The 57,671-nt window shown below is 54.7% G+C and carries 51 protein-coding genes, 1 other RNA gene, 1 pseudogene and 1 other annotated feature (2 of these 54 running past the window's edge); of the genes and pseudogenes, 22 read left to right on the forward strand and 31 right to left on the reverse strand.

The window, feature by feature from the left end; genetic code table 11:
* The 3 genes from copA to ybaK form a co-directional block, all read left to right on the forward strand.
* Nucleotides 1-1,530: the 3' portion of a copper-exporting P-type ATPase CopA gene (gene copA / locus VSR74_RS07560; protein WP_347794098.1), read on the forward strand. The gene continues 972 nt to the left of window position 1, outside the view; only the last 1,530 of its 2,502 coding nucleotides appear in the window; its start codon lies beyond the left edge, outside the window; its stop codon occupies nt 1,528-1,530.
* A gap of 89 nt (nt 1,531-1,619) precedes the next feature.
* Nucleotides 1,620-2,414 (forward strand): TraB/GumN family protein, encoded by a 795-nt coding sequence (locus tag VSR74_RS07565; protein WP_347794099.1) that lies wholly within the window; start codon nt 1,620-1,622, stop codon nt 2,412-2,414.
* 201 nt (nt 2,415-2,615) lie between these two features.
* A complete protein-coding gene (gene ybaK, locus VSR74_RS07570) occupies nt 2,616-3,095 on the forward strand; it encodes a Cys-tRNA(Pro)/Cys-tRNA(Cys) deacylase YbaK (RefSeq protein ID WP_347794100.1) in 480 nt (159 codons plus the stop codon).
* Between the two features lie 128 nt (nt 3,096-3,223).
* Here ybaK and ushA read toward each other — a convergent pair whose 3' ends face one another.
* Nucleotides 3,224-4,876 (reverse strand): bifunctional UDP-sugar hydrolase/5'-nucleotidase UshA, encoded by a 1,653-nt coding sequence (gene ushA, locus VSR74_RS07575; RefSeq protein ID WP_347794101.1) that lies wholly within the window; start codon nt 4,874-4,876, stop codon nt 3,224-3,226.
* Between the two features lie 174 nt (nt 4,877-5,050).
* Between ushA and VSR74_RS07580 the strand changes: the two genes are divergently transcribed.
* Both VSR74_RS07580 and ybaL read left to right on the forward strand, forming a co-directional pair.
* Nucleotides 5,051-6,271 carry an MFS transporter gene (locus VSR74_RS07580; protein ID WP_347794102.1) on the forward strand — a complete coding sequence of 407 codons (1,221 nt, stop codon included), beginning with the start codon at nt 5,051-5,053 and terminating at the stop codon, nt 6,269-6,271.
* 255 nt (nt 6,272-6,526) lie between these two features.
* Complete coding sequence (gene ybaL, locus VSR74_RS07585) at nt 6,527-8,203, forward strand: YbaL family putative K(+) efflux transporter (protein WP_347794103.1); 1,677 nt, start codon at nt 6,527-6,529, stop codon at nt 8,201-8,203.
* A 53-nt stretch (nt 8,204-8,256) separates the two neighbouring features.
* On the opposite strand, the gene VSR74_RS07590 is transcribed toward ybaL, so the two are convergent.
* Nucleotides 8,257-9,561 (reverse strand): inosine/guanosine kinase, encoded by a 1,305-nt coding sequence (locus tag VSR74_RS07590; RefSeq protein ID WP_347794104.1) that lies wholly within the window; start codon nt 9,559-9,561, stop codon nt 8,257-8,259.
* A 161-nt stretch (nt 9,562-9,722) separates the two neighbouring features.
* On the opposite strand from VSR74_RS07590, the gene aes reads away from it, so the two are divergent.
* Nucleotides 9,723-10,691 (forward strand): acetyl esterase, encoded by a 969-nt coding sequence (gene aes / locus VSR74_RS07595; RefSeq protein ID WP_347794105.1) that lies wholly within the window; start codon nt 9,723-9,725, stop codon nt 10,689-10,691.
* Here the strand turns inward: aes and hemH are convergent.
* The 8 genes from hemH to VSR74_RS07635 form a co-directional block, all read right to left on the reverse strand.
* On the reverse strand, nt 10,677-11,639 hold the full coding sequence (gene hemH / locus VSR74_RS07600) for a ferrochelatase (protein ID WP_347794106.1): 963 nt from the start codon (nt 11,637-11,639) through the stop codon (nt 10,677-10,679). The two genes, aes and hemH, sit on opposite strands and share 15 nt — an antisense overlap.
* 131 nt (nt 11,640-11,770) lie before the next feature.
* Entirely contained in the window at nt 11,771-12,415 is a 645-nt protein-coding gene (adk, locus tag VSR74_RS07605; protein WP_347794107.1) for an adenylate kinase, read from the reverse strand.
* 262 nt (nt 12,416-12,677) lie between these two features.
* Nucleotides 12,678-14,552 carry a molecular chaperone HtpG gene (gene htpG, locus VSR74_RS07610; RefSeq protein ID WP_347794108.1) on the reverse strand — a complete coding sequence of 625 codons (1,875 nt, stop codon included), beginning with the start codon at nt 14,550-14,552 and terminating at the stop codon, nt 12,678-12,680.
* Nucleotides 14,553-14,660: 108 nt separating this feature from the next.
* Nucleotides 14,661-15,266, reverse strand: coding sequence for a recombination mediator RecR (recR, locus tag VSR74_RS07615; RefSeq protein WP_347794109.1), 606 nt, complete (start codon nt 15,264-15,266; stop codon nt 14,661-14,663).
* Nucleotides 15,266-15,595 (reverse strand): YbaB/EbfC family nucleoid-associated protein, encoded by a 330-nt coding sequence (locus VSR74_RS07620; protein ID WP_015965523.1) that lies wholly within the window; start codon nt 15,593-15,595, stop codon nt 15,266-15,268. Before VSR74_RS07620 ends, recR begins: the two co-directional genes overlap by 1 nt.
* A gap of 49 nt (nt 15,596-15,644) precedes the next feature.
* Nucleotides 15,645-17,570 (reverse strand): DNA polymerase III subunit gamma/tau, encoded by a 1,926-nt coding sequence (gene dnaX, locus VSR74_RS07625; RefSeq protein WP_347794110.1) that lies wholly within the window; start codon nt 17,568-17,570, stop codon nt 15,645-15,647.
* Nucleotides 16,248-16,311, reverse strand: a sequence feature (DnaX frameshifting element). Its footprint overlaps the gene before it by 64 nt.
* A 93-nt stretch (nt 17,571-17,663) precedes the next feature.
* A complete protein-coding gene (apt, locus tag VSR74_RS07630; protein WP_347794111.1) occupies nt 17,664-18,215 on the reverse strand; it encodes an adenine phosphoribosyltransferase in 552 nt (183 codons plus the stop codon).
* Between the two features lie 147 nt (nt 18,216-18,362).
* A complete protein-coding gene (locus VSR74_RS07635; RefSeq protein ID WP_347794112.1) occupies nt 18,363-18,740 on the reverse strand; it encodes a DUF454 family protein in 378 nt (125 codons plus the stop codon).
* A 66-nt stretch (nt 18,741-18,806) separates the two neighbouring features.
* On the opposite strand from VSR74_RS07635, the gene priC reads away from it, so the two are divergent.
* Both priC and rsmS read left to right on the forward strand, forming a co-directional pair.
* Nucleotides 18,807-19,334, forward strand: a complete 528-nt coding sequence (gene priC, locus VSR74_RS07640) for a primosomal replication protein N'' (RefSeq protein ID WP_347794113.1) — start codon at nt 18,807-18,809, stop codon at nt 19,332-19,334.
* Between the two features lie 10 nt (nt 19,335-19,344).
* Nucleotides 19,345-19,509 carry a pleiotropic regulatory protein RsmS gene (rsmS, locus tag VSR74_RS07645; RefSeq protein ID WP_347794114.1) on the forward strand — a complete coding sequence of 55 codons (165 nt, stop codon included), beginning with the start codon at nt 19,345-19,347 and terminating at the stop codon, nt 19,507-19,509.
* Nucleotides 19,510-19,573: 64 nt separating this feature from the next.
* Here rsmS and mscK read toward each other — a convergent pair whose 3' ends face one another.
* Nucleotides 19,574-22,927, reverse strand: a complete 3,354-nt coding sequence (gene mscK, locus VSR74_RS07650) for a mechanosensitive channel MscK (protein ID WP_347794115.1) — start codon at nt 22,925-22,927, stop codon at nt 19,574-19,576.
* Between the two features lie 130 nt (nt 22,928-23,057).
* Complete coding sequence (gene acrR, locus VSR74_RS07655; protein ID WP_347794116.1) at nt 23,058-23,699, reverse strand: multidrug efflux transporter transcriptional repressor AcrR; 642 nt, start codon at nt 23,697-23,699, stop codon at nt 23,058-23,060.
* Nucleotides 23,700-23,840: 141 nt separating this feature from the next.
* Here acrR and acrA point away from each other — a divergent pair, with 141 nt between their 5' ends.
* The 6 genes from acrA (at nt 23,841) to VSR74_RS07685 (ending at nt 30,673) form a co-directional block, all read left to right on the forward strand.
* Nucleotides 23,841-25,034, forward strand: coding sequence for a multidrug efflux RND transporter periplasmic adaptor subunit AcrA (gene acrA / locus VSR74_RS07660; protein WP_347794117.1), 1,194 nt, complete (start codon nt 23,841-23,843; stop codon nt 25,032-25,034).
* Nucleotides 25,035-25,056: 22 nt separating this feature from the next.
* On the forward strand, nt 25,057-28,206 hold the full coding sequence (acrB, locus tag VSR74_RS07665; RefSeq protein WP_347794118.1) for a multidrug efflux RND transporter permease subunit AcrB: 3,150 nt from the start codon (nt 25,057-25,059) through the stop codon (nt 28,204-28,206).
* Nucleotides 28,207-28,753: 547 nt separating this feature from the next.
* On the forward strand, nt 28,754-29,128 hold the full coding sequence (gene tomB / locus VSR74_RS07670) for an Hha toxicity modulator TomB (RefSeq protein WP_015965533.1): 375 nt from the start codon (nt 28,754-28,756) through the stop codon (nt 29,126-29,128).
* Nucleotides 29,129-29,154: 26 nt separating this feature from the next.
* Nucleotides 29,155-29,373: an HHA domain-containing protein gene (locus tag VSR74_RS07675; RefSeq protein WP_015965534.1), complete on the forward strand. Its 219-nt coding sequence runs from the start codon at nt 29,155-29,157 to the stop codon at nt 29,371-29,373.
* 170 nt (nt 29,374-29,543) lie between these two features.
* Nucleotides 29,544-30,098, forward strand: coding sequence for a maltose O-acetyltransferase (gene maa / locus VSR74_RS07680; protein ID WP_347794119.1), 555 nt, complete (start codon nt 29,544-29,546; stop codon nt 30,096-30,098).
* A gap of 104 nt (nt 30,099-30,202) precedes the next feature.
* Nucleotides 30,203-30,673, forward strand: coding sequence for a YlaC family protein (locus VSR74_RS07685; protein ID WP_347794120.1), 471 nt, complete (start codon nt 30,203-30,205; stop codon nt 30,671-30,673).
* On the opposite strand, the gene pdxR is transcribed toward VSR74_RS07685, so the two are convergent.
* Complete coding sequence (gene pdxR, locus VSR74_RS07690) at nt 30,648-32,099, reverse strand: MocR-like pyridoxine biosynthesis transcription factor PdxR (protein WP_347794121.1); 1,452 nt, start codon at nt 32,097-32,099, stop codon at nt 30,648-30,650. The two genes, VSR74_RS07685 and pdxR, sit on opposite strands and share 26 nt — an antisense overlap.
* Before the next feature lie 101 nt (nt 32,100-32,200).
* Here pdxR and VSR74_RS07695 point away from each other — a divergent pair, with 101 nt between their 5' ends.
* Nucleotides 32,201-32,914 carry a GNAT family N-acetyltransferase gene (locus tag VSR74_RS07695; protein WP_347794122.1) on the forward strand — a complete coding sequence of 238 codons (714 nt, stop codon included), beginning with the start codon at nt 32,201-32,203 and terminating at the stop codon, nt 32,912-32,914.
* Here VSR74_RS07695 and ykgO read toward each other — a convergent pair.
* Nucleotides 32,911-33,051, reverse strand: coding sequence for a type B 50S ribosomal protein L36 (gene ykgO / locus VSR74_RS07700; RefSeq protein ID WP_003859006.1), 141 nt, complete (start codon nt 33,049-33,051; stop codon nt 32,911-32,913). The genes VSR74_RS07695 and ykgO overlap by 4 nt on opposite strands.
* On the reverse strand, nt 33,051-33,311 hold the full coding sequence (locus VSR74_RS07705) for a type B 50S ribosomal protein L31 (RefSeq protein ID WP_347794123.1): 261 nt from the start codon (nt 33,309-33,311) through the stop codon (nt 33,051-33,053). Before VSR74_RS07705 ends, ykgO begins: the two co-directional genes overlap by 1 nt.
* 204 nt (nt 33,312-33,515) lie before the next feature.
* Here VSR74_RS07705 and VSR74_RS07710 point away from each other — a divergent pair.
* Nucleotides 33,516-35,083 (forward strand): annotated as a pseudogene (locus VSR74_RS07710) (EAL domain-containing protein).
* 59 nt (nt 35,084-35,142) lie between these two features.
* Here VSR74_RS07710 and VSR74_RS07715 read toward each other — a convergent pair.
* The 3 genes from VSR74_RS07715 to yczE form a co-directional block, all read right to left on the reverse strand.
* Nucleotides 35,143-35,496, reverse strand: coding sequence for a DUF1428 domain-containing protein (locus VSR74_RS07715; protein WP_347794124.1), 354 nt, complete (start codon nt 35,494-35,496; stop codon nt 35,143-35,145).
* 59 nt (nt 35,497-35,555) lie between these two features.
* Nucleotides 35,556-38,636: a beta-galactosidase gene (locus VSR74_RS07720; protein WP_347794125.1), complete on the reverse strand. Its 3,081-nt coding sequence runs from the start codon at nt 38,634-38,636 to the stop codon at nt 35,556-35,558.
* A 160-nt stretch (nt 38,637-38,796) separates the two neighbouring features.
* Nucleotides 38,797-39,399: a membrane protein YczE gene (gene yczE, locus VSR74_RS07725; RefSeq protein WP_347794126.1), complete on the reverse strand. Its 603-nt coding sequence runs from the start codon at nt 39,397-39,399 to the stop codon at nt 38,797-38,799.
* Between the two features lie 88 nt (nt 39,400-39,487).
* Here yczE and yczR point away from each other — a divergent pair, with 88 nt between their 5' ends.
* Nucleotides 39,488-40,915, forward strand: a complete 1,428-nt coding sequence (gene yczR / locus VSR74_RS07730) for a MocR-like transcription factor YczR (protein ID WP_347794378.1) — start codon at nt 39,488-39,490, stop codon at nt 40,913-40,915.
* A gap of 56 nt (nt 40,916-40,971) precedes the next feature.
* Here the strand turns inward: yczR and ffs are convergent.
* An RNA gene (gene ffs, locus VSR74_RS07735) (signal recognition particle sRNA small type) lies at nt 40,972-41,068 on the reverse strand.
* A 166-nt stretch (nt 41,069-41,234) separates the two neighbouring features.
* On the opposite strand from ffs, the gene VSR74_RS07740 reads away from it, so the two are divergent.
* Nucleotides 41,235-41,546: an MGMT family protein gene (locus VSR74_RS07740; protein WP_347794127.1), complete on the forward strand. Its 312-nt coding sequence runs from the start codon at nt 41,235-41,237 to the stop codon at nt 41,544-41,546.
* Between the two features lie 31 nt (nt 41,547-41,577).
* Here VSR74_RS07740 and VSR74_RS07745 read toward each other — a convergent pair whose 3' ends face one another.
* Complete coding sequence (locus tag VSR74_RS07745) at nt 41,578-42,144, reverse strand: YbaY family lipoprotein (RefSeq protein WP_347794128.1); 567 nt, start codon at nt 42,142-42,144, stop codon at nt 41,578-41,580.
* A 217-nt stretch (nt 42,145-42,361) separates the two neighbouring features.
* Between VSR74_RS07745 and tesB the strand changes: the two genes are divergently transcribed.
* The gene (tesB, locus tag VSR74_RS07750) at nt 42,362-43,222 is read left to right on the forward strand and encodes an acyl-CoA thioesterase II (RefSeq protein WP_347794129.1); all 861 of its coding nucleotides are present in this window, start codon (nt 42,362-42,364) and stop codon (nt 43,220-43,222) included.
* 48 nt (nt 43,223-43,270) lie between these two features.
* On the opposite strand, the gene VSR74_RS07755 is transcribed toward tesB, so the two are convergent.
* The 6 genes from VSR74_RS07755 to VSR74_RS07780 all read right to left on the reverse strand — a co-directional run bounded on the left by VSR74_RS07755 (nt 43,271) and on the right by VSR74_RS07780 (nt 49,561).
* The gene (locus VSR74_RS07755) at nt 43,271-43,492 is read right to left on the reverse strand and encodes a YgdI/YgdR family lipoprotein (protein WP_347794130.1); all 222 of its coding nucleotides are present in this window, start codon (nt 43,490-43,492) and stop codon (nt 43,271-43,273) included.
* A gap of 143 nt (nt 43,493-43,635) precedes the next feature.
* Complete coding sequence (amtB, locus tag VSR74_RS07760) at nt 43,636-44,922, reverse strand: ammonium transporter AmtB (protein WP_347794131.1); 1,287 nt, start codon at nt 44,920-44,922, stop codon at nt 43,636-43,638.
* Nucleotides 44,923-44,953: 31 nt separating this feature from the next.
* Entirely contained in the window at nt 44,954-45,292 is a 339-nt protein-coding gene (gene glnK / locus VSR74_RS07765; RefSeq protein WP_015965555.1) for a P-II family nitrogen regulator, read from the reverse strand.
* Between the two features lie 221 nt (nt 45,293-45,513).
* On the reverse strand, nt 45,514-47,292 hold the full coding sequence (locus VSR74_RS07770; protein ID WP_347794132.1) for a SmdB family multidrug efflux ABC transporter permease/ATP-binding protein: 1,779 nt from the start codon (nt 47,290-47,292) through the stop codon (nt 45,514-45,516).
* Nucleotides 47,285-49,060 (reverse strand): SmdA family multidrug ABC transporter permease/ATP-binding protein, encoded by a 1,776-nt coding sequence (locus VSR74_RS07775; protein ID WP_347794133.1) that lies wholly within the window; start codon nt 49,058-49,060, stop codon nt 47,285-47,287. The genes VSR74_RS07770 and VSR74_RS07775 overlap by 8 nt, the downstream gene beginning before the upstream one ends.
* Before the next feature lie 42 nt (nt 49,061-49,102).
* The gene (locus VSR74_RS07780; RefSeq protein WP_015965558.1) at nt 49,103-49,561 is read right to left on the reverse strand and encodes an Lrp/AsnC family transcriptional regulator; all 459 of its coding nucleotides are present in this window, start codon (nt 49,559-49,561) and stop codon (nt 49,103-49,105) included.
* A gap of 115 nt (nt 49,562-49,676) precedes the next feature.
* On the opposite strand from VSR74_RS07780, the gene VSR74_RS07785 reads away from it, so the two are divergent.
* Nucleotides 49,677-50,726 (forward strand): PLP-dependent cysteine synthase family protein, encoded by a 1,050-nt coding sequence (locus VSR74_RS07785; RefSeq protein WP_347794134.1) that lies wholly within the window; start codon nt 49,677-49,679, stop codon nt 50,724-50,726.
* Between the two features lie 64 nt (nt 50,727-50,790).
* On the opposite strand, the gene cof is transcribed toward VSR74_RS07785, so the two are convergent.
* A complete protein-coding gene (gene cof, locus VSR74_RS07790) occupies nt 50,791-51,609 on the reverse strand; it encodes an HMP-PP phosphatase (RefSeq protein WP_347794135.1) in 819 nt (272 codons plus the stop codon).
* Nucleotides 51,610-51,707: 98 nt separating this feature from the next.
* Here cof and VSR74_RS07795 point away from each other — a divergent pair, with 98 nt between their 5' ends.
* Nucleotides 51,708-53,405 (forward strand): SgrR family transcriptional regulator, encoded by a 1,698-nt coding sequence (locus VSR74_RS07795; RefSeq protein WP_347794136.1) that lies wholly within the window; start codon nt 51,708-51,710, stop codon nt 53,403-53,405.
* A gap of 66 nt (nt 53,406-53,471) precedes the next feature.
* Entirely contained in the window at nt 53,472-54,167 is a 696-nt protein-coding gene (gene queC, locus VSR74_RS07800; RefSeq protein ID WP_347794137.1) for a 7-cyano-7-deazaguanine synthase QueC, read from the forward strand.
* A gap of 82 nt (nt 54,168-54,249) precedes the next feature.
* Here queC and VSR74_RS07805 read toward each other — a convergent pair whose 3' ends face one another.
* The 4 genes from VSR74_RS07805 to hupB all read right to left on the reverse strand — a co-directional run.
* The gene (locus VSR74_RS07805) at nt 54,250-54,648 is read right to left on the reverse strand and encodes a YbgC/FadM family acyl-CoA thioesterase (RefSeq protein WP_347794138.1); all 399 of its coding nucleotides are present in this window, start codon (nt 54,646-54,648) and stop codon (nt 54,250-54,252) included.
* Between the two features lie 104 nt (nt 54,649-54,752).
* Nucleotides 54,753-55,124: a helix-hairpin-helix domain-containing protein gene (locus tag VSR74_RS07810; RefSeq protein WP_347794139.1), complete on the reverse strand. Its 372-nt coding sequence runs from the start codon at nt 55,122-55,124 to the stop codon at nt 54,753-54,755.
* A gap of 148 nt (nt 55,125-55,272) precedes the next feature.
* Nucleotides 55,273-57,147, reverse strand: a complete 1,875-nt coding sequence (ppiD, locus tag VSR74_RS07815) for a peptidylprolyl isomerase (RefSeq protein ID WP_347794140.1) — start codon at nt 57,145-57,147, stop codon at nt 55,273-55,275.
* A gap of 261 nt (nt 57,148-57,408) precedes the next feature.
* Nucleotides 57,409-57,671 carry the 3' portion of a nucleoid-associated protein HU-beta gene (gene hupB / locus VSR74_RS07820; protein ID WP_015965566.1) on the reverse strand. It continues 10 nt past the right edge of the window, so 263 of the gene's 273 nt are visible here — the last part of the coding sequence; its start codon lies off the right edge, out of view; it ends in the stop codon at nt 57,409-57,411.

Raw genomic sequence — 57,671 nt, forward strand, 5'->3', positions numbered from 1 at the left:
CGCGTGGTGACGGAAAATGGCGAAAAAACCGTACCGCTGGCCGAGGTTCAGCCCGGTATGACGCTACGTCTGACCACCGGTGACAGGGTGCCCGTTGACGGCGAAATCACTCAGGGCGAAGCGTGGTTTGATGAAGCGATGCTGACCGGCGAACCGGTACCGCAGGAAAAAAGCGACGGTGACGCCATTCACGCCGGAACGGTGGTGCAGGATGGTTCCGTACTGTTCCGTGCCAGCGCAGTGGGTAGCCACACAACGCTCTCGCGTATTATTAAAATGGTGCGCCAGGCGCAAAGCAGTAAACCGGAAATCGGTCAACTGGCGGATAAAATTTCGGCGGTCTTTGTGCCAGCGGTGGTTGCCATCGCGCTGTTCAGTGCTGCAATCTGGTACTTCTTTGGCCCCGCGCCACAAATTGTCTACACCCTGGTGATTGCAACCACGGTACTGATCATCGCCTGTCCGTGTGCGCTTGGCCTCGCAACGCCAATGTCGATTATCTCAGGCGTAGGTCGGGCGGCTGAATATGGTGTACTGGTGCGTGATGCCGATGCCCTGCAACGGGCAAGCGAAATCACCACACTGGTATTTGATAAAACCGGGACATTGACGGAAGGTAAGCCGCAGGTTATGGCGGTGAAAACCTTCTCAGACATTGAAGAAGCGCAGACGTTGCGTCTTGCCGCCGCGCTGGAGCAAGGTTCAAGCCACCCGTTGGCGCGGGCAATTCTGGAAAAAGCGGGCGATACAACGTTGCCGCAGGTTAACGCCTTCCGCACCCTGCGCGGACTGGGCGTCAGTGGCGAAGCGGACGGGCATACGCTGCTGCTGGGTAATCAGGCGCTGCTCAATGAACAGAATATTTCAACCGCTGAACTGGAAAACGAAATCAACGCGCAGGCTTCACAGGGTGCCACGCCGGTGCTGCTGGCGGTCGACGGTAAAGCGGCAGCGCTGTTCGCCATCCGCGACCCGCTGCGTACCGATAGCGTCGCCGCGCTGGAACGTCTGCACCGTGAAGGTTATCGCCTGGTGATGTTGACCGGCGATAACCCAACCACCGCCAACGCCATCGCCAAAGAAGCGGGTATTGATGAAGTGATCGCAGGCGTGCTGCCGGACGGCAAAGCCGAAGCCATTAAAAACCTGCAACGTCAGGGGCAAAAAGTGGCGATGGTCGGCGACGGCATCAACGACGCTCCGGCGCTGGCGCAGGCGGAAGTCGGTATCGCCATGGGGGGTGGGAGTGATGTGGCCATTGAAACCGCCGCCATCACCCTGATGCGTCACAGCCTGATGGGCGTCGCGGACGCGCTGGCCATTTCCCGCGCCACCCTGCGCAATATGAAACAAAACCTGCTGGGCGCGTTTATCTACAACTCTCTGGGTATCCCAATCGCCGCCGGTATTCTCTGGCCAATAACGGGTACGCTGCTCAACCCGGTCGTCGCCGGGGCGGCAATGGCGCTCTCTTCCATTACGGTTGTGAGCAACGCCAATCGGCTGTTGCGGTTTAAACCGAAGGCGTAATCCCTCTTCCCTCCCGTTTTATAACGGGAGGGAAGTTTGCACCTTTGCGATGCTCGCGCTAGCATGAACCTTTCTCAAAGGGAGCGCGCATGGGTCTGTTACATCAACTAAAACGCTTATGGCAGTCGCTGCGAGGCGCTCCCTATAGCTGGCCCGCTATTGATATCTCTCTGCCCGGTGGCCGCCATCTGCATCTGGTTGGCAGCATTCATATGGGCACTCGCGATATGTCCCCCCTCCCCCCTAAGCTTTTGAAAAAACTTCAGCAGGCCGACGCGCTGATTGTTGAAGCCGATATCTCCGGCAATGAAACGCCCTTTGACGATCTTCCTTCGTGTGCGCCACTCGCTGAACGGCTGAGCGAAGCGCAGCTTACGCAACTGCAAAGCATCGCTGACGAACAGGGGGTTCCGCTTGCCAGGTTGGATACGCAGCCCTTGTGGCAAATCGCGATGGTCATGCAGGCCACCCAGGCGCAAAAGCTAGGTTTGCGCCCGGATTACGGCATCGATTATCAACTATTACAGGCGGCACGGCAGGCCTCTCTCCCTGTTCAGGAGCTGGAAGGCGCAGCAAGTCAGATTGCGCTGCTGCTGCAATTGCCTGACGACGGGCTGGCTCTGCTGGAAGATACGCTCACCCACTGGCACACCAACGCGCGGCTGTTGCAGGTGATGATTGGCTGGTGGCTGGAGCAACCACCGGGAGACAGAAATACACCGTTGCCTAATACATTTAGTCAGTCGCTGTACGATATTCTGATGTTGCAGCGTAATCAGGCATGGCGCGATACGCTGCTGGCACTGCCGCCGGGGCGCTATGTTGTGGCGGTAGGCGCATTGCATCTTTACGGTGAGGGCAACCTGCCGCAAATGCTGAAATAAAAAAATGGCCAATATTTCTATTGGCCCGTCAAAGAGGAATTTCATCGTTATTATTATCCCGAAGTTCGCACTCCGGATCCTTTGATTGTCGCTCAAAGTCATCATCACTTCCATTATTATTGCGCAAGATAGTACTATTTTTTAAGCACCTCAGAGGCGTATGCTTAGCGTATGTCTGTTCAGTAGTAAGAAAGGATGATTATGACTCCCGCCGTTAAGTTACTCGAAAAAAACAAAATTTCATTTCAGATCCACACCTACGATCACGATCCCAGCGAAACCAACTTTGGTGACGAAGTCGTGCGCAAACTGGGTCTGAATGCGGATCAGGTCTATAAAACACTGCTGGTGGCGATGAATGGCGACATGAAGCATCTGGCTGTGGCCGTCACGCCGGTTGCCGGACAGCTCGATTTGAAAAAAGTCGCGAAGGCGCTGGGAACGAAAAAAGTCGATATGGCAGACCCGATGGTTGCGCAACGCATCACCGGGTATCTGGTCGGCGGTATCAGCCCGTTGGGGCAGAAAAAACGTCTGCCGACGGTGATTGATGCGCCCGCGCAGGAGTTTGCCACCATCTATGTTTCTGGCGGCAAGCGCGGGCTGGATATTGAACTCGCCGCGAGCGATCTGGCGAAAATTCTTGATGCGAAATTCGCGGATATTGCGCGCAGGGATTGAGTGCCCGACCCCTCACCCCGGCCCTCTCCCCATAGGGGAGAGGGTGAAAACCAGAGAAAATTTTAACATTGTGCTCGGACGGTACCCTCTCCCCTATGGGGAGAGGGTTAGGGTGAGGGGTAAAGCCCCTACTCCCAGCTCACTTCCCCTTTCGGTTCGTAAGCATTCACATCAATTGGTGAGTTCTGTTCGATAAACTGCTTCAGTACTTCTGCGTCAATAAACCCGGTATTCACATAGCCCGGTAGCTTATCGATTTGCGGATAGCCGTCGCCGCCGCTGGCGTTAAAGCTGAGAGTCGCCAGACGATATTGCTTCGCCGGATCAACCGGTTCACCTTTAATTTTAAGATCCGTCAACTTGCCGTCTTTTGCCACAAAACTGACGTTCGCGAACTGCGGATAGGCCCCCGAATCAGGCTTTTTCTGCGCCACGGCGGTGAGGTAATCCGTCACTTCCTTACCGGTCATATCGGCATAGACTACTACGTTGCCAAACGGTTGTACTTTCAGCACGCTTTTATAGGTGATATCCCCCGCTTCGATAGAGTCACGAATGCCGCCGCCGCTCATCACCGCAAAGTCGGCTCCGGTACGCGCCATTTGCGCCGCGAGGATAACCCGCGCCAGATTGGTCTGCACAAAACGCACTTTGCTACGGTCGCCTTCCAGATGACCATTCACCGTACCAATTTTCACGCCCAGTTGTGCTTTGCCTTTATTCTGGAACGGGCTCAGCAGCGAGAGCATCTGCGCGCTTTCCGGGATTTGGGGCGTGTAGAGTACGCGCTCACTTTGCCCATTGTCGTAAGTCACCTTCTTCTTCAGGTTGACCGGAATCAGTTGATAGTGCTCCAGTTTGAGTTCGCCATTGCGAAACTCAAAGTCCGCGCGGCCGACGTATTTCCCCCACTCATGAGCCTGCACAATCCAGATACCGTTCTGCTTATCCGGCGCACAAGGCGTACCCGGCACATAGTCGACCTGTTTTTTGTTTTCTGACGCCATACATACCGGATCCTGTGAGTGACCACCCACAATCATCGCCAGCGCCCCCGCAGGCAGGCTACGCGCCATTTCAACGTCGCCCGGTGCGTTAGAACCATGGTTGCCGTTGTCATAGTGGCCCATGTGCGTGGCAGCGATGATAAAGTCCGGTTTTTCATTCATCTGCAATTCCTGAATCACCAGCTTCGCTTCCTCGGCGGGTTTTCGGAACTCAATATCAGTGAAGTTTTCCGGGTTGCCGATGCGCGCCGTATCGTCTGTCGTCAGGCCAAGCACGGCGATTTTGAGATCCTGGCGTTTAAATATCGCCCACGGTTTAAACAGGCGCTCGCCGGTGCTTTTCTGATAAATATTGGCCGACAGGAACGGGAATTTCGCCCACTTTTCCTGCTGGCGCAGCACGCTCAGCGGGTTATCAAATTCGTGGTTGCCGACCGCCATTGCGTCGTAACCCACCAGGTTCATGCCGCGAAAATCGGGCTCCGCATCCTGTAAATCTGACTCTGGCACGCCTGTATTAATATCGCCGCCGGAGAGCAGCAGCATGCTACCGCCTTCCGCCGCCACCTCTTTGCGAATGCCATCCACCAGCGTTTTTTGCGCCGCTAAACCGTACTCGCCATATTCGCTGCGCCAGAAGTGACCGTGATGATCGTTAGTATGTAATATTGTGATTTTATAAGTTTTATCTTTTTCCCAGGCCTGAACGCCCGTGCTTGCCAAAGACAGCGCGGCCAGCATCGCCAGCGCTATGCCCCGTCGAACAAATTTCATGATCCACTCCCTGATTGAATGACAAGTGCCGAAATTACAACGCTCTGAAAGAATAGTCGAATTTCATTTTAGAAATGAGACTTCCTTCATACGTCGCTGACAGGTATCTTAGGCTGATAACTATTACAACATCGATTATCTCCAACATCGCACCATCAAATATAAGTGGAATCTATGGCAATCAGTGAAACCAGCCCTGGGCTGTCCGGCTCCTCTGCGCCCCAGCAACAGGCACGCACGTCGTTTAAAATTCTCGGGGCTATCAGCCTCTCTCACCTGCTTAACGACATGATTCAGTCGTTAATTCTGGCTATCTACCCGCTGCTACAGGCTGAATTTTCGCTCAGTTTCGTACAGATCGGGATGATTACCCTCACCTTCCAGCTCGCCTCTTCGCTGCTCCAGCCGGTGGTGGGTTACGTGACCGATAAGCGACCGATGCCCTGGTCACTGCCTATCGGCATGTGCTTTACCCTAAGCGGCCTGATTCTGCTGGCGCTGGCGGGCAGTTTCTATACCGTTTTGCTGGCCGCCGCACTGGTCGGTACGGGGTCGTCAGTTTTCCACCCGGAATCCTCGCGCGTGGCGCGTATGGCATCCGGAGGGCGCCATGGCCTGGCGCAGTCGATCTTCCAGGTTGGCGGAAACTTTGGCAGTTCGTTAGGGCCGCTGCTGGCGGCGGTGATTATCGCCCCATACGGTAAAGGCAACGTTGCCTGGTTCGTACTGGCAGCGCTGCTGGCGATTGTTGTACTGGCGCAAATTAGCCGCTGGTATGCCGCCCATCACCGCATTAATAAAGGTAAACCTAAAGCCGCGATTATTAATCCGCTACCGCGCAACAAGGTAATTCTGGCCGTTTGCGTACTTCTGATGCTTATTTTTTCAAAATACTTCTACATGGCGAGCATCAGCAGCTATTACACCTTTTATCTGATGCATAAGTTTGGCTTATCCATCCAAAATGCGCAGATACACCTCTTTGCCTTCCTGTTCGCGGTAGCAGCGGGAACCGTGATTGGCGGGCCTGTAGGCGATAAAATTGGGCGTAAATATGTTATTTGGGGCTCTATCCTCGGTGTTGCGCCATTTACGCTCGTTTTACCTTACGCATCGCTGGAGTGGACAGGTATTTTAACGGTGATCATTGGATTTATCCTCGCTTCCGCGTTTTCAGCGATTCTGGTGTATGCGCAGGAGCTTTTACCCGGACGAATCGGCATGGTTTCTGGTTTATTCTTCGGCTTCGCTTTTGGCATGGGTGGCTTAGGCGCCGCGGTGTTGGGGCTGGTTGCAGACCATACCAGTATTGAACTGGTCTATAAAATCTGTGCTTTCCTGCCACTTCTGGGGATGTTGACCATATTCCTGCCTGATAACCGACAAAAACCGTGAGTTTCATGCAGCCAAAGTCAAACTTTGGCTGCATGCTTTCCCAGCCTCCACCGACTTCTCCCTGTTTTTTCTCCGCCAATCCCTCATTTCGGGACATTCCGATTATTAATTCCTTTTTTTCTCACAATTCAACATTTATTCATAAACATAATGGCTCATTTTGTCATAAACTATTACAAGGTTTTTTGGTTTTCCGGATGACATCTGCCATCTGAACCAAAAATGGAACAACGCACCACAACGAAAGGAGACGGAATGCATCACGCCACACCGCTTATCACCACCATTGTTGGTGGCCTTGTTCTCGCATTTTTCCTTGGCATGATTGCCAACAAATTACGTATCTCTCCTTTAGTCGGTTATTTATTAGCTGGTGTACTGGCCGGGCCATTTACGCCAGGTTTTGTCGCCGACACGCAACTGGCACCTGAACTGGCAGAACTTGGCGTGATTCTGCTGATGTTTGGCGTCGGGTTGCACTTCTCACTGAAAGATTTGATGGCGGTAAAGTCTATCGCCATTCCCGGCGCCATCGCGCAAATAGCGGTAGCGACACTGCTGGGCATGGCACTTTCGTCAGTGCTTGGCTGGTCATTAATGACCGGCATCGTGTTTGGCCTGTGTCTTTCCACCGCCAGTACCGTTGTACTGCTGCGCGCGCTGGAAGAACGACAACTGATTGATAGCCAGCGCGGGCAAATCGCCATCGGCTGGCTGATTGTTGAAGACCTGGTGATGGTGCTGACGCTGGTTCTGCTGCCTGCCGTTGCGGGGATGATGGAAAAAGGCGACGTCGGGCTGGCATCGCTGGCCGTCGATATGTCGATGACCATCGGCAAGGTTATCGCCTTTATCGCCATCATGATGCTGGTAGGCCGCCGTCTGGTGCCGTGGATCCTCTCCCGCAGCGCCGCCACCGGTTCGCGTGAGCTGTTCACACTCTCTGTACTGGCGCTGGCGCTCGGTATTGCTTTCGGTGCGGTTGAACTGTTCGATGTATCCTTCGCACTCGGCGCGTTCTTTGCCGGGATGGTACTGAACGAATCTGAGCTAAGCCACCGCGCGGCGCACGATACGCTGCCGCTGCGAGACGCGTTCGCCGTTTTATTCTTCGTTTCCGTCGGCATGCTGTTTGACCCGATGATTCTGATCGAGCAACCTCTGGCGGTGCTGGGCACCCTGGCCATTATCGTCTTCGGTAAATCGCTGGCGGCATTCTTCCTGGTTCGCTTGTTCGGACATTCGCAGCGTACCGCGCTGACTATCGCCACCAGCCTGGCGCAGATTGGTGAGTTCGCCTTTATTCTGGCCGGTCTCGGCATGGCGCTGGATCTCCTGCCACAGGCCGGGCAGAACCTGGTTCTGGCGGGGGCGATTCTGTCGATTATGCTCAACCCGATCCTGTTTACCGTGCTGGAGAAATACCTCGAGAAAACCGAAACGCTGGAGGAGCAAACGCTCGAAGAAGCGATCGAGGACGAGAAACAAATTCCGGTGGATATCTGCAACCACGCGCTGCTGGTTGGCTACGGACGCGTCGGCAGCCTGCTGGGTGAGAAACTGATGGCGCAGGGCATCCCACTGGTGGTTATTGAAACCTCCCGTACACGCGTTGATGAACTGCGTGAACGCGGTATCCGTGCCGTACTGGGCAATGCAGCAAATGAAGAGATCATGAATCTGGCGCACCTCGACTGCGCGCGCTGGCTGCTGCTGACCATCCCGAATGGCTATGAGGCCGGTGAAATTGTCGCCACAGCGCGTGAGAAGTGCCCGGGCATTGAGATTATCGCCCGTGCGCATTATGACGATGAAGTGGCATATATCAGCGAACGCGGCGCCAATCAGGTGGTGATGGGCGAGCGCGAGATTGCCCGAACCATGCTCGGATTAATCGAGAAGCCGCCGCTTGAAGAGGCTGTGACAGGTTAAATGACCGGTACTGAATGGCGGTTTTCGCCGCCGCCATTCAGTAAAACGCTAAACTACCGCTCCCAATACGCCTCTTCGAGGCTATCTTCCCTTTCCGGCAGGCCGCGCGTCAGGCGCGGTGAATGCTGGTTCAGCACCTGATAACTTACCCGGTTGGCATATTTACACACCTGCGCCAGCGACGAATAGGTCAGCCAGTGATGCTGATGCTTGCTGGAGTTAGGCACATTACTCCGATGGTAATTATTCGCCGTAATGTCATGCAGCAGCGCCGCCAGCGCGCCGTCGCCCGCGCCGTTGGTGTTCATAATTTTCTCCGGCCCACCCATGTATGGCGCAATGTGGGAATAGACGCGCAGCGGGTTCTGACAATCTTTAAAGCGCACCGCACGGCTGAACTCATACTGGTTAAATTCTGCAATCGCCCCCGGCAGCAACGGATGCTGCGTTTTGCGCTTAGCGTCATTTTCAGTAAAACCGGCCATATAAAGCCCAACCGGCCCGGCGGTACACAGCACCAGGTCAACCCAATCCAGCGCTTTATCGGACGCCAGCAACGGGTCATCAAGCCCCGTCAGTGCGTGTCCCTCTTCTTCGTTCATCGCCAGAATAGAGACGTGTTCTTTAAGAAATGCCTGCCACCACTGCGGGTTGTCGGCAATCACGTATTTCGTACCCAGCGTCAGGACTACCGGTACGTTGTATTTCTTCGCGTAGGCAATCGCCTGCATGGTGGCGTCTTTCATCGGCTCGCCGGGCTTGCAGCGCACCAGGTAAGACGTCAACACCAGCGCAGAAGCCCCGGCAATCACCGCTTCCGGAATACTCTCCGGGCGCAGTTGGTTCATATGCCCGGGGCTAATGGCGAAGGTACGTTCGCCGGATTCGCTAATCAGCGTAAAGCAGCGGCCAATCGGGCCATCCACACCCTGCAAAAAGTTGAGATCGGTACGGCTGGAGGTATTGCAAAGATATCGGTACGCGTAGCCGCCAATTTCCACATTACGGCACATCACGCCAAGTAGTACCGAGCGGTCGTCCGCCAGTACCGAGTAGTTGTGCATCGTGTTGCCGATGGTTCCCCCGGCAAACTGATGAGTGATGAGGTTATTTTGTACCAGTTCCTGATACAGCGCTTCCGCCACATCATCTTCAATCACCAGCGAGTGCCCGGCGCTCAGTCCGTAGCGCTGGATAAACGCGTCATCGACTTTGGCTTCGATATCCACCAGGGTCTGGTCGATACCGACCACCCAGGAGACGCCATTTTCGCTTTCCGGCTGAATTTGTTTTAACAGCGGATCGCGGGCGTTAACGGGGAAATAGTGTTTTGATTTACGTTTACCGGGAAATTTCATGATTCTGTTTACTGGTGGATAGCCGAGCGAGAAATGGTAGCACATTCCACCAGCCGCATGCGACGAACGTCGTGCAGGTCAGCGTTCAATATCGGCCAGCGGGATCGCAGTTTCCCGTGTCGGGAACTTTACAATAGCGTGAGGATAAAAAGGAGCGCGTGATGAAAGCGGAAAATAAGATCCCCGTACTGGAGAAAATCTCGGCAGAAATGCAGCAGGTCATGCAATTTGAGCGACCCGACTTGCCGCCCTGGCCCGCCGGAGAAGCGCTGGAGATTCAGCGCGACTACTACATCCGTGAACGACAATTCTGGAACGAGGGCGCGCCCGAGATGGCGACCGTCGAATGTGTGGTTCCCACGCCGTTCGGCACGGTGGCAACACGGATTTACTCACCGCAGCCGGAAAACCCGGCGACGCTGTTTTATCTGCACGGCGGTGGTTTTATTCTCGGTAATCTCGACACCCACGACCGCATTATGCGGCTGCTGGCGAAGTACAGCGGATGTAGGGTGATTGGTATTGATTATACCCTCTCGCCGGAGGCCCGCTTTCCGCAGGCGATTGAAGAGGTCGTCTCCGTGTGCCAGTTTTTTCATCGACGCGATACTGCGCATCGCATCAACATGACACAAATCGGCTTTGCTGGCGATTCCGCGGGCGCAATGCTGGCGCTCGCCAGCGCCCTGTGGCTGCGCGATCACCAGATTAACTGCGGTAACGTCGCGGGGATATTGCTGTGGTACGGGTTATACGGTTTACAAGATTCGGTCAGCCGCCGGTTGATGGGCGGAGCGTGGGATGGCTTAACCCGCACAGACCTGAAAAGCTACGAAGAGGCTTATTTACGTAATGAACAGGATAAAGAGTCGCCGTGGTACTGTTTGTTTAACAACGATCTGACTCACGATGTCCCCCCCTGTTTTATCGCCAGCGCGGAATTTGACCCACTGATTGACGACAGTCGCCTGCTACATCAAACGCTTCAGGCCCATCAGCAAACCAGCCTTTACGTCATGTATCCCGGCACGCTACACGCTTTTTTGCACTACTCACGGATGATGAAAGCCGCCGACCAGGCGCTGCGAGAGGGGGCGACTTTCTTCACTGAACAGCTAACGGCGGGATGAAACCAGCGCCTGCATCATATCAATATGTTCCGGTGAGTCGTTGAGCGCCGGAATATATTCATACTTCGTGCCGCCCGCTTCGAGGAAAATCTCCCTGTTTTGCACGGCTATCTCTTCCAGCGTTTCCAGACAATCAGCAGAGAATCCCGGACACATCACCTGAATATGCTTCGTGCCCTTTTCGCCCAGCATTTTCAATGTTTCGTCCGTATAGGGCGTCAGCCAGGGCTCGCGGCCAAAGCGCGACTGGAAGGTCATCATCACTTTGTCCGGGTTGATTTCCAGCGCGGAAACCAGCGCACGCGTGGTATCGCGGCAGCGCTGCGGATAGTCATCGCCTTCGTTAGCGTAACGCTGCGGAATGCCGTGGTACGAAAGCAGCAGCAGATCCGGTTCACCGTGCTGTGCGAAAGAGGCTTTCACCGTGCCCGCCAGCGCGTTAATGTAGTCATGATCGGTGGCGTAATCGCGGATGAAGGTGATGCCCGGAATGGCGCGGGTTTTACCCAGAATGCGCGCCAGTTCATCCCACACGGCGGCAACCGTCGAGCAGGAGTATTGCGGATAAAGGGGCAGCACCACGATATGATCAACATCCTGCGACAGTAATTCGTTAACAGCGCTCTCCAGAGACGGTGAACCGTAACTCATACCCAGCGCAACGGGCATTTCCGGCAGACGTTCAGCCAGCGCTTTTTGCTGCCTGCGGCTGTATACCATTAGCGGCGAGCCCTCTTCCATCCAGACGGATTGATAAAGCTTCGCCACGCGCGGTGAACGAACGGGCAGGATCACACCGCGTAGCAGCGGCCACCATAACAGGCGGGAAGTGTCGACAACGCGTCGGTCGCTGAGGAATTGCCGAAGATAGCGTTTAACCGCATCGGCGGTTGGCGCATCGGGCGTGCCAAGGTTGACCAGCAGAATTCCTGTTTTTTTATAACGCATTACCGCCTCTCATTGATTCAAATCGTTGATAATTGTAGCGGAAAAGCGGGGAAGAAAAACTAATTGCTGTAAGAGGTGGTGCGGATAGTTGCCGGATGGCGGTGCTTGCACTGCCATCCGGCAAAACGGCCTTAGCCGAGGATTTTTTCCAGTTCTGCGCGAACGGCAGAAACAGCCTGAGTACCGTCGACTTTCGCGTATTTGGTATTACCCGCCTGCGCTTCTTTGGAGTAGTAGCCGATCAGCGGCGCGGTCATCTGATGATATTCCACCAGACGTTTACGCACGGTTTCTTCCTGATCGTCTTTACGGGTAGTCAGTTCTTCGCCGGTCACATCATCTTTCCCTTCCACTTTCGGCGGATTGAATTTGATGTGATAAACGCGGCCAGAAGCAGCGTGTACGCGACGCCCTACGATACGGTCAACAATCAGTTCGTCCGGTACATCAAATTCCAGAACGTAATCAACGTTGATGCCCGCTTCTTTCATGGCGTCTGCCTGCGGAATCGTGCGCGGGAAGCCATCCAGCAGGAAACCATTACGGCAATCTTCCTGGGAGATGCGTTCTTTAACCAGCGCGATAACCAGTTCATCCGTTACCAGTTTGCCGGCATCCATGATGTCTTTGGCTTGTTTACCCAGTTCAGAACCGGATTTAACGGCGGCACGCAGCATATCGCCGGTGGAGATTTGCGGAATACCGTACTTCTCCATGATGAACTGAGCCTGAGTTCCTTTACCCGCGCCCGGAGCGCCAAGCAGAATGATACGCATTGCGAAAATCCCCTCAAAGGTTGTCTAAATTTTTCAAAAGCGCTAAACGATACCACCAACGCGCCATTGGCTCAAGGAAGCGGGGCTGGGCTGAAACGGTTAATGGGGGAAAGTTTGGGGAAACTGCGGTTTGATGTTCCCCTCACCCCGGCCCTCTCCCCAAAGGGGCGAGGGCGAAAACCCGTGCCGTTCTTTAAAATCTGCACGATCGGTTCCCTCTCCCCTTTGGGGAGAGGGTTAGGGTGAGGGGTAAGCAAAAGCCTTACGACACCAGCAACTGGTTCATTCGACGGATAAACTGGTTCGGATCTTCCAGCGTACCGCGCTCAGCAAACAGCGCCTGATCCAGCAGCAGTTCAACCCACTCTTTGAACTGGGCTTCGTCCTGGGTATCAGCAGTGCGTTTAACCAGAACGTGATCCGGGTTCAGTTCAAAGATGTATTTCACATCCGGTACCGACTGGCCCGCGGCGGCGAACAGCTTCGCCATCTGGGTGCTCATTTCGTCGGCATCGGTGGTGACGATTGCCGGGGTATCGGTCAGACGATGGGTCAGACGCACCTCTTTCACGCGGTCGCCCAGCAGCGTTTTCACGCGCTCAACGAACGGGGTCAGCGCTTTTTCCGCTTCTTTGGCGCTTTCGTCAACTTCATCGGCCAGTTTATCGATAGATTCGTCTGCTTTCGCCACAGACTGGAACGGTTTACCGTCGAACTCAGTCAGGTAGTTCATCATCCATTCATCGATGCGGTCAGAAAGCAGCAGTACTTCGATGCCTTTCTTACGCAGCAGCTCCAGGTGTGGGCTGCTCTTCGCCGCGGCATAGCTGTCTGCGGTGATGTAATAGATTTTTTCCTGCCCTTCTTTCATGCGGGAAACGTAATCGGCCAGCGAAACGGTCTGCTCGGAGGAGTCCGTGTGCGTTGAGGCGAAGCGCAACAGTTTGGCGATCGTTTCCTGGTTGGCATTGTCCTCCGCCGGCCCCTCTTTCAGCACCAGCCCGAACTGTTTCCAGAAGGTTTGGTATTTTTCCGCGTCGTCTTTCGCCAGTTTCTCGAGCATTTGCAGAACACGTTTGGTCAGCGCACCGCGCAGACTGCGCGTTACAGCGCTGTCCTGCAGAATTTCGCGGGACACGTTCAGCGGCAGATCGTTGGAATCTATCAGGCCGCGCACGAAACGCAGGTAGTTCGGCATGAACTGCTCGGCGTCGTCCATGATAAACACGCGCTGCACATACAGTTTCAGGCCATGTTTATGGTCGCGATTCCACATATCCCACGGCGCCTGCGACGGGATGTACAGCAGGCTGGTGTACTCCTGCTTGCCTTCGACACGGTTGTGGCTCCAGGTCAGCGGGTCAGTAAAGTCATGGGCGATATGTTTGTAGAACTCGGTATATTCTTCGTTTTTAATTTCAGACTTGTTACGCGTCCACAGCGCCTGCGCTTTGTTGATTTTCTCCCAGGAGATAACGGTTTCGCCGTCTTTTTCTTCCCGTTTTTCAATTTCAACCGGCAGCGCGATATGGTCGGAGTATTTGCTGATGACGGAACGCACGCGCCAGTCATCAAGGAACTCATCTTCACCTTCACGCATGTGCAGGGTGATTTCAGTGCCGCGATCGGCTTTGGTGATGTCGGCAACGGTGTAATCGCCTTCGCCTTCTGATTCCCAGAACACGCCGTTTTCTGCCGCATCGCCCGCCGCGCGGGTACGTACAGTCACTTTATCGGCCACGATAAACGCCGAGTAGAAGCCCACGCCAAACTGACCAATCAGTTGACTGTCTTTCGCCTGGTCAGATCCCATCGATTCGAGGAACGCTTTGGTGCCGGATTTGGCGATAGTCCCCAGATGGTCAATAACGTCATCACGGTTCATACCAATGCCGTTATCGGCAATGGTCAACGTGCGCTTATCTTTATCGAAGGAAACACGCACGCGCAGCTCGCCGTCACCTTCGTAAAGATCCGGGTTGGAGAGCGCGCGGAAACGCAGCTTGTCTGCCGCATCCGAGGCGTTAGAGATAAGCTCACGCAGGAAAATTTCTTTATTGGAATACAGGGAATGGATCATCAGATGCAGAAGCTGTTTCACTTCAGACTGAAAACCGCGAGTTTCTTGTCCTTTCATGTCGAAAATACCTCAATGCCAATTACAAGGTAAAAAAAGCGTTGAGAGGGAAATGGGGATAGCGGAGGGAAATTTCAAGCGAGAGCAGAAAAACCTGCTCTCGTTTGATTAAAAACGAATCTTATGACGACCGGCAAGCGAGTGCGACAGCGTGGTGCCATCGACCATCTCCAGTTCACCGCCAACCGGCACACCGTGGGCGATACGGCTGGCTTCCACACCGTGCTGAGCGCAAATCTCAGCGATGTAGTTGGCGGTCGCCTCCCCTTCCACCGTAGGGTTGGTGGCGAGGATCACTTCACTGAGCGACTCCGTTTCCAGACGCTGCTCAAGGCGATCAAGACCGATATCATCGGGCCCAATGCCGTCAAGCGGCGAGAGGTGCCCCATCAGCACGAAGTAGCGGCCGGAAAATTGCCCCGTCTGCTCAATGGCGTAGATGTCCGCCGGACTCTCTACCACACAGATTTGGCCGTTTTCCTGGCGACGCGGGTTCGAACAGATGTTGCACACTTCCTGCTCGGTGAAGGTGCGGCAGTCGGCACAGTGGCCGATCTCCGACATGGCGCGCGTCAAAGATTGCGCCAGACGCATTCCCCCGCTGCGGTCGCGCTGCAGCAGGGTAAACGCCATCCGCTGCGCAGACTTCGGGCCAACACCCGGCAGGCAGCGCAGCGCTTCCATAAGCTGAGTTAACAGCGGGCTGGTTTGCATCAGAACGGCAGCTTCATACCCGGCGGCAGTTGCATACCGGAGGAGACAGAGGCCATTTTCTCTTTCTGGGTTTCATCAATGCGACGCGCCGCATCGTTGAATGCCGCAGCGACCAGGTCTTCCAGCATATCTTTGTCATCTTCCAGCAGGCTTGGGTCAATTTCCACGCGACGGCAGTTATGCGCGCCATTAATGGTCACTTTAACCAGACCCGCGCCGGATTCCCCGGTCACTTCCAGTTTCGCGATTTCTTCCTGCATCTGCTGCATTTTTTCTTGCATCTGCTGGGCCTGTTTCATCAGGTTACCCAGACCGCCTTTACCAAACATAGGCTTCTCTCTTTCATTCAAGGGTGACGACCATAAGCCAGGCTCACGATCAAATGGGGCGAATACTCTCTTCGTCCAGATCCGCATCAAAGAATCGACGCAGAGTCTGAATGTTGTTATCCGCAATTATCGCCTCGCGCGCCTGCGCGAGTTTCTCTTCATAAATGGCCTGACGCCACTCAAGCGGCGTTCGCTGGGTAGAATTATCATCTTCAATGATAGTCAATTCAACGGGTGCGCCATATAAAACGCCGAGTGCCTCAGCCAGTTTCTGCTGCGCGCCAGGCGAGTTAAGGTGACGCTGGGTCGGGCGCAGATGCAGGCAAATGGTGTTGCCGTCCTGCTCTTTCCATGCATTGAGCGCGACCTGTTCGACCAGCTTCGGCAGCGCCAGTTGGCTAACCTCTGCCGCCCACGCATCACGCTCGATGGCTTCAGCGGCAAGCTTCGCCGCCAGCTCTGGCGTTTTTTCATGCTCCAGCGCTTTCTTCAACGCCTTCGGCGTTGCTACCTCCACTTTGACCTCTTCGGTCACCATGGTGGATTTCCAGCGATAGGCCTCTTTCTTCGCCGGTGCTTTCTCGAGCGCCGACGGTGCCGGACGCGAGGAGACGCGTTCCGTTACCGAAGCCAGTCTTTCCAGCGCAGCGTTATTCACCGGCCGCGCGCGGGAAGCGGCTGCCGGTTCACTCTTTTTTGGTTTGGGCGCTCCTGCATTGCCCTGCTGAAGCTGGCGACGTGCGGCCAGCACCTGATTCGTGGAATCGGGTAACGGCACATCCGGCGCGCGTGGCGCGGCCTGCTGCTGAACCGGTGGCGGCGTCATCATCGCCGTCGCGGCCTGGGGCGCGAAATTGTGCTGCGGCGCTTCGGGCTCCGGCAACGGCATACGCGGGTGGAACGCCAGCGCGCGCAGCAACGTCATCTCAATCCCCATCCGTCTGTCCGGCGCGTAAGGCAATTCCTTGCGGCCAATCAACAGGGTTTGATAATAGAGCTGTACGTCCGTTGGCGGCACAGTACGCGCTAAATCACGCATTCGCTGTTCAACCAGGGCCATGTCGCTCCCCAGCGCAGACGGCGACAACTGCACCATCGCGATGCGATGTAACAGGCTTTGCATTTCAACCAACAGCGCTTCCCACTCAATACCGCGCTGGGCGGCATCGTTGACCAGCGCCATGACGCGTTCGCCATCGGCGGCCACCAACGCTTCAATCAAAGAGAGCGCCTGGTCGTCGTCGAGCGTGCCCAGCATCGTGCTGACCGACGCGGTGGTCAGTTGCCCTTCCCCGCTGGCAATCGCCTGGTCGGTAAGGCTTAACGCATCACGCAGGCTGCCGTCTGCCGAACGGGCGAGCAGTTGCAGGGCTCGCGGCTCAAAGGCGATTTTCTCTTCGCCGAGAATGTGCTCAAGCTGATGACGAATTTGTTCGACATCCAGCGCTTTAAGGTGAAATTGCAGGCAACGGGAAAGGATCGTGACCGGCAATTTTTGCGGGTCAGTGGTTGCCAGCAGGAATTTGACGTGCGCAGGCGGCTCTTCCAGCGTTTTCAACAATGCGTTGAAACTGTGGCGGGAGAGCATGTGCACTTCGTCAATCAGATAGACTTTGAAACGCCCACGCGCCGGAGCGTACTGGACGTTATCGAGCAGGTCGCGCGTGTCTTCAACTTTGGTACGCGACGCGGCATCGATTTCGATTAAATCGACAAAACGCCCCTCTTCGATTTCACGGCAGTTATCACACACGCCGCACGGCGTGGCGGTGACGCCGGTTTCACAGTTCAGCCCCTTCGCCAGTAAACGGGCGATAGAGGTTTTACCGACGCCGCGGGTGCCGGAAAAGAGGTAGGCGTGATGAATGCGCCCTAACGACAAGCCGTTCGCCAGTGCAGTCAGCACATGTTCCTGGCCGACGACGTCAGCGAAGGTTTGTGGTCGCCATTTTCGGGCTAAGACCTGATAACTCATTGGCTGGCTCTGAGACGTTGGAAGGTGGATTCACGAGGGGGGTAATGCTATCACAGCCCCGCCAATACGGCGAGGCTCAGTATCGGGATTTGCTTAGTGGCCCGGGAAAGAAACCAGACTGTAGCTGGTGATACCCTGTTTTTCCAGACGTTGCTCACCACCCAGGTCGAACAGGTTGATGATAAACGCAGCATCGGTCACTTCGCCGCCCAGACGACGGATCAATTTAACGGTCGCTTCGATGGTGCCGCCGGTTGCCAGCAGATCATCAACCACCAGTACTTTGTCGCCCGGTTTAATGGCATCAACGTGGATTTCCAGTTTATCGGTGCCGTACTCCAGTTCGTAGCTTTCCGAGATGGTTTCGCGCGGCAGTTTGCCCGGCTTACGTACCGGAACAAAACCAACGCCCAACGCCAGTGCGACCGGCGCGCCAAACAGAAAACCACGTGCTTCGGTGCCCACGACTTTAGTGATGCCAGCATCTTTGAAGCGATTGACCAGCAGCTCAATGCTGAGTGCGTAGGCTTGCGGATCTTCCATTAAGCTTGTGACGTCACGGAAAAGGATGCCCGGCTTCGGATAGTCCTGGATGCTTTTGATGCTGTTCTTCAGAAATTCAAGCTGCTGTGCAGTAGCGGTCATAGGTTTGTGCCTGCTTAAAACGATGTTACTCGAGGCGTGCAAAATGGGCCAAAGTTACATCTGATTAACTTTTGACCGGCGCGCCTGTGCTCGAAAACGGTCGAATTTACTGACTGCTGATAAGAATTGCAACACCATTGATGCGCTTTACGGCTTTTGTTGTTCCGCATCAATCACCGGTATCCGCCACATGAAAATAAGCAGACAAGCCAAAATCGCCAGCAGCAGTATACGAACCCACATCATCTTCACCAGCCATAAAGAGACGCCGAAGGTGATAAGAATTAAGATAATCGCCCGTGGTTTTGCCCCACGCGGCATCGCCCGATACTTTTGCCAGTGGCGCAAATAGCCGCCAAACCAGGAGCGATAAAGCAGCCAGTGATGAAAACGCGGCGAGGAGCGCGCGAAGCACCAGGCGGCGAGTAGAATAAAAGGCGTGGTGGGCAGTAGCGGCAAAACGACGCCTAAAGTGCCCAGAGCTACCGCCAGCCAGCCAATCATGATTAAAATAGTGCGTTGCATAGCGAGAATCGTTATCAATACCAGTCGCTAATGTAGCATAGTTGATAAATTTATACGGAGAGTGGCGTGAAAATAGCGCAGCTTTTACATACGCTGGAAGCACAACTTGCGCGGCTGCAAACGCGCATCGCGCCTCTGGCGCAGCACGCCACACTAACGCCCCGCTTTGACCGGAAGTTGTTTCATACCCGCAGCACCACGCTACAGGCGTGTCTTAATGAGGCGCAAAAGCATTTTAGCGAGCTGCAACGGGCGGTCGGGCAGCAGCAACGCCCGCAGGTTGCCTGGCTTGCAGAACGGTTGGTGGCACAAATTGAAGCGATCAGTCGTGAAAGCGAAGCCTGGTCGCTGCGTGCCTGGGATAGCGCCTCACCCGCGCAGACACGCTGGCAGCGCAAGCGCCTGCAAACCCAGGAGTTCGAACGTCGACTCGTGGAGATGAAACAGGCGCGTGAGCGTCAGCTTGCGCAGACGACCACCTTTGAAGAGCAGCAGCGTCTCAGCCGTGAAATTACCGCCTTTGACGCCCGCCTGGCTCGCTGCCGGCAGGCATTACAGGAAATTGAAACCGTACTGGCGCGCTTAATGCGCTAAAGGAGAAGGTATGTCGCTGGAAAATGCGCCGGATGATGTCAAGCTGGCGGTCGATTTGATAATGCTACTGGAGAGCCATGATATCGCGCCGGAGGTGGTACTCAGCGCGCTGGAGATGGTGAAGCGGGATTTCGTTAAGAAATTAACATCAACAGCCGACAATCGCGCTGAATAACCACCCGGTAGCGAATCGCTAACCGGGCCTGTAAAAGCCGCCATCCGGCGATGGCGGCGTGATATCAATCCGCTACGGCGAGATGATTACCATCATTGTTATCCCGCTTCACTTCCGTTACTTCATCGCCTTTTTCATTGTGCAGATGAACTTCCAGTTGATTAAAGGCAATGTTGATGTTGTTTTCGCGGCACAGACGATCGATGGTGCGGTTCAGTTCATCGACGGTGTAGCTGCGATCGCGCAGTTCACGCACGTAAAGACGCAGTTCGTGATCCAGCGTGCTGGCACCGAAAGTCGTAAACAACACGATCGGCTCCGGATCGTGCATCACTTTCGGATGCTCCATCGCCGCTTTCAGTAGTACCTCTTTTACCTTGTCGAGATCTGAGCCATAAGCAACGCCCAGGCTGATTACCACGCGGGTGATCGTATCACTGAGCGACCAGTTGATCAGACGTTCAGTAACGAACGCTTTGTTCGGGATGATCACCTCTTTCCGGTCGAAATCGGTGATCGTCGTGGCGCGAATACGGATCTTGCTGACCGTACCGGAGAAGGTGCCAATCGTAACCGTATCGCCAATACGCACCGGACGCTCGAACAGAATGATAATGCCGGAGACAAAGTTACCGAAGATCTCCTGCAGACCAAAACCAAGACCTACCGACAATGCCGCCGCCAGCCACTGTAATTTATCCCACGAGACGCCCAGCGAGCCGAATACGGTCATCGCACCTACGGCGATAATCACATAGTTCAGAATGGTCGTGATGGCATAAGAGGCCCCCTGGCGCATGTTGAGACGCGAGAGCACCAGCACTTCCAGCAAACCAGGCAAGTTGCGGATGAGCGCCCAGGCTATCGCCGCCGCAATCACCGCAAACAGCAGGCTGCCCATGGTGACGCTTTTCATCACGCTGGCGCCCGCTTCCGTGCCGGTGTAGTGCCACAGAGTGATGCTGTCCAGATAGGTGAAAACGGTAATTAAGTCAGACCAGATAGCCCAGAACACCACGGCAAACAGCGAGACCATCACCAGCATCGTGATACGCAGGGTTTGCTGGTTGACCTGTTCGAGCGCAATTGTCGGCTCTTCCGCAGGTTCAGCGCCTTCCGCGCCCTCTTTCACCATGTTCTGTCGACGGGCGACCGCACGACGATAGGCGATACGCCGCGCCGCAACGCTCAGACCGCGCAGCACGGTTTGATAAAGCAGATTCCAGACAATCACCAGATAGACGGTTTCAATCCAGCGGCCAGAGAGACGCAACGTGGTGTAGAAGTACCCGGTCGCCGTCAATACCATCAATCCAATCGGCACCAGCGACAGCACGGTAATCGTGACCAGACGCAGGCCATGGGACTCTTTATCGCGCCAGCTATCACGGCACATCGGCCAAACCAGAATGGCGATAAGCAGCAGATTCAGCAGGATCACAAACTGCCCCAGCACATCGTCCATCAGGTGCAGCGGCGAGAGTTCAGAAACGACTGACCAGAAATGCAGTGGCAACAGCGCCAGGCTGATGCGGACAATCTGGCGACGCCAGTGGCTGGTTATCTGTTCCGGCATATTAAAATGGCGCACGGCCACGCCGTCTTTTTCCAGCACCTTCCAACATAAGCCGAAGATTAACCAGAACATCGCCAGCTTTTTACAAAACGCCCACAGCAGGTCGCTGATGTTAAGCTGCATAGTAAGCAGTATCAGGCCAACCGCGAGGATCAGCAGCACCACCGGCAGCGCTCTGACCAGATCAATCAGTATCGCTTTTGGCGTGTGCAACTGGCTGTCATTACGCAACTGCCCCACTTGTTCGGCCAGCCGCGCCTGATATGCGCGCAGCGCGCCCAGTTTCCAGCGAATCAGCCCGGCAATCAGCAGCAGAGGTAATCCCGCCAGGAATGCGATAAACACCGCAGGCCACGCTTTTTCCCAGTTCACGGTGATTTTCATCGACTTGAACTGATCTTTCAGCGCGCCAGGGAAGGATTTAATCCAGTCCCAACCCATCGGTTTGTTGCTGTTTACCCAGAAGATTTGCTGGGTGAGGATCTCTTTGAGATTTTTCGACACGCTCATCAACTGCTGCTGGTTAATTTGCAGGTTGATGGCCATCATCAGTTGGGAACCCAATTGTTTGTTAATTAAATCCAGCGCTTCGCGGCGCGCGTCCACCAGTTGCAGCAGGGCGTCATGGACTTCCGGATTCACATCGCTGGTGTGCCCCTGTTCCAGCTTCGCAACAAAATCTTCGCTCTGGAACATGGCATCACGCTGTTGGTTAATTTCGAACTGCTCGAGACGCAGATCCGCAATGCGGTTGGTCATATCTTCCAGTTCATCGGCAGAGGGTAACGTCTGCTGCTGCTGATACAGAATGCGCGACAGCAACAGGCTGCCTTTCAGCACCGCGATTTGCTCTTTGATATTACGCTCAGATTGCAGCGCACGGTCGAGCCAGTTCTTAACTTTAATATTTTGCTGAACCAGTTGGTTGCCGCTTTCTGTCACCGTAATCAGGCGCTGGCTCAACTGATGGTTGATCTCCAGTTCCTGTTTTACCAAAGGGTTGGCCTGGATACGCGCAGTCTCTTCCGGCGAGGCAGTTTCCTGCGCCGTTTTTTCCGTCAGCGTCAGACGCTTGGTGTTCACCGCCTCCTGCAATAGCTGAAGCTGATGTTCAAGACGCGTGGTGTACGCCGTGATGTAATCACGCTGTTTTTGCAGGGTGTCCTGTAGCGTGGTATTACCCTGTAAACTTTTACGTTGCTGATCAAGCTCCGCATTAAGCAACGCTTGCTGAACCTGAAGCATGGTCTGCTGTGAAGGACGCAACGCCCCTTCGCCCACCGTGGTGCCGTTCAGACTGTTGCGGATCTGCTGCAGTTGCTGCGAGGCCGCATTCATGGCGTTTTGTACACGCTCCGGCTGCGTTTGCAGCGAAACAAGCTGACTGTTATAGGTCGCCAGGTCATTCTGCGCATTTTGCAAATCATCGACCATCTGGCTCAGGCGCGCTTCCAGTTGGCGCAACGAGAGCGACGAGAGCGTTTTTCGCGTTTCATCATCATTGTCGGCGTCGCTCAGGGCATTCAGTTTTTCTGTCGCCTCACGCAACTGCGCAGGAGCCTGATCAACTTTCTTTTGCAGTTGCGCCGTTTCGTCTTTGATGCGATCGATTTTATCGAGGAACTGGGCAGTTTCGGTCAGATCCTGCAGCTCCAGTTTTTCCTGGGGAGTGAGATCTTTCTTCTTGTTGAAAGCATCGATTTGCGCCTGAATATCGGCGCGTTCGGGAAGGTCATTGCCGCTTGTAGCACGCGCCTGAGCAGCGGTGACAGTGCAGAAAAGACATGCAATAACGACTATAAATGCGAAAAATGTGTTCCGCGAGCGAATGTTATGCAGCATAGTTTTAACATGAGTGATTGCAAAAGCCGGAGAAAACCGGGGGATAAACGCGTGCGAAGAATAGCACTTCTGCAATCTGGCGAATAGCGCGACTTTCCAGGATTATTCCTGGTAATAACGCATTTTCTGATTAACCTGATTTTTCGTGTAACGTCGGGCAGAACTGAAACATCTCCAGCAGAATGGCCACGTAATCACGCGCCTCTTTTTTCAGATCAAACGAACCCGGCGCAAAGAGCCAGTTCTCCATTATTCCAGAGACATAACTGCGCATCAAAATGGCTGCCCGGCGGGTTAACAATTTTGCCGGCAGCATTTGTGCGGATATACAATCATTTAACACTTGCTCAATACGGTCGTAACTTTCCATGCAAAGATTACGCTGTGCCTGCTGTAAAACAGCCATTTCACCGACAAATTCACATTTATGGAATATAATCTCCATCATCAAGCGTCTACGCTCTTCAACAACCGTTGCTTCAAGGATATATACTAATATCTCCCTTAAAACTGAGAGTGGATCGTCAGGGAATTTTACCCGATACTCATTCTCAAGATCGCCGATACTGGACTCTGATAATTCCCAGATTTCACCAAATAAATCCGACTTGTCTTTGAAATGCCAATAGATAGCCCCGCGCGTGACGCCTGCCGCCCGGGCAATATCCACCAGCGAGGTTGACGATACGCCTTGTTGTGAAAACAGCTTCAGCGCAACATCAAGGATGTGCTGACGCGTAGCAAGGGCTTCTTGTTTGGTTTTTCGTGCCATAGGTTGGTGAATTTACAGAGGTTAGATTTACATACATTTGTGAATGTATGTACCATAGCACGACGATAATATAAACGCAGCAATGGGTTTGTGGACGCTGAACCATTGATCAATTTGAAATCGGACACTCGAGGTTTACATATGAACAAAAACAGAGGGTTAACGCCTCTGGCGGTCGTTCTGATGCTCTCAGGCAGCTTAGCGCTTACAGGATGTGACGACAAAGGGGCTCAACAAGGAGCGCAGCAGATGCCGGAAGTCGGCGTTGTGACGCTCAAGACCGAACCTCTTCAAATCACGACTGAACTCCCGGGACGCACCAACGCGTATCGCATTGCGGAAGTTCGTCCGCAGGTCAGCGGTATCATTCTGAAGCGAAACTTTACGGAAGGTGGTGATATCGAGGCGGGCGTGTCTCTTTATCAGATAGACCCTGCCACCTATCAGGCCGCTTATGAAAGCGCGAAAGGCGACCTTGCGAAAGCACAAGCTGCTGCCAATATTGCCCAGCTTACCGTCAAGCGTTACCAGAAACTTCTGGGTACGCAGTACATCAGTCAACAAGACTACGACACCGCGCAGGCGGATGCACAGCAGGCTAATGCTGCCGTTGTTGCAGCCAAAGCCGCTGTTGAAACCGCGCGTATCAACCTGGCTTACACCAAAGTCACCTCCCCTATCAGCGGTCGTATCGGTAAATCCGCGGTGACGGAAGGCGCCCTGGTGCAAAACGGGCAGGCAACGGCGATGGCCACCGTGCAACAACTGGATCCGATTTATGTCGACGTGACGCAATCCAGCAACGATTTCCTGCGTCTGAAACAGGAACTGGCCAACGGTACGCTGAAGCAGGAAAACGGCAAAGCGAAAGTAGACCTCGTGACGAACGACGGTACCAAATACCCGCAGAGCGGCACATTAGAGTTCTCTGATGTGACGGTTGACCAGACCACCGGTTCTATCACCCTGCGCGCTATTTTCCCTAACCCTGACCATACTCTGCTGCCAGGCATGTTCGTTCGTGCCCGTCTTGAAGAGGGGGTAAACCCAAGCGCACTGCTGGTTCCACAGCAAGGTGTGACCCGTACCCCGCGCGGCGATGCTACCGCACTGGTGGTGGGTGAAGGCGATAAAGTTGAAACGCGTAACATCAAGGCAACCCAGGCGATTGGCGATAAATGGCTGGTCACTGAAGGGCTGAAAGACGGCGACCGTGTGATTATCACCGGCCTGCAAAAAGTCCGTCCAGGCGCGCAGGTGAAAGCGCAGGAAGTGACTTCTGACAATAAAGAACAAGCCGCAGCCGGCGCAGCGTCAGAAAAAACTCAGTCTTAACTTAAACAGGAGCCGTTAAGACATGGCTAATTTCTTTATCGATCGCCCGATATTTGCATGGGTGATCGCAATCATCATCATGCTTGCCGGGGGACTCGCGATCATGAAACTGCCGGTAGCGCAATATCCAACGATTGCGCCGCCAGCCGTGACGATCTCCGCGACCTATCCGGGTGCTGATGCCCAGACGGTGCAGGACACCGTGACACAGGTTATCGAACAGAATATGAACGGTATCGATAACCTGATGTACATGTCCTCCAACAGTGACTCTACCGGTACGGTACAGATCACGCTGACCTTTGAATCCGGTACTGACGCGGATATCGCGCAGGTACAGGTGCAGAACAAACTGTCGCTGGCAACTCCGTTGCTGCCGCAGGAAGTTCAGCAACAAGGTATTAGCGTTGAGAAGTCCTCCAGTAGCTTCCTGATGGTTGTTGGTGTTATCAACACCAACGGCACCATGACTCAGGAAGATATTTCCGACTACGTTGCGGCGAACATGAAAGATCCGATCAGCCGTACTTCTGGTGTCGGTGACGTTCAGTTGTTCGGTTCCCAGTACGCCATGCGTATCTGGATGGATCCCACCAAACTGAACAACTTCCAGTTGACGCCGGTTGACGTCATTTCGGCTATCAAAGCGCAGAACGCCCAGGTTGCCGCGGGTCAGTTAGGCGGGACGCCGCCGGTGAAGGGGCAGCAACTTAACGCCTCAATCATCGCGCAGACCCGTCTGACCAGCACCGATGAGTTCGGGAAAATCCTGCTGAAAGTCAATCAGGATGGTTCGCAGGTTCGCCTGCGCGACGTCGCGAAGATTGAGCTGGGTGGTGAGAACTATGACATCGTCGCTAAGTTCAACGGTAAACCTGCTTCGGGTCTGGGTATCAAGCTGGCGACCGGTGCGAACGCGCTGGACACGGCGAAAGCTATCCGTGCCGAACTGAAGAAGATGGAACCGTTCTTCCCGTCAGGCTTGCAGATTGTTTACCCGTATGACACCACCCCGTTCGTTCAGATCTCCATTAACGAAGTGGTGAAAACACTGGTTGAAGCGATCATCCTGGTATTCATCGTGATGTACCTGTTCCTGCAAAACTTCCGCGCGACGTTGATTCCAACTATCGCGGTGCCGGTGGTATTGCTGGGTACCTTCGCTATCCTTGCGGCCTTTGGTTTCTCCATCAACACCCTGACGATGTTCGGGATGGTGCTGGCGATAGGGCTATTGGTGGATGACGCCATCGTGGTGGTAGAAAACGTCGAGCGTGTGATGAGCGACGAAGGGCTACCACCGAAAGAGGCGACGCGTAAATCGATGGGCCAGATTCAGGGCGCACTGGTAGGTATCGCGATGGTGCTGTCGGCGGTATTTATCCCGATGGCCTTCTTCGGCGGTTCTACCGGGGCAATCTACCGTCAGTTCTCCATCACTATCGTTTCGGCGATGGCGCTGTCCGTACTGGTGGCGTTGATTCTGACCCCGGCGCTGTGTGCCACGATGCTGAAACCGGTCGCCAAAGGCGATCACGGCGAAGGCAAAAAAGGCTTCTTCGGTTGGTTCAACCGCATGTTTGATAAGAGTACGCATCACTACACCGACAGCGTAGGCAACATCCTGCGCAGCACCGGTCGTTATCTGCTGCTCTATATCATCATCGTGGTCGGCATGGCCTTCCTGTTCGTGCGTCTGCCAAGTTCGTTCCTGCCAGATGAAGACCAGGGGGTGTTCCTGAGTATGGCCCAGCTTCCGGCCGGGGCAACGCAGGAGCGCACGCAGAAAGTGCTGGATGAGATGACCGATTACTATCTCACCAAAGAGAAAGACAACGTTGCATCTGTGTTTGCGGTTAACGGCTTTGGTTTCGCAGGCCGTGGCCAGAATACCGGTATTGCCTTCGTTTCTCTGAAAGACTGGGCGGATCGTCCGGGCGAAGAGAACAAAGTTGAAGCCATTACCCAACGTGCAATGGGCGCTTTCTCGCAGATTAAAGATGCGATGGTGTTCGCCTTTAACCTGCCAGCGATTGTTGAACTGGGTACGGCAACCGGTTTTGACTTCCAGCTAATTGACCAGGGGGGTCTGGGTCACGACAAACTGACTCAGGCGCGTAACCAGTTGTTTGGTGAAGTGGCCAAACATCCTGATCTGTTAGTCGGCGTTCGCCCTAACGGCCTGGAAGATACGCCGCAGTTCAAGATCGATATCGATCAGGAAAAAGCACAGGCGTTGGGCGTGTCCATCAGCGATATCAACACCACGCTGGGTGCGGCCTGGGGGAGTAGCTACGTCAACGACTTCATCGACCGCGGTCGTGTGAAGAAAGTGTACGTGATGTCCGAAGCCCAGTACCGCATGCTGCCGGAAGATATCAACAACTGGTACGTGCGCGGTTCCGATGGTCAGATGGTGCCTTTCGCGGCCTTCTCCACTTCGCACTGGGAATATGGTTCACCGCGTCTGGAACGCTATAACGGTCTGCCATCAATGGAAATCCTGGGCCAGGCGGCTCCGGGAAGAAGTACCGGTGAAGCCATGACGCTGATGGAAGAACTGGCGAGCAAACTACCGTCAGGTATCGGTTACGACTGGACCGGGATGTCTTACCAGGAACGTCTTTCTGGTAACCAGGCCCCTGCCCTGTACGCGATTTCGCTGATTGTGGTCTTCCTCTGTCTGGCGGCGCTGTACGAGAGCTGGTCGATTCCGTTCTCCGTTATGCTGGTGGTTCCACTGGGGGTTATCGGCGCACTGCTGGCCGCCACCTTCCGTGGGCTGACCAATGACGTTTACTTCCAGGTGGGCCTGCTGACAACCATTGGCTTGTCGGCGAAGAACGCGATATTAATCGTGGAATTTGCCAAAGATCTGATGGAAAAAGAAGGCAAAGGCCTGATTGAAGCAACGCTTGAAGCGGTACGCATGCGTCTGCGTCCAATCCTGATGACGTCGCTGGCGTTCATCCTCGGGGTTATGCCGCTGGTAATCAGTACCGGTGCTGGCTCCGGCGCGCAGAACGCCGTAGGTACCGGCGTAATGGGCGGGATGGTCACCGCAACGGTTCTGGCTATCTTCTTCGTCCCGGTGTTCTTCGTGGTGGTTCGCCGCCGCTTTGGCCGCAAGGTGGAAGAGAGCGAGCATAGCCAACCGGCTGAGCGTCACTAATATTTCCCCTAATGACAAAGGGCCGCGCAAGCGGCCCTTTGTGTTTGCAGCGAAAGAGCACATATCGCTGCTTACTTTTATATTGTTTGGCCCTATAAAGATTTATACTTAAGAAATCAAGGCTTATCTGGAATGTTGTTGATTCATTCTTGTGAATGTTCACCGCCTAAATTGTTTAAGAAAATTCTGAACTAAAATTCAGCAGATAAATCGATGATGAAAACCTTTTATCCCACAGGCATGCTGAGGATAACCGTCGTTTTCGGCGCTGTAGCCAATAGGTAAGTTAATGAATTTTAATGAATCTGATGCGACGACTGATAACAATGCCTGACCAGGATTAATCTCCGCAGATTTTCATTGCGGTCAATATTAAGAATAATCGTTTTAATTGTAATTTTTCGTAATAGCGCGGTGAAATCTTTTTCAGAGTGGATTATAGTTAGTGCGTAAGGATTATGCGTATGTTTCCGGTTAGTACCAGAACCCTCCATCCCACAACACTGCTTGTTACTCGTCGTTAAAACCACGAATAAGGGGATGTGCTATGGACGAATACTCGCCAAAAAGACACGATATTGCGCAGCTCAGGTTTCTTTGCGAGACCTTGTACCATGATTGCCTGGCCAATCTTGAAGAGAGCAATCACGGTTGGGTAAATGACCCAACCTCTGCAATCAACCTTCAACTTAATGAGCTGATAGAGCATATCGCGACCTTTGCGCTTAATTATAAAATTAAGTACAACGAAGATAATAAATTGATTGCACAAATTGACGAATATCTGGATGATACTTTCATGTTGTTCAGTAACTACGGCATTAATAGTGAGGACTTGCAAAAATGGCGCAAGTCCGGAAACAAACTCTTCCGCTGTTTCGTCAACGCCAGCCGAGCTAACCCTGTTAGTCTCTCATGTTAAGATAATTACAATCATATGGGTGAATTATGTCTGAGAAACCATTAACTAAAACTGATTATTTGATGAGACTGCGCCGTTGCCAGTCAATTGATACGCTGGAACGCGTCATTGAAAAAAATAAATATGAACTTTCTGACAATGAACTGGCTGTATTTTACTCAGCCGCCGATCATCGTCTGGCAGAATTGACGATGAATAAGCTGTACGACAAGATCCCATCGACCGTATGGAAATTCATCCGCTAATTTTTATTTCCGCAACAGTGGCAGGTGTTAGTTAAAGTCAATCAGCAATCGTAACGTTCCATCTCTCCCAGAGCTTGTTTGTGATTAAAGTCACACTGATAAACAGGGAACGTTCCCTCTTGTAGCTGTAGCTCTTATTGTTAACGCTCTCGACTAGCGAGGAGTGTGACATGAGTGAAGAGAAACGAAAGATGATCGCAGGCGAACCCTATCGCCCAGGTGATACTACCCTTAGAGCCGATAGCCTGCGTGCCAGGCAGTTGCTTCATCGCTACAACCATTCAGCTCCCGATGAAAAAGCGTTACGCCATCAGCTATTAGCTGAACTCTTTAATAAAAGCCACGATGCTTATATTGAGCCTAATTTTCGCTGCGACTACGGTTACAACATCACGCTGGGTAAAAACTTCTATGCCAATTTTGATTGCGTGATGTTAGATGTTTGTCCTATTACCATTGGGGACAACTGCATGCTGGCGCCGGGCGTTCATATTTACACGGCGACCCATCCTCTGGATGCCGTCGAGCGCAACAGCGGCTATGAATATGGCAAACCGGTTGTGATAGGCGATAACGTCTGGATTGGCGGGCGCGCGGTAATCAACCCTGGCGTAACCCTTGGCGACAACGTTGTCGTCGCCTCAGGCGCAGTCGTGGTGAAAGATGTGCCGGATAATGCCGTCGTCGGGGGAAACCCTGCCCGTATCATCAAAATGCTGAGCTAAGGTAACATTCGACTGTTATGCTTTTTCGCAACCAATCTGTTACTTTTTGTGTTGGTTAATGCAACCTACAATAGGTGAGTCCGCCCTGAGTTGCAGAGCCCAATATGACAGAGATCCAGCGATTACTTACGCAAACTATCGATGAACTGAACGTTCGTGAAAAGCGCGACAACCGGCCGCGCTTTAGCATCAGTTTTATCCGCAACCACCCAGGGTTGTTTTTGGGCATGTATGCCGCGTTTTTTGCCACGCTGATTGTCATGATGCGTTCAGAAACGCTGGAAAGTTCCGTCTGGCTGCTGTGGCTGCTGTTCGCCCTGCTGAACGCGTTTTTCTTTTTTGACGTATATCCACGCTATCACTATGACGATATCGATGTGCTCGACTTCCGCGTCTGCTACAACGGCGAATGGTATAACACCCGTTTTGTGCCAAATGAACTGATCAAATCCATCCAGAGTTCGCCGCGAGTCAATGCACAGGCCAGAGCACAACTGGAAAAAATGCTCGCGACCAAGGGAGAACTCTCATTCTACGACGTCTTTACCCTTACCCGTGCGGAAAGGTCGTCATAATCCGCTGCAGCGTGCGAATCGCCGGGATAAAGCGCGAAGCGGAAGTATTACCATAGCCAAGCACCAGCCCGGTACGCCGGTGCTCCTCCGTAAGATAAAACTGACTGAGCGCCGCCGGGGAGATCTGCTGCTGCCTGGCGAGCTTCACCAATGCCACATCATCAATCCCGTCGATAAGCACAGTGAGATGCAATCCCCCCTCCCCGGCCAATACCTGGTGAGGGAACGGTAACTCCTTCGCCAGCGCCTCGCGTAATTGCGCCTGCCGTTTGCGATAGAGGCGACGCATTGCCGCCAGATGGCGGGCGTAGTGTCCCTCTTCGATAAAGGCCGCCAGCGCACGCTGTTCAGCGCGATGTCCCCCGCGGAGCAATGCCTGAATCGCAGGCTGCGCCGCCCTTACCAGCGACGTCGGTAATACCATAAACCCCAACCGCAGCGACGGAAATAACGTTTTACTGAAGGTTCCCAGGTAGACTACCGGTGCATCCCTGACCATACCGCGCATCGCCGGAATGGGTTCGCCGCTATAGCGAAACTCACTGTCATAATCATCTTCGATAATCCACGCGCCCGTGCGTTGCGCGCTCTCCAGCAGCGCCAGACGCCGCGCCGCGCTGAGCACACTTCCCAATGGATATTGATGCGAGGGCGAAGTAAAAATCAGGCGCGGCCTCGACGATGCAGCAGAAAATTGCATGCCTTCTGCATCGACGGGAATACCTTCAAGTTGCAACCCGGCCGCCAGAAATGCGCTTTTGGCCCCGAAATAGCCCGGCTCCTCTACCCACGCCAACTGCCCTGGTTCGCTGAGAAGCTGTGTGCAGAGGTTAATCCCTTCCAGCGCGCCTTCGGTGATCACCACCTGACTGGCATCGCAGTCAATCCCTCGCGAAAGCGCCAGATGGCGAGCAATCGCTTCCCGCAACGACCATTCTCCCGCCGAATCGCCGTAACCCAACAGCAGGCTCCCCTCTTCACGCAGGGTGCGATCGAGCAGGCGTCGCCACAGGGGCAATGGGAAATAGTTGATAGCAGGTGTCCCCGGCGTAAACAGCATGGGAGGCGACTCGCGCGGCGTCGCAGGCGGCAGTTGCCGGAATCGCCCGGCCAGCGATGCCGGAAGGGTGAGCGATGTGGTCGTGGTTTCCGGCCGGGGTAATAACGCCACCCGGCTTCCTTGCCGGTCACGCAGCAGATACCCCTCAAGCGCCAGTTGTTCCAGCGCGCCATTCACTGTATTGCGGGAAACCGCCAGCCTCTGTGCGATGACCCTGGAGCCAGGAAAGCGGCTCTGCGCCTGTAACTGCCCTTGTAAAATCGCCTCTCTCAGCGTGTCATAGAGCGCGCGTTGTCGGGTTTGTGACCCACGCGACTGAAGCGCGCGTTCCAGCAAAACAAAAAAGGGATCATCAGGAATATTCATCGGGGCTCCTCGTGGCACCATCAAAAGATACACAGATGGCACTTCTTATGGAACCAGTAAAACTCTACTCTCAGCTTATCCAATGACTGCGAGGAGAGGTTATGAGTCAACTTAATCAATTTAATCAACCCATTGGCGATGCGCTGCCAGACTGGCGTCCACGCGCGCATCCGCAACGCCTGGTGCTGGAGGGAACATATTGCCGTCTGGAGCCGCTGGCCGTGCGTCATGCTGACTCACTGTTTGCTGCCCATCAGCTTGCGCAGGATACGCGTAGCTGGACATGGTTACTGCGTGAACCCGACAGCCATGTGGACGAATTTCGCCAGTGGGTGGCCAGCGTGGAAAACCTGAACGATCCCATTCATTTTGCGGTGATTGATAAGCGTACAGACCTGCCAGTGGGATCGCTGTCGCTGATGCGCATTGATGCCAGCAATGGTGTTATGGAGGTAGGGCACGTCCACTTCTCGCCCTTGCTTAGCCGCACGCCAGGGTCAACCGAGGCTCAGTGGTTGCTGATGCGTTACGCCTTTGACACGCTCGGCTACCGTCGCTACGAGTGGAAATGTAACAGTCTGAATGAACCGTCGCGCAACGCGGCGTTACGCTTAGGGTTCCAGTTTGAGGGGCGCTTTCGTCAGGCGCTGGTGATTAAAGGCCATAACCGCGATACGGACTGGTTTTCGATTCTCGACAGCGAATGGCCCGCGCTTAATACAGCATTTTGCCGCTGGCTTGCCGCCGACAACTTCAATACCGACGGCAAGCAGCGAAAAACCCTGGAACAGTGGCGCAATGAGAAGAAAGATTAACGTCTTTTTTTACGCCCCTGCACAGCTTTAAAACGCGGGTTGCTTTTACAAATGACGTACAGCCGCCCTTTTCGCTTCACTATCTGGCAATCAGGGTGACGCTGTTTTGCACTACGTAACGAATTGAGTACCTGCATTACTGGCCTCTCACATCAAGAAAACGGCCAAAACGCTGACGGAAACGCGCGGTGCTGCCTTCGCTGGAAAACGACTTCTGTTTTCCGGTATAAAACGGATGCGACTTTGAAGAAACATCGAGGGCGACATAGGGATATGTCTTCCCTTCCAGCTCAATTTCGCGCTCAGTATTGATCGTTGAGCCCACTTTAACGTATTCATTAGCGCTGGTGTCGTGGAACACCACGGTACGATAGTGCGGGTGGATATTCGCTTTCATAATGCCCTCTCACTGAGATGTTATAACATAACAACACTCTATACCTTCTCTTCATGGCATTCAACCCTTCACAAAAAGGGGGTATTACTCTTTTCCCTGCATCGCGGAAAGTCCTAAAAAAAGATCTGAATCGCGTGATTGTTCAATAAGCTTATTATTTGGATGGGATATACTTGTGCCATCAGCCACATAAAGGACATATCGGTGACGACACGACATCTGGTGAGCCTGGTTACAGGCGTGCTCATCATGGCAATTTTCTTGCCGATTTTGCTGAGTATTTGGCTGGCTCATCGTGAGGCAGATATGCAATTCCGGGACGAACAGGAGCTTTACGCTTCCCGCGTGCTGGCGAGAACGCTACTGGTACTGGCACAGGCGAAAAAGGCTCTGAATGAAATAGATAAGACGACGCATCCGGGCTGTAGCGCTGAGCAGCTTCACGAAATGCGGAGAATCTCCTATTCCTGGCGTTATATTCAGGAAGTGCTCTATCTGAAAGGGACTACGCCACTGTGCTCTTCGCTTGAAATTCAAAGTAAACCTGTAACCTATCCGGAGCCTGATCGCGTCACCTTCGATGGCTATCGTACCTGGTTTACCGCGAAAAACGATATCGGCCTTGATCGCCGCATGGTCGCCATCGCCAGCGACAAACATATGGTGATTATCGACCCTCTCTCCTTTATTGATGTCATCCCCTCTGAAACCAGTAATATTCAGTCAGCCCTGCTCGGAACGGTAAAAAATCGCGTCATTGCCAGTAGCCAGCCTATTGATATTACTGTCTTTAAACGTATGCAAGCGCAGGGGCTCGAGACGCTCACCGTCAACCATACTATCTACACCGTGCGCCATTACCCTGACCTCAGTCTGGCGGTGTTAACCTGGTCCCCCGTGCAGCCCAAAGTGGCCAGCTGGCATCGTCAGCTACTGATTTGGTTACCGATAGGCATACTGATAAGTTTATTTGCCGCCTGGTTTATTCTGCGACTGCTGCGGCGTTTACAGTCTCCGCGCCACCGCATGCTGGACGCCCTGAACGAGTCGGCAATTACCGTGCACTATCAGCCTATCGTTTCGTTGCCTACAGGAAAAATCGTCGGCGCCGAGGCGCTGGCGCGCTGGCGCGCTGGCCGCAAACTGACGGCAGCTATCTGTCACCGGAGATTTTTATTCCCCTTGCCGAACAGACGGGGCTTATCACCAGACTAACCGAAACCGTCGTTAAAAACGTTTTCCGCGACATGAGAAAGTGGCTGCATGAACACCCTGACCAGCACATTTCCATTAATTTGTCCGTCGAGGATCTCCACTCCGCCGCGCTGCGGAAACTCCTCAGCCAACAACTTAATTACTGGCAGATCTCCCCCGCGCAAATCGCCCTTGAACTGACCGAACGCGGTTTTGCCGATCCCAAAACAACCCTACCGGCGATTGAGGCTTATCGTAAAGTGGGGCATGCCATCTACATAGACGATTTTGGTACGGGGTACTCCAGCCTGCGTTACTTACAGGATCTGGACGTGGATACGCTGAAAATCGATAAATCTTTCGTTGATTCACTGGAATATCATCAGGTCACGCCGTATATCATCGAGATGGCGAAAACGCTGAAGCTGGATGTGGTCGCTGAGGGAATTGAGACGACCTGCCAACAGGAGTGGCTTTATCAGCACGGTGTTCACTATGGCCAGGGCTGGCTCTACAGTAAGGCCTTGCCGAAACATGATTTTATTCTTTGGGCAGAAGAAAACTTGCGCCGCCATTAACACCAGCACGGCTAAAAATGAATCTGGCTGGCGGCACGCCGCACAGCCAGTCAGTCGGGCTACTCGTCGATGACGGGCAGGAAACCACCGTAAATCATTCGTTTTCCGTCAAACGGCATCGATTCGCCCAGATCTTTCATCCGCGGGTCAGCCATCATTTTCTCATTCGCCGCATCGCGCACCTCTTTGGACGGATACTCAATCCAGCTAAAGACCACCTCTTCATGCTCTTCGGCCTTCACCGCCATGCGAAAATCGGTCAGATTACCGTTTGGCACGTCGTCCGCCCAGCACTCCACAATGCGGGTTGCGCCGAACTCTTTAAACAGCGGCGCGGCTTTTGCGGCCATCTCACGGTAAGCCTCCTTATTCTCCGCGGGAACAGCCACCACAAAACCATCCACATACTTCATCAGATAAACCTCCGAAGTGACAGCGCAGCCAGCAAGCCTGGCTACGTCTGTTCTTAAGTTTAGTTCTGATGCCAGCTAAACGCGTAGCGCAGCCGCCGCTGTTGCAGTAAAAACTCCGGCGAGACGCTGGGACTCCAGGAGTCATCACCGCCGATACCCATATGAAAAGCATCAAGATTCAGCCAGCAGCCAGGCTCTTCACGCAGCAAATGGTGATGGCTGGTTTCACGCAGTTGCTGCTGGCTGTAACGGCTGAGGCCGAAGTGGAAATCGCCCTGCCAGCAGTGGTTGCCATACTCCAGTCGTCGGGTGTCGCAACGCAGGCCGTTCTCGGTGGGGAAAATATAGGGCGTATGCAACTGCGTAAGCGGCAGCGTCCAGCGGCCCTGGCGGGCGGCAAGTTGGCGATCGGGGTAGTTTTCGTGCGGCCCAAGCCCCAGCCAGCTTGCCTGATCGGCGACATCTGCGAGCTGACAACTCAGGCCGATACGCGCCGGAGGAGGAATATCGTGCGCCACCTGAATATCGACATCGCCGTGCAGCACACCCTGACTATCAATCAGCCAGCGCTTATGGCTGATAAACAGCAGTTTACCCTGATATTCCCACAGATGCTGGGTCTCAACGCTCACCGTTTCCGCCTGCTGTTCTGCGCGACAGAGTACGCAACGCGAGGTCATGGCATACATGCCTGCCGCCTTCCAGCGCTCCACCCAGGCGTTAGGGTCGATGCGCGTCACTTCACTGACACCGATATCATTATCAAGCGGCGCACGGGTAAAGTTATCGCTGACCGGGGTAAGTAAACATGCCTCCCCTTCACGCCACCATTGACTCAGGCAACCACTGGCGCGGTCAAAGACCCAGCGCTGCTGCTGATGAATGACATCGAACGCCGCCTCGCCGATCGCAAGCGTTGGCGCAAACCCTGTAACCTGCGGTTGTGGCTGGGCAAGGGGAGACGGCTGACGCCATTGATCCCATGCGCAGAGGTGATCTGCAGGCGACCAGGCGGTAGCTTCACGCTGATAAACTTCCACATTCAGCCAGTTCTCACCACACGCCGACGTCGGGAGCGGCAGCGCGATCCGCTGCGTACCCTGCGGCGGGATATCGAGCGTAACCTCTCCCCCGGCGACCACCTCGCCGTCGCACATCAGCGACCAGCGAAGCTGCTCGTTATCCGTATGGCGGAAAAGATAATCGCTGGTCACATCAATGATACATGGCTGGTGACTTACCTGACTAAACTGGAAAAACTGCTGCGCGCGCTGGGCTTCGTAGATCGCCGGATGCGGCGTGCGATCGGGGAAAACCAGGCCGTTCATGCAAAACTGACGATCGTTTGGCGTATCGCCAAAATCGCCGCCATAGGCCCAGAACGGCTGGCCGTTGTTATCGATTTTAGTCAGCGCCTGATCGACCCAGTCCCACACAAAGCCGCCCTGCAAACGCGGATGAGTGCGGAATGCCTGCCAGTATTTGGCGAATCCGCCCAAACTGTTGCCCATCGCATGCGCGTATTCGCAGAGGATCAGTGGACGTGTTTCATCAGGCAAACCGATCCATTTCTTAATCGACCACTTCGGCACTGCCGGAAAGGGTTGATCCTGATCGACGCGAGCGTACATCGGGCAAACAATATCCGTCGCCGGGGTATTCGCCCCGCCACCTTCATACTGTACCGGGCGACCAGGATCGGCACTTTTCAGCCACTGATAAAGCGCGCTGTGATTTGCGCCATAGCCAGACTCATTCCCCAGCGACCAAATAATAATTGACGGGTGGTTGCGATCCCGCGCGACCATTCGCGTCACCCGCTCGCTCATCGCTGGCAGCCAGAGCGGATCGTCCGCCAGGCGACTCATCGGCACCATACCGTGCGTTTCGATATTCGCTTCGTCCACCACGTACAGGCCGTACTGGTCGCATAAGCGATACCAGAGCGGGTGATTTGGGTAATGCGAGCAGCGAACCGCGTTGAAGTTATGCTGCTTCATCAGTTCAATATCACGGCGCATCGTGGATTCATCCACCACCTGACCCTTTTCAGGATGATGCTCGTGGCGGTTCACGCCGCGGATCATCAGCGGCTGACCGTTAAGTTTCAGTAATCCGTTGCTGATTTCCACCTGACGAAAACCGACATCGCAGGCTTCGGCCTCAATCAACGCGCCCTGTGCATCATGCAGCGACACCACCAGCCGATAAAGATGCGGCTGTTCTGCGCTCCACAGCTTTGGCGCAACAACCGGCATGGCAAGCGTTAAACGCTCTTCCCAGCGCCCCCGTTCATCAACAATGTCGCTGCCGGGTGGCTGGCTACACCGGGCAACCTGCTGCGCGCCATCCCACAACGTTGCAGCCACGCGGGTCGCCAGCAAGGCCTCGCCCTCAAGCGTCACTGCAACCTTGAGCATCGCATGGTTAAATTCCGCATTCAGCGTGGTGTTCACCTGATAATCTGCCACACGCGTCGCCGGTTTATGCAGCAGCGTGACATCACGGAATATCCCGCTCATCCGCCACATATCCTGATCTTCCAGATAGCTGCCGTCGCACCAGCGCAAGACCATCACCGCCAGGCGATTTTCTCCGGGCTTCAGAAAATCGCTGAGATCGAACTCCGCAGGCAGGCGGCTATCCTGGGAATAGCCGACCCACAGACCGTTACACCAGAGGTAAAACGCCGAATTGACCCCCTCGAAGATAATGCGCGTCTGCCCCTGCCCCAGCCACTCTGCTGCAACCTGAAAAGTGCGCGAGTAACAACCGGTTGGGTTGTTCGTCGGTACGCGAGGCGGTGTAACCGGGATGGGATAAGTCACATTGGTATAAATGGGCGTATCAAAACCCTGCATTTGCCAGTTGGATGGCACCGGCATCGCCACGGCCTGCGGTAGCTCTTCATTGATCCAGCCGTCCGGAACGGCTTCCGGGGCATCAAAAAAGCAGAACCGCCACTCGCCGTTCAGTAGCTGGCGGGAGGAGGACGCGCGGTCATGCTGCGCATCGGCATCGCTGCGCCAACTGTTAAACGGCGGGTGAGCCGCCAGTCGATGCCAGTGGCTAAGCTGCGGATTTTCCCAGTCGCGACGCGCCAGGTGTTGTTGCAGCGTAAGTGAAGCGTGATGCGTCATTTCAACCTCATTGCGAATAAACAAAATTGTGCGCAGAGTGCCGAAACCGCATCGTGCAAATCCACTTAAACTTCAGGGATTTCATAGCCTTCGGTTCACTCAACCCTGCGGCTGAGTGTAACCTGAAGGTCAAAAAGCAAGTGTGAGCGCGGCAATACTCTCAGGAAATTACCGCCGCCCGTCGTGTACCGGTAGGCTGACGAAACCACGGCAGGCAAATCTGGATCAGCGGGCCAATCGCCAGCGCATACAACACCGTTCCGACGCCAAAACTCCCGCCCAGCAGTACGCCTGTCAGCAGTACCGATACTTCAATGGTGGTGCGGATGGCACGAACCGACCAGCCGGTGCGCGCATGCAGCCCGGTCATCAGGCCATCGCGCGGCCCCGCACCAAAACCCGCGCCGATGTACATCCCGGTAGCCAACGCATTGACGATTATCGCCGCGGCCAGCAATACGCTGCGGGCAAACAGGGACTCCAGCGGCGGCATGATCGCAAGCGTGAGATCGGCCGTCAGCCCTAAGACGATCACATTGCTGATAGTGCCTAACCCCGGGCGCTGGCGCAGCGGGATCCAGAACAGCAGTACCAGTACTCCGGTGAGAATGATCACCAGACCGATATTCATCGACAGCAGAGTGGCCACACCAAGATGGAAAACATTCCAGGGATCGGCACCCAGATCCGCACGAACAAACATCGCCGTGGAGACACCGTAAAGGGCTAAACCGATATAGAGCTGAATAAGACGACGGAGCATGATGCACCTCAAAGTGAGCGTTCAGAACTTCATCATCAATGAAAATGGCATTATGATTAATGACCAGTTTTTAAAAAGTGGACTGCTTATGACACCGCGACGCTCGGCCACACACTCCCTGGTTCGCCTGCTCGGCCACTGGCAGGAAGCGCATTCCCGTACTCCACTGTGGCGGCAACTGGCGCAAGCGCTGCGTTTGTTGATCCTGGATGGACGGCTGCCACTGGAGAGCCGCCTTCCCGGCGAGCGGGAATTTGCCACCGCGCTCGGCGTTAGCCGAACGACCATTGCCAGCGCACTGGCGCAGCTCCGCGATGAAGGCTATCTGCAAAGCCGACATGGCAGCGGTTCATGGGTAATGCTGCCAGAAGGCCGCCGTGCAATTCCCACGCGAATGTCCGCTCCTGAGGCACTGGATCTCTCGACTGCCGCCCTCAGCGCCGGTGCTGAAATTCATCAAGCCTATAGCCATGCGCTAATGATGCTACCAGGTTATCTCAACCACACAGGTTATGATCAACATGGTTTGATGGTGCTACGCGAAGCCATTGCCCGGCGTTACTGTTCGCGCGGTCTCCCCACCACCGCTGAAGAAGTCATGCTGGTGAACGGCGCGCTGAGCGGGCTGGCGCTGGTACTGCGCGCGATGACCGGGCCGGGCGATCGGGTGGTGGTGGAAAACCCCACCTATCCGCTGGCTATCGCCGCCATTCAGGGCGCATCCTGCCGCCCGGTAGGATTATCGCTACCCGAACAGGGATGGGACACGGACGGGCTGGCCGCGATTATCGCGCAAACTGCGCCGCGCCTGGCCTGGCTGATGCCTGATTTTCACAATCCAACGGGACGTTGCATGGACAGCGCCACGCGCCAGAGAGTTGCCGACATCGCTGCCCATACTCGCACCACGCTGGTAGTGGACGAAACGATGGTCGATTTATGGTATAACGCCCCGCCTCCCCCACCGCTGGCGGCATTCAACTCTGATGCGCCGATTATCACTATCGGTTCGGCCGGAAAGAGCTTCTGGGGAGGATTGCGGCTGGGGTGGATACGCGCCTCAACGCGGACTCTCTCGGCGCTGGTTCAGGCGCGTGACACACTCGATCTCGGTTCACCGCTGCTGGAACAACTGGCGACACTGTGGCTGCTGGAAAATGCCGACTCTCTTTTACCGGAAAGAAGGCGATGGCTCGCACAGCGTCGCGATATGTGCGCCGCACTGATGCAGAACTATTTTCCTGAATGGCGATTTGCACGGCCTGAAGGCGGGCTCTCTTTCTGGGTTGAATTACCCGATATGCTGGCAACGCAGTTTGCCGCCAGAGCGGAGGGAATAGGAATACATTTGGGCACAGGCCCACGTTTTGGCCTGGCAGGTGCGTTTGAACGTAATCTGCGTCTGCCGTTTACGCTGGAGGATGACATATTGCGGAATGCGTTCGAACGCTTGCAACCGCTCTGGCAGACGCTTGCCGGACAGCAAAGCACCAGCAGACTGCGCAAAATTATTTAAGGTGATGGCGATCGAATGAATGCTGTGGCCAGCCCGGGAGCAGAAATGGGTGGGGGCCCTGCCAGCTACATCCCGGCACACGCGTCATCTGCCCTGGCTGCTTCCTTCCGGACCTGACCTGGTGAACAGAGTAGCGTTGCGGGAGAACCAACAGAGCCCCCATTGAGAGCGCTAGTTACCTAACGCGCTGGCGCATTATCCCTGCTGTGCCCGGCAATTGCAAGCCGTCCGCGGTTACCTGCTGGATTCTTGCGCAGTTCCCACTTCACATGATGTATATTGCTGATTATGCTGACTACTCGTTTATCAGGAACAGACTATGGACGATTTCGATTCCTTCCCTCAGCGAGTCTGGCAAATTGTCGCCTCGATCCCCGAAGGCTATGTCACCACCTACGGTGATGTGGCAAGGCTGGCGGGTTCCCCGCGCGCGGCTCGTCAGGTGGGCGGCGTGTTAAAAAGGCTGCCGGAAGGCTCTACCCTGCCCTGGCATCGGGTGGTGAATCGTCATGGAACAATTTCTCTGACGGGGCCTAATCTTCAGCGTCAACGTCAGGCGCTGCTGGCCGAAGGTGTGCAGGTATCAGGAAGCGGGAAGATTGATTTACAGAAGTATCGCTGGATTTATTAGAAAAATGCCCTCACCAGGAGGGCATTGAAAATTACGGAATTTGCGTCGGCGCAGGGTCTGCAGAAGAAGGGTTAACCTGCGTTGGCGATGTTGACGGTACGGTTGTTGCCGCACCGCTCTGCTGCATCGGCACCGCCGTCTGCTGTACCGGAACCAGCGTCAGGTCAGCTTTGGTGCCGCCCTGGTTGATAATTGGCTGCACGGTATCGGTGATAAAAATAAGCTTATCATTCAGCGTAATGGCGGCGCTCAGTAAGATCCGGGCATTAGGCTGAATATCCGCCGGGTTGAACGGCAGCACAAAGCTAAACGGAGCCTGTTTACCTTCAGTACGCGTCACTTTCTGCGCAATAACTTTGGACGGCGCATCCGCGAGCGACGCATCAGAAACGGTCACGGTCAGCACTGCGTCAGGTGGCAGAGCCACTTTCTGACGGATCCACACAGTACCCGATACATTCGGCTGCTGAATCGCCCCCTGGGTCGTTCCCGCGGCATTCGGATTCGGCGCTGGGGTCTGAATATCAGCGCTCTTATCTGCGCAGGCAGACAGGGCAACGGCGATGGCTATTCCACTTAACATTGGCACGATTTTCATTGCGTTCTCCTTTTCGCTCATGCATCCGCAGGATTTTTTCCTGCCAGAGCGACCATTCATAAACAGTCATAACGGGTTAAGTGTGGCACAGATCTCCTTTTTTTTCCTGCAAACTGCCATTTATTCAGACTATTGCACCCATCGGACCAGATGCGAAACTGCGTTATACTGTGCTCATCCCTCGCCGCGGCGATGATAAAAATTACTGAGGAAATTTATGAGTCAGGCGCTTTCAAATTTACTGGCATTGTTGAAACTGGAAAAAATCGAAGAAGGATTATTCCGCGGGCAGAGCGAAGATCTGGGGCTTCGTCAGGTTTTCGGTGGTCAGGTTGTCGGTCAGGCGCTCTTTGCCGCCAAGGAAACGGTTCCCACTGAGCGCCTGATTCATTCATTCCACAGCTACTTCCTGCGGCCGGGCGACAGCCTGAAGCCGATTGTGTATGACGTTGAAGTGCTGCGCGATGGCAACAGCTTCAGCGCCCGCCGCGTATCAGCCATTCAAAACGGCAAACCGATTTTCTATATGACTGCGTCGTTCCAGGCGCCGGAGCAGGGCTACGAGCATCAGAAAACGATGCCGGATGCGCCCGCGCCAGAAAGCTTGTCGTCCGAAACAGAGATCGCTCGTTCGCTGGAGCATCTGCTGCCGCAGGTGCTGAAAGATAAGTTTCTCTGTGAACGACCGCTGGAAATTCGCCCGGTCGAATTTCATAACCCATTGAAAGGGCATGTTGCCGAACCGAAGCGTCAGGTCTGGTTGCGCGCTAACGGTACGGTGCCGGATGATTTACGCGTGCATCAGAATCTGCTGGGCTACGCGTCAGATCTCAATTTCCTGCCCGTTGCCCTTCAGCCGCACGGCGTCGGCTTCCTGGAAAAAGGGATGCAGGTTGCAACGATTGATCACTCGATGTGGTTCCACCGCCCGTTTAATCTGAACGAATGGCTGCTTTACAGTGTAGAGAGCACGTCAGCCTCCAGCGCGCGCGGGTTTGTACGCGGCGAGTTCTATTCGCAGGATGGCGTGTTGGTGGCCTCGACGGTGCAGGAAGGGGTAATGCGCAATCGCGGGTAGTGAAGGGAATTGCCGGGTAGCGCTTACGCTTACCCGGCTTGCAAGGTATTAATCTTTCTCGATCATCTGCACTACATCACTGGTATTAATCTGGCGTTCAGTGCCCTGCACATCCTTATAGCGGGTCATTCCGGTATCTTTATCAATCTCCGGTTTTCCCTGCGTTACAATCATCTCGCCACTTTTGGTGGACATAATATAATCGCTTGAGCAGGCAGTTAACAGACTTGCAGCAGCGCCAATTAATACAACAGCCAACATCTTCTTCATCACAACTTACTCCCAATAAAAAACCGCAATATATTGGCCTATGTTAACAATACAGGGAAGACGATGAGTGATTGATGATGCGCAGAAAGGGGCTGAAGATGGAAATTATCTCTCCCTGCTGGCGCAGGGAGAGAAGAGAGTGATTATGCGTTGTAAGCGTTTTCGCCGTGGCTGTTGACGTCCAGCCCTTCGCGCTCTTGCTCTTCCGGTACACGCAGGCCAACGGTCAGGTCAGCCACTTTGTAGCCCACGAACGCCACAATGCCCGACCAGACGATGGTGATGGCGATACTTTCGAGCTGCACCAGCACCTGATGGCCCATCGTGACGCCTTCTGCATACCCCACACCGCCAAAGGAGGTGGAAGCGAAGATACCCGTCAGGATACAGCCAACGATGCCGCACACACCGTGAACGCCGAAGACATCACACGGGTCATCAACACGCAGCCAGCGCTTCAGTATCGTGACGCCCCACAGGCCAGCCAGACCCGCAACGATACCGAGGATCAACGCACCACCGACACCGATAAAGCCACACGCCGGGGTAATCCCCACCAGGCCGGCAATCGCCCCGGAACACGCCCCCAGCAGAGACGGTTTACCACGCAGCGCCCACTCACCGAATACCCAGCCCAGAATCGCTGCCGCGGTCGCCACAACGGTGTTCACGAAGGCCAGACCGGCAATTTCGTTCGCCGCACTGGCGGAACCCGCGTTGAAACCGAACCAGCCAAAGTAAAGGATAGCGGTACCAATAAACACCATCGGCAGGTTATGCGGTTTGAACGCCTCTTTGCCAAAACCGACGCGTTTGCCAATCAGGTAAGCACCCACCAGGCCTGCGACCGCCGCGTTGATATGCACAACCGTACCGCCCGCGAAGTCCAGTGCGCCGTGGGAACCCAGCAGCCCCCCGCCCCACACCATATGCGCAATCGGGATGTAAGAGAGCGTCAGCCAGATAACCACAAAAATCAGCACCGCGGAGAAGCGAATACGTTCCGCCAGCGCGCCGACAATAAGCCCCACGGTGATGCAGGCAAACGAGCCCTGGAAGGCAACGTGAATGTACTGATAGAAAGTGCCCATCGGCGCGGTCAGCGCGATGCCTTTAAGCATCACCCAGTCGAAGTTGCCGAAAAAGCTGCCGCCGGTACCGAAGGCCAGCGTGTAGCCGTATACCACCCATAACACGCAGACCAGCGCAAACGTGACCGCCACCTGCGTCAACATAGAAAGGACGTTTTTACCGCGAATCAGGCCACCGTAAAACAGGGCAATTCCCGGAATGGTCATAAACAGCACCAGCGCAGTACAGATCATCATAAAGGCGTTGTCGGCTTTATCGATCGTCGCCGGAGCCGCCATCACCAGGCCCGGCAACAGCGCCAGAGCCGCCAAACCGGTTTTCAATTTTGCTATTTTCATTTTCTCGATCCCTATCACTGTGCGCCAGGAATTACAGTGCCGCTTCGTCGGCTTCGCCGGTACGAATGCGAATCACGCGTTGCAGCTCGGCGACAAAAATCTTACCGTCGCCAATTTTTCCGGTGTAAGCCGCTTTGCTCACCACATCCACCACTTCATCAAGCTGGTCGTCGGCAATGGCGACATCAATTTTTACTTTTGGCAGGAAGTTAACGCTGTACTCCGCGCCACGGTACAGCTCGGCATGACCCTTCTGACGACCAAAGCCTTTTACTTCCGTCACGGTCAGTCCCTGAATACCAATTGAAGACAACGCTTCGCGGACGTCTTCGAGTTTGAATGGTTTGATCACCACGGTAACCAGCTTCATAGATCCCCTCCAGTCAGAATTCGGTAATGGCTGCTGCTACACGAGATAGATAAAGCAAGGGACGTGCCAGAAATGAGAAATGCGCCAGAAATGGCCATTTAAGACATGCGACAAAACATTTGCCGGGCAAATGAAACAAAAACGCACCATGCGGGTGCATGATGCGTTGGGGAATTGCACACGCTGGTGCGTCTGTTAGCAAATTGCTTAAAAAAAGTGCATCAGGCGGTAAGCGTTTCGTCCTGCGCGCTGGCGGCTAACTCCTCGCCAGCCAGTTGAAGCTGATACATCTGCCAGTAACGGCCTTTCGCTTCCAGTAGTTGCTGATGGGAACCTTGCTCCACCGCCTGCCCACGATGCAGCACCATAATGGTGTCCGCGTCGACAATCGTCGAAAGTCGGTGAGCGATCACCACAAGTGTGGTGTGTTCCCGCACGGCAGCCAGTGCCTGCTGAATTGCCTGCTCGGTGCCGGAGTCGATATTCGCCGTTGCTTCATCGAGGATGAGTACCTGGGGTGTATCAACCAGCACGCGCGCCAGCGCCAGGAGCTGTTTCTGCCCGACAGAGAGATTATTTCCCTGCTCGCCCAGCCGGGTATAGATGCCCTCACTGAGGCTGCGCGCCAGCTCCGCCAGTTGCACGGTTTCCAGCGCCTGCCACACCTGCGCTTCGCTGATATCACGCCCCAGCGTAACGTTGGCGAAGAAGGAGTCGGCCAGAACCACCGGATCCTGCTGCACCATCGCCACGCCCTGGCGCAGCGCCAGATGACTTAGGCTGGCGAGCGGACGTCCCCCCAGGCGGATCTCCCCTGAATTGGGCGGGTAATACCCCATCAACAGGCTGGCGAGCGTACTTTTCCCGCTCCCCGTATGTCCCACCAGCGCCACGAAGCTGCGCGCCGGGATCGACAAAGAGATATCCTGCAATACCATCCGGTCATCGCGATAGGCGAAAGAGACGTTATCAATATCGATGTCTCCGCTTTCCAGCGGGCGCGAATCGTCGCCGTAATTCTGGCGCGGCCTGTCCATCAACTCGAAGACGCGCTCACCCGCGACCACTGCCTGTTGCAGCATCGACTGCTGCGTGGTGAGTTCAATCAGCGGTTCGTTCAGACGCCCCAGATAGCTGATAAACGCATACAGTACGCCCACTTCAATCGTGCCGACAGAAGTAAAACCAAACAGCATCAGCAACCCGCACAGCACCAGCGACGAGAAGAGACTCAGCAGCGGACGCAGCAGGAAACCATCCAGGCGCAGAGTCTGCATGCGCGCCTGATAGTGCTGACGGCTTACCTCGCCGATGCGCTCACCGAAGCGCGCCTGCTGGCGGAACTGCTGGATCACGCTCATCCCGTTAATGACTTCATTGAAGCCATCATTAATATCTGCCAGGTAAGTCCGCACCCGGCGTACAATCGGCGTGCTGTAGCGCTGGTAAATCACCATGACCGTCAGCACCGCCGGGAAAATACATACCGCGACTAACGCCATACGCCAGTCGAGGCTGAACATCGCCACCAGCATCGCCCCAATCAGGGCGGCGCTGCGCAGCACAGTGGCGACCACCGTCACATAGAGATCGCGGATCACTTCTGTATCGTTGGTGACGCGAGAAATCAGTTGCCCCACCGGCTGGGTATCAAATTCACTCAACGGTTGGCGCAGAGCGGCATCCATCACGTCGCTACGCAACTGCTGAACGACGCCCACCGCAGCCCGGTTAAAGAGCAGCGACTGGTTATAGTGCAACGTGGCCGCCAGCAATTGCAGGCCGATATAGGCCGCCGCAAGCCCGGCAACGGTGCCGAGCGGCAGCGTATGTTTCGCCACCATATTGTCGATAAAGTAGCTGATAAGCACCGGGCCGCTCACTTCCGCCGCTGCGGCAATCCATAGCATCACCACGGCGACAGAGAGCGGTTTTCGCCACGGCGAGCCATAGGCCAGCAGGCGCTTTAACGTCGGCCACAGTTGAGCAAAATTACGCATTGCTCGCCTCCGATAACGTCTCTTCCGGAGCATCGTCCAGCGCGGCTTCCAGTTGCTGGTAGCGATACATATCGCGATACCAGCCAGGTTGCGCCGCCAGTTGTTCATGCTGCCCGCGCTGGCAGATATGCCCGTGCTGCATCACGATGATCTCGCTGGCTTCCGTCAGGGCCGAAAGGCGATGCGCGCTGATGATCACCGTGCGCCCCTCTCCCCACTGACGCAGGTTATACAGAATTTGATGCTCGGTACGGCCATCAACCGCCGATAACGCATCGTCGAGAATTAAGATTTCTGCGTTCAGCAGTAGCGCGCGGGCAATCGAGATACGCTGTTTTTGCCCGCCGGAAAGCATCACGCCGCGCTCCCCCACTTCGGTGTCGTAACCCTGTGGCAGGCGCAGAATATCCTCATGGACGCTGGCAAGACGCGCAACATGCTCAATCTCTTCCTGGGTTGCGCCGGGGCGACCCAGTGCAATATTACTCGCGACCGTATCGGAAAAAAGGAACGGAGTCTGGCTGACGACCGCCAGTCGACTGCGCCAGGCATCCAGTTGCAGCGTCGGTAATGCCATGCCGTGGAAATCAATTTCACCTTGCTCAACGTCAAAGTGACGCTGAATGAGCGACAGAATCGTCGATTTACCGGAGCCCGTCGGGCCGCAGATCCCGAGCATCTGCCCCGGTTGCAGGCTGAAATGCACTTTCGTCAGGGTTGGTTTTTCCGTTTGCGGATAGTGGAACTGGTCAATGGCCACCGTCAGCGTACCGCGCCCTTCCGGCACCGGTTCACTGCCATCATTGACCACCGGCGCTTCCATCAGCGTCGCGCGAATACGGCTGTAGGCGGCGCTGCCGCGCTCGACAATGTTAAACATCCACGCCAGCGCCAGCATTGGCCAAATCATTAAGCCGAGATACATCACGAAGCTGGTCAACTGGCCGAGCGTCAGCGTTCCCTGCATGACCATCCAGCTCCCGCCGCCAATCGCCAGGAGATTAGCCATTCCGATAGCGATATAGATAGTGGGGTCAAAGCGGGCATCGATTCGCGCTACGCGCATATTCTTCGCCCCGGTATCGGCAGCGTCGGCGGCAAACAGCGCCGACTGGCGATCTTCGAGGCCAAAAGCTTTAATCATGCGAATGCTGGTCAGGCTCTCCTGCGTGCGATCGTTAAGACTGGAAAATGCCGCCTGCGCCAGCTTAAAGCGATTATGCAGCATGTCACCGTAACGTTTGATTGCCAGCGCCATAACGGGCATTGGCAACAGCGCCAGCAGGGTTAACTGCCAGCTTATCTGCGTGGACATGACAATAAGCACCGCACAGCCCATCACCAGCGAGTCCACCAGCGTCAGCACCCCTTCCCCGGCGGCGAAAACCACGCGGTCGACGTCGTTGGTGGCGCGCGCCATTAAATCGCCGGTGCGGTGGCGCAGATAGAACTCCGGATGCTGGCGGCTGAGTTGACGATAAAAATCTTCCCGCAGTTCGACGGCCAGTTGGTAGGATGCGCCAAATAACAATACGCGCCAGACATAACGCAGCAGGTAAACCACAACGGCAATAACCACCATCGTGCCTATCCACATCCATATCTTCGCCGCGGTGTAGTGTTCCTGCGTCACGCCGTCGACGACGTAGCCCACCACTTTCGGCGGAACCAACTGGAGAATAGCGATAACCACCAGCAGCGCGACGGCGCCCAGATAGCGACGCCACTCCCGGCGGAAATACCAGCTTAATTGAGTAAATAATCGCACGCGATCAAATCCTGAACCTGTAAGGCATGAGAAAAAACAGGGTTATTCAATGGGTAACGCTGTGGTGTATTTTATCTGTTCCATGGCGAAACTGGAGGTGACATCCGATAAACCGGGAACGCGGTTCACCAGGCTTTTATAAAAGTCATCGTAGCGTTTCATGTCGGCGACTTGCACCCGCATCAGGTAGTCATATTCACCCGCCATTCGCCAGAAGCCTAATACCTCAGGCATCTGACTCACTTCATTCACGAAACGACTATACCATTCACTGCTGTGATGTTGGGTCTTTATCAGAACAAACGCGGTGAGACCCAGCCCCAGTTTTTCGGCATCCAGCAGCGCAACACGGCCCAGCAAGATGCCGTCATCTTCCAGCCGTTTGAGCCGTTTCCAGCAGGGTGTGGTGGTCAGATTAACGGCATCGGCCAGCGCCTGCAAAGAGAGGGTGCAGTCCGTTTGCAACAGCGAGAGCAGCTTGCGGTCAATTTTATCTAACATAGCCAACTCCAGGAGAATATTTTTCTCCCGTAAGTCTATTTTAAAGTGGAGATAGCAACAATTTTTTCCGCATCTTTCGCTAAGCTAGGCACAAAATGATAAATGGAAAACCGCCATGAACAGCACCTGGGTCAAAAACGCCATTAGCGAAATTAATGCTGATTACCAACGCAGCGCCGACACGCATTTGATTCGTTTGTCGCTGCCGGCATTTTCCGGCATTCAGCTCTATTTAAAAGATGAGAGTACGCATCCGACCGGTAGCCTGAAGCACCGGCTGGCGCGTTCACTTTTCCTCTATGGCCTGTGCAATGGCTGGATCAAAGAAGGCACGCCAATTATTGAAGCCTCATCGGGCTCTACGGCGGTGTCTGAAGCCTATTTCGCCCGGCTGCTGGGGCTGCCATTCATCGCCGTGATGCCCTCCTGCACAGCCAAACGAAAGGTTGAACAGATTGAGTTCTACGGCGGACGTTGCCATTTCGTACAGAGCGCCTGCGAAATCTATGCCGCATCGGAAAAGCTGGCCCGTGAACTTAACGGCCACTATATGGATCAGTTTACTTTCGCCGAACGCGCCACCGACTGGCGCGGAAATAACAATATCGCCGACAGCATCTTCCGCCAGATGAGCCATGAACCGAACCCAATTCCCGACTGGATTGTGATGAGCGCAGGCACCGGCGGCACTTCGGCGACGATTGGCCGCTATATCCGCTGCCAGGGGCACAATACCCGCCTGATGGTCGTCGATCCGCAGAACTCCGTGTTTATGGACTACTGGCAGAGCCGGGATAGCGCGCTGCGCAGTGCTGTGGGCAGTAAAATCGAAGGCATTGGCCGCCCGCGCGTCGAACCCTCCTTTATTCCCGATGTGGTGGATGACATGCTGCGCGTTCCCGATGCCGCAAGCGTGGCGACGGCACAATGGCTGGAAACTCAGTTAGGCCGTAAGGTCGGCGCTTCTACGGGTACCAATATGTGGGGGGCGCTGCAACTGGCGACGCAAATGCGCAAAGAGGGGCGTAGCGGTTCTATCGTGACGCTGCTGTGTGACAGCGGCGAGCGCTATCTGGATACCTATTACAATCCGGCATGGGTGAAAGAGCATATCGGCGACCTCGCTCCATGGCACGCAGAGGTAGAGCGTCTGCTGGCACAATAATTACCCACGAATTGATGACGAAAAAAAGCCAGGCTTATCATCCTGGCTTGCTGGAAAGGTCTCATTATTCGGGGGAATAAGGAAGGTTGGGTTTGTCCAGCCAATGTGTTAAATAGTGGGATACCGCCTGATTCTGGCAGTGCCCGATAATCGGCAAATGCGGCAATGCCGCCTTCAGTTGGCCCATCGCGTTGCCCATAATCAGGCCGCGCCCGACCAGGCTGAGCATCTCCCGGTCATTCATGGCATCGCCAAATGCCATACACTCCTGCATCGTCAGGCCAAGATGCGCGCTGAGTACGGTGAGCGCGCTCCCCTTATTACAACCTGTGGGCAATACTTCCAGACAATCGATCGCAGAAAAACAGATGTGCGCACGTTCGCCCAACGCCTCCTGCAACTGAATACTCAACCGGATGAGATCGTCATGATCGCCGCAAAAACAGATCTTGGTAACCTCATGAGCCGGGATCTGCTTCAGATCGCGCAACTGATAGTGAAAACCACTGTACATATGCGCCTGCAACATCTCAGGGATGGCTTTCCCCGTAAACCAGCCGTCGTCGTTAAACACATGAACGCTGGCGCGCGTTTCCCAGGCCGCGTGTAGCACTTCATCGGCAACATCCGGCGCAAGATCGCTGCGGTGCATAACCTCACCGTGCAGAGAATGCACCCGGGTACCGTTGCCGGTGATGAGAAAGGCATCAAGCGCCAGTTGGTCAATCAGCGGGCGCATCTCCAGCACGTGTCGGCCGGTAGCAAATGTAAGGGTGATATCGCGATCGCGCAGACGTTTTAGCGTGGTGATAGTTTCACTACCCAGCCGATGGTCGGGCATCAGTAACGTACCATCCATATCAAATGCTGCCAGTTTTGCCATTTTATTCCCGCCTGTGATCGTGCTCTCTTGCGTACCAGTATTGTCTGAGATATACGGAAGTAATACTGAATTGTTCATATTTTTTGTTCCGGATTTATATGCGACTGCTTAACCGATTAAATCAGTTTCAGCGACTCTGGCTCCCCTCTTCCGGTGCGCCCCAGCAGGTCACAATCGCCGAACTGGCGGAGCGCTGTTTTTGCAGCGAACGGCACGTGCGCACGCTGCTGCGTCAGGCAAGCGATGCCGGATGGCTGAGCTGGCAGGCGCAGTCCGGGCGTGGGAAACGCGGTTCGCTGACCTTTCATACCACGCCGGACGTGCTGCGTAACGAGATGATGGAACTGGCGTTGAGTAAAGGCCAGCAGCAGAATGCGCTGGAACTGGCGCAACTGGCACCTGTTGAACTGCGCGCGCTGCTGCATCCGTTTCTTGGCGGCCAGTGGCAGAACAACACGCCAACGCTGCGTATTCCTTACTACCGCCCGCTTGACCCCCTGCACCCTGGTTTTTTAGTGGGGCGAGCGGAACAACACCTGGCCGGGCAAATCTACGCCGGATTAACCCGCTTCGGGCGCGACTCCGCCCGCCCGGAGGGCGATATTGCTCACCACTGGGAAGTCTCGCAGGATGGGCTTCACTGGCAGTTTTATATTCGCTCAACTCTTCACTGGCACAATGGCGACCCGGTGGAAACGCATCAGCTAAAAGAGCGCCTTGAGATGCTGCTCACACAGCCCGGTTTACGCAAACTGTTTGCCTGCGTCGCGCATATTGACCAGCCTCACGCCCAGTGCCTGAGCTTTACGCTCCATCGCCCTGACTATTGGCTCCCCCATCGGCTGGCAAGCTATTGCAGCGTGCTGGCGCACCCGGACGATCCCCTCCTCGGATGCGGCCCGTTCCAGCTTAAAATCTTTGAGCCCGAACTGGTGCGGCTCGAGAGCCACCACCGCTACCATCTGGGGCATCCGCTGTTACAGGCGATTGAGTTCTGGATAACCCCGCAGCTTTTTGAGCAGGATCTCGGTACGAGCTGCCGCCATCCGGTGCAGATAGCTGTCGGCCAGGCGGAAGAACTGAGTCAGTTACGCCTGGTGAGTAACAGCATTAGTCTTGGGTTCTGCTATCTGACATTTCGCCAGAGCCCGCGATTGTCGAAAGCACAGGCGCTACGGGTGATTGCGCTTATCCATCAAAGCGGTCTGCTACAAAGCCTACCGGTGGATGAAAACCTCATCACGCCAAGCGAAGCGCTGCTTCCCGGCTGGGCCATTCCTCTGGAGGGCGATAACGATACCCCGCTCCCTCCGCACCTTACGCTGCACTATCACCTGCCCGTTGAGCTGCACACCATGGCAGAACAACTTAAACAGGCGCTGGCGAAACAGGGTTGCGAACTGACGCTTTGCTTCCACAATGCGAAAAGCTGGGATGATTATCCGGATCTGGATCAGGCCGATTTCATGATGGGCGATCGACTAATAGGCGAGATGCCAGAATATACGCTTGAACAGTGGTTGCGCTGCGATCCTTTATGGCCCGCAGTCCTGAGCGAGTCGCGTTTCGCCATGCTAATCAACACCCTGGATGCAGCGCAGGCACAGTCAGAAGAGGCCGAGCGCGTCAATGCGCTGAAGCACATCTTCACCCTGTTGATGGAAGAAGGCATGCTGACCCCCCTCTTTAACTATCAATATCAAATCAGCGCGCCGCCAGGCGTAAACGGCATCCATCTGAATGCCCGCGGCTGGTTTGATTTCACCCGGGCCTGGCTACCGCCGTCAACACGGTGAAGAAGCTGGTCGCCGCGCTGTCCAGGCGTTACCATAGCGTTTTTATCGTCATCAACAGGAAATGCTATGAAACGCGCGGTTGTCGTCTTTAGCGGCGGACAAGATTCCACAACATGCCTGGTGCAGGCGCTTCATCAATATGATGAAGTGCATTGCGTCACTTTTGATTATGGCCAGCGCCACCGGGCTGAAATCGATATCGCCCGCGAACTGGCGTTAAAACTGGGCGCGCGCGCGCATAAAGTGCTGGATGTCACCCTGCTCAATGAACTGGCGGTCAGCAGCCTGACCCGTGACAGCATTCCGGTTCCGGACTATGAACCGGATGCCGACGGTATTCCGAATACCTTTGTGCCGGGGCGCAATATTCTGTTTCTCACTCTGACCGCAATTTATGCTTACCAGGTGCAGGCGGAAGCGATCATCACCGGGGTGTGCGAGACCGATTTCTCCGGCTACCCGGACTGTCGTGATGAATTTGTTAAGGCCCTGAATCACGCAGTGAACCTTGGCATGGCGAAAGATATTCGCTTTGAAACACCGCTGATGTGGCTGGATAAAGCAGAAACCTGGGCACTTGCTGACTACTGGGGCAAGCTCGACCTCGTGCGTAGCGAAACTCTGACCTGCTATAACGGCATTAAGGGCGATGGCTGCGGGCACTGTGCATCCTGTCATTTGCGGGCGAATGGGCTCAATCATTATCTGGCGGACAAAGTCGGCGTTGCAGCGGCAATGAAGCAGAAAACCGGGCTGAAATAATTCAGCACAGGGTCGCTGCGCTTGCCCGGCCTACATCTTTTTGTGGCCACAATAAGCGCAGCGCTACCGGGCGATTGCGCACTTAGGCAACCATCTGCTCGAGATGTTCGCGTAACTCCCCTTCCAGCGGCAATGCTTTTTGTGTTTTAAGGTCGATACAGACAAAGGTGATCAGCGCATCGGCGATAACCTGCCCTTCAGGATCCAGCGTAATCACTTGACTCAATACGCCGCTTTTACCGTTTAACTGCTCGACTTTACTGGTTACGGTAAGCACATCGCTCAGCACTGCCGGGCGACGATAGTTAATATTGATATTCACCACCACAAATGCGATGTGGTGCGCGCTCATCCACTGGAAACTGGCGCTATTCTCCAGCCCATCCCAGCGTGCCTCTTCGAGAAACTCCAGATATCGGGCGTTATTAACGTGCTGATAAACATCCAGATGATACCCGCGAACTTTAATTTTTGTCTGCATAGCGCCTTTGCCTTACATGTTATTAGTAGAATCAGAGGTCACACCACTGGTATGACCTCTTTAGTCTGGCAAACTTTGACGCCAGCGCAAGCCACGAAAAGCAATTAAAGCGTGAGATGGCTCAAATTACGCTCCACCAGCGAATTGCCCATGCCCGGCACCTGCTTTAGATCCTCCACCGTTTTAAACGGGCCGTACTCCTCCCGGTAATTGACGATGGCCTGCGCTTTTTTAAGGCCGACACCGTTCATTGCCTGTGCCAGCTCTTCGGCTGATGCTGTGTTGATGCTGACTTTACTACCACTTTCATCATCTGCTTTCGCGGCGGGCACAGCTTTGGCCTGATCCGGGCTGGCTTTCGTGTCCTGCGTTACTGCCGGTTTCGCTCCGGCGGCGGGTGCCGCCTGTGCGCTTAAGCTCATCCCCATACAGGAAACAACAGCCGCAATTGCCAACATTTTAATTCCACGTTTCATACTCATTTCTCCTTGTTGATTGATAACGACGCCACGATAGCGAGCGCTAAACAACAATTCAAAAGGCAGATTTAAAATGTGGAAAAGGCCGCGAAAGCGGCCTTTGAGGTGTACATCGCATTACAAATAAATGCGAGGAGGGTTCCGATTATTGTTGCTGGTCGACGATGTCGCCCATCTTAATCTTCGCCGATTTACGCAGGTTGCTCATCAACGCTTCGAAAGCGATCTGTGCGTTGTTCTGGGTGATCCCCTGAACCATCGCTTTCTTCTGCGCTTCCGGCATTTCGCCCGCTTTCACTTCGTCCAGCGCCAGCAGAACCACGTTGCCCTGCATGTCGTTGCCCATACCGAAGCTTGGTTTGCCGGGCTGCGGCAACGGCAGTTCGAAGGTTGCCTGGCTCAGCGGATCCTGGCCGGTACGGCTCAGGGTTTTGGTTTCGCCAAAGCGCAGACCAGCAACTTTCATCGCCTCGTCGCCTTTACCATCTTTTAGCGCAGCCAGCAGTTTTTCAGCATCGAGTTTCGCCTGCTGCTCTGCTTTGTTGTGCTTAACGATATCGGTCACCTGCGCTTTCACGTCGCTCAGCGGTTTAACCGTTTCTGCTTTATGCTCCGCTACGCGCAGAACGAAAGCGCGATCGCCATCGACGGTGATGATGTCGGAGTTATTACCCGGTGCGCCGTTTTCGCCCACCAGACCACCGTTGAAGATTGCATCGGTGACCGGTTTGAAGTTCAGTTCAGCCGGAACGTTGTCGTGGCCGAACCACTCGGTCACGACCGCTTTCACGCCCGCGACCTGCTCAGCACTCGCCAGAGAGTCGTTGTCGCTGCTCGCCGCATCACTCACTTTCTGCTGCAATGCGTAGTAGGCGTCCAGCGCTTTTTCCTGCTTCACTTTGTCAGCAATTTGCGCGTGAACGTCAGCCAGCGCTTTCACTTGTGCAGGCTGAACATCATCCAGTCGCGCAATCAGGAAGCCAACAGAGGAGGTGATAACGCCAGACAACTGACCTTTCTCTTTCAGGCCCGCGTCTTTCAGCTCCGGCAGCGTGGTGGAATCTTCCAGCCAGCCCATATCACCGCCGTTACGTTTAGAGATAACGTCGGTGGATTTCTCTTTGGCAATTGCCGCAAAGTCGCCGCCGCTTTTCAGCTCGTCAAGAATGGCTTTCGCATCGGCTTCCGTTTTAGTCTGGATAATGCTGTAACGCTTACGCTCAGGTTGCGTGAACTCATCCTGATGCTGGTCATAGTAAGCCTGTACATCGGCGTCGGTAGCCGCAGACGCCATGCTTGCAGCATCCAGTTTGATGTAGCTAACGCGGAACTGTTCCGGCGCGACAAACTGGCCTTTATTCTGCTCGTAGTAGCTGGCTACCTCTTCATCGCTCACCTGCTGCTTTGCCGCCAGCGCATTGACGTCGATGGTGGCTTCACGCACCAGACGCTGCTGGGAAACCAGCGCAGCCAGTTGGTCGGTCTCGCCCGGCAGCATGAAGTCGGTACCGGCAACGGCGCTGATCAACTGATTAGTGGTCAACTGGTTACGCAGCGCCTGCGCGTACTGATCGGCCGTCATCCCCATTTGATTCACCAGCGCGTTGTAGCGGGTGTTATCAAATTTCCCTTCGTTCTGGAAGGCCGGGGTGGCGAAGATAGCTTTACGTACCTGCTCATCACTAATGCCGAGGCCCAGTTCTTTCGCGTATTGGTCGAGCAGCGCTTCGTCCACCAGGCGGCTCAGCACTTGCTGACGCATGGTTTTGATATAGTTTTCGTTAGCCGCCAGTTCGGAGAATTGATCGCCCATCTGCTGCTGCATGCGGTTACGCTCGCTGGCAACGGCGTTTTCAAACTGACCGCGGCTGATCTCCTGGCCATTCACCTTTGCGGCATAATTACTACCGCCGCCAATCAGGTAGCCACTCACGCCGGTCAAAATGAACGACACAATAATGATACCGAAGATTACCTTGAGCACGACGCTGTTAGCTGCCGTGCGTAAATTGTCCATCATGGTGTAACAACACTCCGCTGTAGGTGACTTTTATACCCTTTCGCCACAGGTTGCTGACAACCCGGCAAATTCAGAGCAAATACCTCGTGCAGCATAGCACGTCTCGACCGCTGCGCGTGAGGCCGTATTTTGACAAGAAAACGGGGCCGTTGTCAGCCCACAACGCGTAGAAACTCGCAGAAAGTGGCATTTAAGCCATAAAAAAAGGCACATCAAGTGATGCGCCCTTGTACTGTGTCACATTCCCGAAGGGGAGAGCGATCAGTTTACCGCGTCTTTCAGTGCCTTGCCTGCACGGAATGCCGGTACTTTCGCTGCAGCGATGGTGATCTCTTTACCAGTTTGCGGGTTGCGGCCAGTACGGGCAGCACGCTCTTTAACGGCAAAAGTACCAAAACCTACCAGCGCAACGTCATCCCCGGATTGCAGAGATTCAGTAACAGAAGCAATTAATGCATCTAACGCACGTCCGGCTGCAGCTTTGGAGATATCCGCGCCAGCAGCAATTTTGTCAATCAGTTGAG

It is taken from the genome of Pseudocitrobacter cyperus, from assembly GCF_039889165.1.
Taxonomy (GTDB): Bacteria; Pseudomonadota; Gammaproteobacteria; order Enterobacterales; family Enterobacteriaceae; genus Pseudocitrobacter; species Pseudocitrobacter cyperus.

Coding starts and splice junctions, on each gene's coding strand:
- VSR74_RS07565 (WP_347794099.1), top strand. CDS start 1,620: ATGGGTCTGTTACATCAACTAAAACGCTTATGGCAGTCGCTGCGAGGC.
- ybaK (WP_347794100.1), top strand. CDS start 2,616: ATGACTCCCGCCGTTAAGTTACTCGAAAAAAACAAAATTTCATTTCAG.
- ushA (WP_347794101.1), bottom strand. CDS start 4,876: ATGAAATTTGTTCGACGGGGCATAGCGCTGGCGATGCTGGCCGCGCTG.
- VSR74_RS07580 (WP_347794102.1), top strand. CDS start 5,051: ATGGCAATCAGTGAAACCAGCCCTGGGCTGTCCGGCTCCTCTGCGCCC.
- ybaL (WP_347794103.1), top strand. CDS start 6,527: ATGCATCACGCCACACCGCTTATCACCACCATTGTTGGTGGCCTTGTT.
- VSR74_RS07590 (WP_347794104.1), bottom strand. CDS start 9,561: ATGAAATTTCCCGGTAAACGTAAATCAAAACACTATTTCCCCGTTAAC.
- aes (WP_347794105.1), top strand. CDS start 9,723: ATGAAAGCGGAAAATAAGATCCCCGTACTGGAGAAAATCTCGGCAGAA.
- hemH (WP_347794106.1), bottom strand. CDS start 11,639: ATGCGTTATAAAAAAACAGGAATTCTGCTGGTCAACCTTGGCACGCCC.
- adk (WP_347794107.1), bottom strand. CDS start 12,415: ATGCGTATCATTCTGCTTGGCGCTCCGGGCGCGGGTAAAGGAACTCAG.
- htpG (WP_347794108.1), bottom strand. CDS start 14,552: ATGAAAGGACAAGAAACTCGCGGTTTTCAGTCTGAAGTGAAACAGCTT.
- recR (WP_347794109.1), bottom strand. CDS start 15,266: ATGCAAACCAGCCCGCTGTTAACTCAGCTTATGGAAGCGCTGCGCTGC.
- VSR74_RS07620 (WP_015965523.1), bottom strand. CDS start 15,595: ATGTTTGGTAAAGGCGGTCTGGGTAACCTGATGAAACAGGCCCAGCAG.
- dnaX (WP_347794110.1), bottom strand. CDS start 17,570: ATGAGTTATCAGGTCTTAGCCCGAAAATGGCGACCACAAACCTTCGCT.
- apt (WP_347794111.1), bottom strand. CDS start 18,215: ATGACCGCTACTGCACAGCAGCTTGAATTTCTGAAGAACAGCATCAAA.
- VSR74_RS07635 (WP_347794112.1), bottom strand. CDS start 18,740: ATGCAACGCACTATTTTAATCATGATTGGCTGGCTGGCGGTAGCTCTG.
- rsmS (WP_347794114.1), top strand. CDS start 19,345: ATGTCGCTGGAAAATGCGCCGGATGATGTCAAGCTGGCGGTCGATTTG.
- mscK (WP_347794115.1), bottom strand. CDS start 22,927: ATGCTGCATAACATTCGCTCGCGGAACACATTTTTCGCATTTATAGTC.
- acrR (WP_347794116.1), bottom strand. CDS start 23,699: ATGGCACGAAAAACCAAACAAGAAGCCCTTGCTACGCGTCAGCACATC.
- acrA (WP_347794117.1), top strand. CDS start 23,841: ATGAACAAAAACAGAGGGTTAACGCCTCTGGCGGTCGTTCTGATGCTC.
- acrB (WP_347794118.1), top strand. CDS start 25,057: ATGGCTAATTTCTTTATCGATCGCCCGATATTTGCATGGGTGATCGCA.
- tomB (WP_015965533.1), top strand. CDS start 28,754: ATGGACGAATACTCGCCAAAAAGACACGATATTGCGCAGCTCAGGTTT.
- VSR74_RS07675 (WP_015965534.1), top strand. CDS start 29,155: ATGTCTGAGAAACCATTAACTAAAACTGATTATTTGATGAGACTGCGC.
- maa (WP_347794119.1), top strand. CDS start 29,544: ATGAGTGAAGAGAAACGAAAGATGATCGCAGGCGAACCCTATCGCCCA.
- VSR74_RS07685 (WP_347794120.1), top strand. CDS start 30,203: ATGACAGAGATCCAGCGATTACTTACGCAAACTATCGATGAACTGAAC.
- pdxR (WP_347794121.1), bottom strand. CDS start 32,099: ATGAATATTCCTGATGATCCCTTTTTTGTTTTGCTGGAACGCGCGCTT.
- VSR74_RS07695 (WP_347794122.1), top strand. CDS start 32,201: ATGAGTCAACTTAATCAATTTAATCAACCCATTGGCGATGCGCTGCCA.
- ykgO (WP_003859006.1), bottom strand. CDS start 33,051: ATGCAGGTACTCAATTCGTTACGTAGTGCAAAACAGCGTCACCCTGAT.
- VSR74_RS07705 (WP_347794123.1), bottom strand. CDS start 33,311: ATGAAAGCGAATATCCACCCGCACTATCGTACCGTGGTGTTCCACGAC.
- VSR74_RS07715 (WP_347794124.1), bottom strand. CDS start 35,496: ATGAAGTATGTGGATGGTTTTGTGGTGGCTGTTCCCGCGGAGAATAAG.
- VSR74_RS07720 (WP_347794125.1), bottom strand. CDS start 38,636: ATGACGCATCACGCTTCACTTACGCTGCAACAACACCTGGCGCGTCGC.
- yczE (WP_347794126.1), bottom strand. CDS start 39,399: ATGCTCCGTCGTCTTATTCAGCTCTATATCGGTTTAGCCCTTTACGGT.
- yczR (WP_347794378.1), top strand. CDS start 39,488: ATGACACCGCGACGCTCGGCCACACACTCCCTGGTTCGCCTGCTCGGC.
- VSR74_RS07740 (WP_347794127.1), top strand. CDS start 41,235: ATGGACGATTTCGATTCCTTCCCTCAGCGAGTCTGGCAAATTGTCGCC.
- VSR74_RS07745 (WP_347794128.1), bottom strand. CDS start 42,144: ATGAAAATCGTGCCAATGTTAAGTGGAATAGCCATCGCCGTTGCCCTG.
- tesB (WP_347794129.1), top strand. CDS start 42,362: ATGAGTCAGGCGCTTTCAAATTTACTGGCATTGTTGAAACTGGAAAAA.
- VSR74_RS07755 (WP_347794130.1), bottom strand. CDS start 43,492: ATGAAGAAGATGTTGGCTGTTGTATTAATTGGCGCTGCTGCAAGTCTG.
- amtB (WP_347794131.1), bottom strand. CDS start 44,922: ATGAAAATAGCAAAATTGAAAACCGGTTTGGCGGCTCTGGCGCTGTTG.
- glnK (WP_015965555.1), bottom strand. CDS start 45,292: ATGAAGCTGGTTACCGTGGTGATCAAACCATTCAAACTCGAAGACGTC.
- VSR74_RS07770 (WP_347794132.1), bottom strand. CDS start 47,292: ATGCGTAATTTTGCTCAACTGTGGCCGACGTTAAAGCGCCTGCTGGCC.
- VSR74_RS07780 (WP_015965558.1), bottom strand. CDS start 49,561: ATGTTAGATAAAATTGACCGCAAGCTGCTCTCGCTGTTGCAAACGGAC.
- VSR74_RS07785 (WP_347794134.1), top strand. CDS start 49,677: ATGAACAGCACCTGGGTCAAAAACGCCATTAGCGAAATTAATGCTGAT.
- cof (WP_347794135.1), bottom strand. CDS start 51,609: ATGGCAAAACTGGCAGCATTTGATATGGATGGTACGTTACTGATGCCC.
- VSR74_RS07795 (WP_347794136.1), top strand. CDS start 51,708: ATGCGACTGCTTAACCGATTAAATCAGTTTCAGCGACTCTGGCTCCCC.
- queC (WP_347794137.1), top strand. CDS start 53,472: ATGAAACGCGCGGTTGTCGTCTTTAGCGGCGGACAAGATTCCACAACA.
- VSR74_RS07805 (WP_347794138.1), bottom strand. CDS start 54,648: ATGCAGACAAAAATTAAAGTTCGCGGGTATCATCTGGATGTTTATCAG.
- VSR74_RS07810 (WP_347794139.1), bottom strand. CDS start 55,124: ATGAAACGTGGAATTAAAATGTTGGCAATTGCGGCTGTTGTTTCCTGT.
- ppiD (WP_347794140.1), bottom strand. CDS start 57,147: ATGATGGACAATTTACGCACGGCAGCTAACAGCGTCGTGCTCAAGGTA.